The sequence below is a fragment of the Nesterenkonia sp. DZ6 genome, from assembly GCF_022565835.1.
GTDB lineage: Bacteria > Actinomycetota > Actinomycetes > Actinomycetales > Micrococcaceae > Nesterenkonia.
This window is the reverse complement of record NZ_JAJOYW010000001.1, coordinates 802,348-860,018: the sequence shown is the minus strand read 5'-3', so window position 1 is coordinate 860,018 and position 57,671 is coordinate 802,348. Positions and strand designations below refer to the sequence as shown.

Here is a 57,671-nt window from a genome sequence, read left to right as displayed (position 1 = left end):
GCACCGCCGCGGTGGACCTCTCCCCGGACGGCGTCGAGGACGCCGATCCCGCCGAACGGGTCCTGATGCAGCAGCAGCTGGACCTTGCGCTGACCTCGCTCACCCGGATCAACGATGTCGAGATCACCGTGGCCCAGCGCGAGCTGGAGATCCCGGTGCAGGCGGACCTGCCGGAGGAGGATCGGCTGCGCATCGAGGTCTCCCCAGAGGTGGACTCCACCCAGGTGGGCATCGAGAACGACACGCTGCGCCGACAGAACGACCAGGTCACGCTCTCCATCGGAAGCCTGCCAGACATCGCTGACCTGGACCCGCAGGCACCGGCGGTCCCGGGATCCTCCTCCGAGGAGGTCTTCGCGTTCCTCAACGGCGAGGGCGATCAGCTCTACCACCTGCGCCCCGAGCGGGCCGAGGACCCGGTGCTCGAGGCCCCCAACCTCACCCGCCCCTCGATGGACAACTACGGCTGGACCTGGACCGCGTCCGCGGAGGGCGACGACGCCACGGTCCACGCCCTGGCCTATGACGAGTCCCTGGAGCCCTCCAGCGCGGAGGTCAGCGCCGACTGGCTGGAGAACCGCACGATCACCTCGCTGCGCATCGCTCAGGACGGGGCCAGGGCCGCGGTGATCCTCGACGACGACGGCGAACGGGACCTCTACGTGGCCGGTGTGATCCGCGATTCCACCGGCATCCCGCGAGGACTCGGGCAGCCGATGCGGCTGGAGACCTCGGTGGAGCTCGAGGAGGTCCGCTGGCAGGGACCCGACGCGCTCTACGTCTGGGCAGGCTCCGACGAGGAGACCATGACCCCGGAGCGGGTCACGCTGACCGGCGCGAACCGGGCGGACAGCCCGCTGCTGGGGCTGTTGAACATCTCCGTGGGGGAGGGCCAGCAGAAGGTCTTCGCCGAGACCGTGGACGTGCCCTTCCAGAATCTCTCCGGCGACACCTGGGTGGCGCTGGAGGAGATCGAGGTCCGGGATCTGGCGTTCCCGGGCTGAGGCCCCGGGTCTCTGATCTGCTGGGTCGCTGATCTGCTGGTGCGCTGGGCCGCTGGGCTGCTGGTGTGCTGGGCCGCCGATTCTCCCCAGCGCCGGGCACCGCTGCCGCGGTGAGGCGGTTCTCCCCAGCTGGGCTGACGCGGACTCCGCGGGCCGCTGTGCCGAGATGATCGAAGGATGGATCCCACGCGTCAACGCACAGGGCAGTTCGCTCGCACCGTGGATCGGGTCTGGTTCGGTCCGACCGGAGCTTCGGTCAGGGCCGCGCTGAGCTCGGCGGCAGGGATCGTCACTCCGGTGTGGTGCATCGGCTGCGCGGAGCAGGACCTGGTGCTCTGCGCGCTCTGTGCCGAGGATCTCCGCCTGATGACGCGTGCGCCGTTCGCGGCCGAGGAGCAGGCGATGGCCCTGCCGCTGCTGATGGACGCGGCTGCGATCACCGTGCTGCCGGTCAGCGCCGCAGGTCACTACGCGGGTCTGGTGGCCCGAGCGGTGCTCGCGTTCAAGGACCACGGGGCCATCGGCCTGGGTGCCGCGCTGGGACCGGGGCTCGCACGCGCTCTGCGCCTGGCGGCGGCGCGTGTGCCGCCGGAGTCCGCGGCCGGGGTGCCCGGGTCACGGCCCTGGCTGCTGGTGAGCCCGCCGTCGTCGTTGCGCTCCCAGCTGACCCGCGGGTTCGATCCGGTGCAGGTGCTGCTCGACCGTGCCCTCGCGGTCTCCGCGCGGGAGCTGCGCCAGGCCGGGCTGCGACCGCATCGGGTTCCGGGGCTGCTGTGCCAATCGCGGGCGGCGGCGCTGCGGTCGCTGAGCCCCCGGCAGGGCCGGCAGAAGACCCGCGGGGCGCGCGCCCGCCGCCGTCGCTCGGTGGGAAGCCTCGAGCTGACCCCGCGAGGTCGACGCCTGCTCCCCGGGGCGGATGTCCTGCTTGTCGACGACGTGCTCACCAGCGGATCCACGCTGGCGGAGCTGCACCGGGTGCTCACCTCCGCCGGCGCCCGGATCCACGGTGCGGCAGTCTTGGCGGCAACCCCTGGACCTGGGGCTGAAGTGGGATCTCCGCTGGTGAGAGCTTCGCCCGAGGCGTAAATGGTGACGTGGGTCGCCCCGGGGAACTAGTCTGAGGTATGGGTACTTCTCACAGTCCCATCGCAGCGGCGAGGGGAAGAACGTTCTCGTCTCCGCTGTGCCTGATATCGGATACGAGGAGGACAGAATGACTCTGCAGGTCAACTTCACTGGCCGAAATATCGCGATCCCCTCCGCCTTCAAGGAGCACGTCGAAGGGAAGCTCGAGAAGATCGAGCAGCTCACCGACAAGGGGCATCGCCTGGAGATCAAGGTCTCCAGCGAAAACTCCCACCGCCGAGCCGACACCAGCATGACCGTCGAGCTGACCGTCATCGGCCGTGGCAAGGTCATTCGTTCCGAAGCGCAGGCCGGGGACAAGTTCGCCGCCTTCGAGATCGCACTGAACAAGCTCACCGAACGGCTGCGACGCACCCTGGACAAGAAGAAGTCCCGCGCCCACGCCTCCCACAACGGGGCCCCCGACGTCGCCGCCGCGATGGCGAGCGTCCCGCCGGCAGCCACCGACCGTCCGCTCTACGAACAGGTCCTCGATGCGGAGGCGGCTGATGATGTGCCGCCCACCGAGGATGAGGCTGAGTCCAGCATCAAGATCCGGCGCAAGGTCTTCCCGGCCAAGCCGGTCAGCGTTGACGCAGCCGTGGATGCGATGGAACTGGTCGGGCATGACTTCTACCTCTTCGTGGACGCCGCGACGGGTCAGCCTTCCGCGGTCTACCGCCGCCGGGGCTGGACCTATGGCGTGATCTCGCTGGATCCGAACGGCGGCGATCAGCGTGAACCGGTGGTCGAGGAACTGGCCTACCAGGCCTCCTGACCCGCACCACCAGCACCACCCACCCATCACCCCTCCGTGAGGGGCTCCTTCTGCGTTGAGGGGCGGATTCTCCGAGTGTTCCTGGCCCAGACGGGCTGAGATGCTCGTCGGAATCCGCCCCTCAACCGTGTGGGGGAGGAGCCTGGGGCCATGGGTTCGGGTGCTGCTGGGGGGAGCGCGTAGAATGACAGATGGTGATTCATGCCTATCGTGAGTCTCCGCCGAACCAGTAGACACCGATGGAGAACTGGCTGTGCCCACTCTGCTTGAACGAATCCTCAAGACCGGGGACAAGAAGATCCTCAGGACTCTGCGCTCCTACGCGGATGCGGTGAACCTCCTGGAGGACGAGTTCAAGGAGCTCAGCGACGCCGAGCTGCGCGCCGAGACCGAACGCTTCCGGGAGCGCCTGCGTGACGGCGAGTCACTGAACTCGCTGCTCCCCGAGGCCTTCGCCACTGTCCGCGAGGCGGCCGACCGCACGCTGGGTCAGCGCCACTACGACGTGCAGCTGATGGGCGGAGCGGCGCTGCATCTGGGTGAGATCGCCGAGATGGGCACCGGTGAGGGCAAGACCCTGGTCGCCACCGCCCCGGCGTACCTCAACGCGCTCACCGGCAAGGGCGTCCACGTGGTCACCGTCAATGACTACCTGGCCAAGTACCAGGCGGACCTGATGGGACGCGTCTACCGCTTCCTCGGGCTCAACGTCGGCACCATCACCAATGACCTGAAGCCGGCCGCGCGCCGCGAGGCCTACGCCGCAGACATCACCTACGGCACGAACAACGAGTTCGGCTTCGACTTCCTGCGCGACAACATGGCGCAGTCCCTGGATGACCTGGTCCAGCGTGAGCACCACTACGCCATCATCGATGAGATCGACTCGATCCTCATCGATGAGGCGCGCACCCCGCTGATCATCTCCGGAGCCGCCTCCGGCGACGTCTCGCGCTGGTACAGCGACTTCGCCACGCTGGTGAAGAAGCTGCACATCGACGAGGACTACGAGGTCGATGAGAAGAAGCGCACTGTCGGCGTCCTGGAGTCCGGCATCGACAAGGTCGAGGACTACCTCGGGATCGAGAACCTCTATGAGACCCAGAACACCACGCTGATCCAGTACCTCAACAACGCCATCCGGGCCAAGGAGCTCTACCGCCAGGACACCGATTATGTGGTCTCCCAGGGCGAGGTGCACATCGTCGATGAGCACACCGGACGCATCCTCAAGGGCCGGCGCTACAACGAGGGCCTGCACCAGGCCATCGAGGCCAAGGAGCAGGTCCGGATCAAACCGGAGAACCAGACCCGGGCCACCGTGACGCTGCAGAACTACTTCCGCAGCTACGACAAGATCTCGGGCATGACCGGCACCGCCGAGACCGAGGCCGGCGAGTTCATGTCGACCTATAAGCTCGGCGTCGTCCCGATCCCCTCGAACCGTGAGCGCCAGCGCACCGACCACAACGACCTCGTCTACAAGAACGAGGTGGTGAAGTTCGACGCGGTGATCAAAGACATCGTCGAACGCCACGAAAAGGGCCAGCCGATCCTGGTGGGCAGCGAGTCCGTGGAGAAGTCCGAGTACCTCTCCAAGAAGCTGGCCCAGGCCGGCATCCGCCATGAGGTCCTCAACGCGAAGAACCACGAGCACGAGGCCACCATCGTCGCCCAGGCGGGCCGCAAGGGTTCGGTCACCGTGGCCACGAACATGGCCGGTCGAGGCACCGACATCATGCTCGGCGGCAACGCCGAGTTCAACGCCGTCCGCGAGATGGAGAAGCTCGGCCTGGATCCGGTGAAGGACGCCGAGGCCTACGAGGCGAAATGGGACGAGGTCTTCGACCGCGCCAAGGCCGAGACCAAGGCCGACGGCGACAAGGTCCGCGAACTGGGCGGGCTCTACGTGCTGGGCACCGAGCGGCACCAGTCCCGACGCATCGACAACCAGCTGCGCGGACGCTCCGGACGTCAGGGTGACCCCGGCGAATCCCGGTTCTACATCTCCCTGACCGATGACCTGATGCGGCTCTTCAACCAGGCCGCCGCCGCGCGCATCATGAACTCCAAGGCCATGGACGATGAGATCCCGGTGGAGCACAAATTCGTGTCCTCCGCGATCGCCAACGCCCAGCAGCAGCGCGAGGGTCAGAACACCGAGACCCGCAAGAACGTGCTCAAGTACGACGACGTCATGAACCGTCAGCGCCAGGCCATCTACTCCGACCGCCGCCGCATCCTCGAGGGCGACGACGTCCACGAGAAGGTCCAGCACTTCATCGAAGACGCGGTGAGCCTGATGATCGAGGAGAAGACCACCTCCTCCTCCTCGGAGGATTGGGACCTGGAGGCTCTCTGGGAAGAGCTGAAGTCGCTCTACCCGGTGTCGCTGAGCATCGAGGACCTGGTCGAAGAGGCCGGGGGCATCGATCAGCTCAACGTCAAGATGCTCAAGCGTGAGCTCATCTCCGACGCCAAGGTCGCCTACGAGAACAAGGCTGAGGAGGTCGGGGAGGCAGCGATCCGGCAGCTCGAGCGTCGGGTGCTGCTCACCGTGATCGACGAGAAGTGGCAGGAGCATCTCTACGAGATGGACTACCTGAAGTCAGGCATCGGACTGCGCTCGATGGCCCAGCGTGATCCGCTGGTCGAATATCAGCGTGAAGGCTTCCTGCTCTTCCAGACCATGGCCGACAGCGTCCGCGAGGACTCGGTGCGGCTGCTCTTCAGCGCGGAAGTCACCGCGAAGGCTCCCGAGACCGCCGCACCGAACCTTCCCGGGGTCAAGGACGGGCGGATGTTCGCCGCCGGCAAGCGGCTGCGCGTGCCCGGTCTGCAGGACACCACCGCGACCCAGGGCTGAGCCCCGCGCGGATCCCTTGAGCTGAATCCTGGACTGAGGTCGTCCCCGGCTGCGGTCGGAGACCACCTCAGCCCAGTTCCATGGCGACTACGCGCCATCGACGCCGGTGGGCCTCCAGCCGCAGGGCGCAGGCTCGGATGCGCTTGCCGTCGGCGAACACCACTGCGACCTCCCATGCGCCCCGGGTGATGCGTTCCGCACGCAGGTGCCCGAAGGTCAACGGCTGGGGTCGCGGGATCGTCTCCGCGGAGCCGGCTGCGCCTCGGTCTCCTCGGCCTGCCGCTTCACGGCGCGAGGACCGGCGGGTCTCCGCGAGCAGCGCGGCGCGTTCGACCACCTTCTGCTGCACCTCGAGATCGAGCCACCGCTGCAGCTGGCTGGCCGGGCGCAGGCCCTGAAGCACCTCAGTGGTGACCTGGCAGACGATGCGGGAGATGGCGCAGATCTGCCGGCGCTCCTCCCGATAGGTGGCAAGCGAGGTGGGCGACTCACCCGGGGGTCGACGATTCCCCGCAGGCTCCCGCTCCCCGCGGAGTCGCCGCATGAGCGCCGGGACCTCATCTTCTCGAATGAGCCGATAGCCCGCCGTCGCGACCGGTCCCGGGTCGTGCCGCGGAGATCCCGGGGCCGGGATGACGGTGGTGCGCCCGCGAAGCTGCGGATCCGCGTCGAGGAAGGCGCGCAGCGCCTCCATGGGATCCTCCCGCGCAGGGCCCCGGGGGCCTGGCTGAGAGGAGGGCTCTTGACCGGCTGGGCTCACTGACATGATCTCTCCCGTATGGGTCGTCGGTTCTTGGGTCGCTGGTGCGTCGGTCGCTGGTTCTCGGATCGTCTGATCTGCGGTGCGGCTGGTCCGGGGGCTACGAGTCCGGCACGTCCAGGATCGTTCCCGGAAGGATGATGCCCGGGTCGGGGCCGATGCGGTCCCGGTTCACCGCATACCATTCGGGCCAGCTCGCGGCGATCTCCCAATCCGTGGCGTCAGGTCCCAGGTGCTCCGCGGCGATGCCCCACAGCGAATCCCCCAGCCGGACCACGACCTGCTCGGGCTCCGACTCCTGGCGCTGCGACCGGCCCTGAAGTCGATCGTGGATCGGCGCCTCGGGGACGAACAGTCCTGAGTCGGGTGCCTCCGGGTGTGATGGAGCGCCGCGGTCAGGTTCGGGGCTGGGACCATCGTGTGGTGCGGTGGTGTCGAACAGGGCGGAGTCTGGATCCCCGCCCGCCGCGTCACCCGCCGCCCCGCCGTCCAGCACCGAGACGGCCTCGGTCGTCGTCGCCCGGGGCCAGGAATCCGCCGCCACAGTGGTCAGAGCCAGCCCGGCGCCCAGGGTCAGCGCCGCGCTGCGCCGCAGGAATCCAGGGCTGAACTGCGCGAGGACCCGTTCCATCCGCCAGGCGCCGCACCGGCGGGCGATCTGCTGGGTGAGCACGGCCAGCACTGCGATGCTCGCGCCGAGGCTGATGAGCAGTCCCGATGCCGCAGCGAGCAGTCCCAACAGGGCCTCCGCCGCCTCGATGCCGTGGAGACCTCGGAGCTGGGCGGACTGCATCCAGAGATCGGGCTGATGTCTGAGGATCGCGGCGCCGCACCACCACAGGACCGGGCCGCTGGCGATGAACGCCGCGCTCAGCAGCAGATCCTGAAGTCTGCCATCGGGGGCTGCCCTCACCGAGGATGGTGAGGCGAGATCTCGGCTGCGAATGCTCATGGTGCCCATCCTGGTCAGTGATGAGTGCTATTTAGTACTGTTTGATATTTTTTGAGTGTACACAGTCTCATCAGCTCTGCAATAGAGGTGACGGCGGATCGTGTACTCTCAGGGCCAGACAGCAGGTCGTGGAGATGGGACCGATATGCGCTGGGATGCACTGTTCGAGGATCTCGAGACCCAGTTGGAGGCCGCGCAGACCGCCGAGCTCACTGCCGCGGCCGCGGACGCCTCCAGGCTGGAAGCCTCTCGGCTCGAGTTCGCCGAACGCCTGCGGGCGCACCGCGAGCGGGAGCTGGGTCTGCAGATCTCGGGCGGTCAGCGCCTCGTGGTGCGCGTCGGCGCAGTCGGTGCGGACTGGCTGGCCGGCGCTGTGCTCCCGCACAGCGTCCTGGTGCCGCTGACCAGCATCCTGGCCGTCGATGGCATGGCCCGCGCGGCTGCTCGTAGCGAGCCCAGCGCCTCGCGAAGGCGACTGAGCATCACGGCGCCGCTGCGGCGACTGGCTCGAGACCGCGAACTGGTCAGCGTCTTCGGGACGCAGGGACTGCTGGCCTCAGGCCTCATCGCCGCGGCAGGCCGGGATTTCGTGGAGATCGCTCCGACGCGGCGGGATGATCTGCTGCCCCGGGGCAGTCAGGGCGGGGGAGCGCGATCAGCGCGCGTCATCCCGCTTCACGCGGTGGCCTGGTTCCGCAGCGAGAGCGCCGACGTCGAGCAGCTCTCGCCCCGTTCAGGACTGAGCTGAGCCCGACCGGTCCTGGATCGCTGAAGCGCCCGGAGTCTCGGGGGCTTCAGCCGATCGGGCCGCGCGCTGGGCCGCGTACTGGCGCTCGATGTACTCATCGAGCTTCGCCTCCTCGACCCGCCACTGACCGCGACCTCCGATCTGGATTCCCTCCAGGTCGCCGGTCTTGATCAGGGCCCGAGTCTGCGACATCGAGATGTTCAGCGCCTCAGCCACATCGGGGAGGGTCAAGAACCGTCGCATCATGAGCCTCCGTGATTCCGCATGTCGTTTGATGTCGTTTCACGTCATTCTCCCATGCAATGGCGGCGGAATCCGAGTTCTCCCACGCGGCAGCGGCACAAACCTTCTGCACAGGTTCTGCTTCACCCGTTGTCTTCTGAGGAGCCTGTATCTACGCTGAGCCTGTGCGCCCGCGCTGGCGGGCCGTCAGCCAGGGAGACACCATGCCTGAGCCCCATTCGCCGCCGAGCGCAGACTCCCGGACGCGTCCGCAGACGCCCGGGGCGTCCAGATCCGTGCCCGCCGGGCAGCGCCTGCGCCGGCCCAGCTGGAGAGATCCCCGGCTCCTCGCAGGCGTGCTCATCGTGGCCCTCTCGGTCTCCGGAGTGATCGCGCTGATGACCACGCAGAATCACACCACCGAGGTCTACGCCGCGGACCGGCTGCTCACCGTGGGTGACCGGCTGGCCACCGAGGATCTGCGCGTGGTCCAGGTGCAGATCGACGAGCTTCCCGAGGCATACCTGACGGTCAGCGGGGGCCTGCCGGACGGTGCCGAGTTCATCGCCATGGTAGATGAGGGCGAGCTGATCCCGCGTCGCGCGCTTGCCGAGGAAGACCCCCAGGGACGGCAGGCGATGACGATCGCGGTGGAGCACACGCTCGCCCGCGGCGTGGAGCCGGGACGCCTCGTCGACGTCTGGGCCGCCGACGCCGGAGCGCCCGGTGCCCAGCAGGAGGTCCGGGTGGAGCAGATCGCCGCCGCGGCCCAGGTCTCGGTGATCACCGAGTCCAGCAGCACCTTCGGCGCCCAGGAGCGCGTCATCGTGGAGCTGCTGGTGGAGCCGGAGGAGCTGCCCGCGCTGCTGGGCGCCACCAGTTCGGCCTCCACCCTGTCCGTGGTCCCGGCCGGGGCCGGAGCCGAGGCAGATGCCGAGCAAGAGCAGGAGCAGGAGCAAGAGACAGGTCCTGAGCCAGAGCCAGAGGACGAGGCCTAGATGAGTCGGTGGGCCGTGGTGACCATGGGTCGGCTGAGCGTGGACCACATCGCCGCCGTCGAAGGCCTCCACGGTCCCGTCACGATCGAGCGACGCTGCGCGGACCTTCCAGAGCTGATCGCCGTCTGCCGGGCCGGTCGGGCCGATGCCGCGCTGGTCATCGGGGAGACCCACCAGCTCACCGCCACGGTGCTCGGTGAGCTCCAGGCCGGCGGCAGGCACGTCGTGGTCGTCTCACACGTCGCGGAGGAACGGAGCCGGCTGCAGCGGCTCGGGGTGCCCACCTTCACCGACGAGGTCGGCCCGGCGGCGTTGGCGCAGGCCCTGCAGGGTCGAGAGCTCAGCGACGGAACCGTCACAGGGTTCGCCGCCGCCGGTCTGGGGCCGACCAGCGGCTGCCCCTCCGCCGTTGCCGATGCGAGCCCCAGCACGCTCCAGACCGCCGACGGTGCTGGAGTCCATCCCGGCGGCGTGGAGACAGACGACCCGACAGACCACGACGACGGCGGGCCGCCCTCCACGTTGGGCCATGCGCCACCCGGAATCACCGTGGTCTGGGGCGCCCCGGGCAGCCCCGGTCGCAGCACCGTGGCGGTCAACCTCGCGGCCGAGCTCGCGATCCAGGGCGCCTCGGTGCTGCTGATCGACGCCGACACCATCGCCGCCTCGCTGGTGGCGCAGCTGGGACTGATGGAGGAGACCGCCGGACTGGCCAGGGTCTGCCGGGCCGCTGACCTGGGCAGGCTCGATTCTGCCGCGCTCGAGGCGGCGACGATCTCCGTGCAGATCAGCGGCGCACGGCTCAGCCTGCTCTCCGGACTGCCGCGGGCCCAGCGCTGGCCGGAGCTGCGCGAACGCAGCCTCACCGCGGTGCTGGAACTGGTGCGCAACCACTACGGGCATGTGATCATCGACGTCGCCGCCCCGGTCGAGGAGGACGAGGAGCTCAGCTTCGACACCACCGCCCCGCAGCGCAACGCCGCGACCCTGACCTGCCTGGGACTCGCGGACAGGATCCTCGCCGTCGGGGCCGCTGACCCGGTGGGGTTCCCGCGACTGGTCAAGGCGGTGGAGGCTCTGGAACTCGCCGTCGAGTCCTCGACGCTGGCCGAGCCCGAGGTGGTGATCAACAAGGTGCGCAGCGAGGTGATCGGACGCTCACCACGGGATCAGCTCAGCCAGACCTGGATCCGGCTCGGCCCCGCCGCCCAGATCCACGCGTTCCTGCCCTGGGACGCGGCGGGCTGTGATGCCTCCCTGCTGGCCGGGCAGGTCCTCGCCGAGGCCGCCCCGAATTCACCGCTGCGGCGCAGCATCGCCCGCCTCGCCGGCGTCGATCTCTCGGTGCGCCGTCGAGGCCTGTTCCGGCGGGGCAGACGGTAGGCTGAGCGGCACAGGCAACGCGCGGTCTCCGGCTCCGGAGCGGGGGACCACGCGTACTCCAAATCTGCAGAAAGAGTGAGAGTACACATGCCCGCCGAGACAATTCTTTGGACCAGCAATGACGCCGATCTTGAGACATTGACCGATGCGTATTACGCCCACATCGCCAGTGAGGATCGCCACCAGGTCAGCGCCGACCGCCAGCATCAGCGGGTGCGCGAACACCTGCACCTCGCCGAGACCCGGACCGGCTCCTCCCCGGTCGTCCAGGTGGCCCGCGTCGGGGACAAGAGCCTCGTCCAGGTCGTCACCGATGACATGCCCTATCTGGTGGACTCGGTCACCGCAGAGGTCACCCGCCACGGCCACGGCATCTCGTTGGTGGTCCACCCGATCCTGCTGAGCAGCCGCAGCACCGACACCGGCCAGCTGGTCTCGGTGAAGTCCCTGCCGTCCGAGCACCGCGGGGTCTCCTCAGGCGACACCCAGACCCTGCCCAACCTCACCGCGGTCTTCGATGAGCAGCACCTGGTCAAGATCGAATCCTGGATCACCATCGAGCTCGATCGGGTGATCTCTGCCGAGGACGCGGAGACCCTGGTCGCCGGACTGCAGAAGATCCTGATCGACGTCAAAGCCAGCCACCGGGATCAGAACCGGATGGTCGCCCAGGCTCAGGCCGCCGGTCGTTCGCTGCGCGAGGCCAGCGACCTCCCAGAGTCCCAGGAGTCGGCCGATCTGCTCGAGTGGATGGGCGCCGGGAACTTCCTCTTCCTGGGCTATCGAGAATACGAGCTCGCCGACTATCCCGACGGGTCGGTGCACCTGGATCCGGTCACCGGGACCGGCCTCGGGATCCTCGCCGACAAGAACGGCAAGCCGATCACCCGGCGCTCCACCGAACTCTCCGCCGCCGGTCGGCAGCGCGCCGGGCAGCGCCGCGCCCTGGTCATCACCAAGGCCAACTCGCGCTCCACCGTGCGCCGTCGCACCTACATGGACTACGTGGCCGTCAAGACCTTCCACGCGGACGGCACCGTCAAGGGCGAGCGCCGGTTCATCGGGCTGTTCAGCGAGCGCGCCTACAGCGAATCGATCGTGAACATCCCGCTGCTGCGCTCCCGCGCCGAACAGCTGCTGCGCCGCTCCGGCTTCGCCCCGGACTCGCATTCCGGCAACGACCTGATGCAGATCCTGGAGACCTATCCGCGCAATGAGCTGCTGCAGATGGAGATCGAAGAGATCGAGGAGGCCGCCTGGCAGATCATGCAGCTTCAGGAGCGTCGCCGGGTCAAGCTCTTCCTGCGCCGGGACCACTACGGCCGATTCATGACGGCTCTGGTCTACCTCCCCAGGGACCGGTACAACACGGCCGTGCGCCTCCGCATCGAACAGGAGCTGCTGGCGCATGTCGACGCGGAGTCCATCGACTTCAACGTCCGGCTCACCGATTCGGTGCTGGCCCGGGTCTTCTTCCGGCTTCGCCTGGCCGACGACGCCGCTGAGCCCACCGGCACCCAGCAGGAGCTGGAGCAGCGGCTGGCTCGGGCGGTGCGCTCCTGGTCTGAGGGGATCGCCGCCGAGGCGCGGAGCCGATACTCCTCCTCCCATGCCGAGGCCGTCGCCGCACGGTGGGGCGAGGCGTTCCCGGACGACTACCGGGTGCTCTACGAGGTCGAGGATGCGCTCGCCGACGCCGCCCAGTTCGAGGCCCTGGAGTCCGCCGCCGCCGAAGGTCAGGCTGTGCCGCGGATGAGCTTCTACCACTCTGGGGAGAGCGGTGTGGCAGACATGCGGCTGAAGCTCTACCTCACCGAGCCCAAGACGCTGACGGACACCCTGCCGGTGATCGATGACTTCGGGCTCGAGGTGCTCGACGAGCGCTCCTATACGCTCGACTGTCCCGACGGTGCCACCTTCCACCTCTACGACCTGGGGCTGTTCTATCCCGAGTCGGTCGACGTGGACGCGACCATCGGGTTGCTGCAGGAGGCCTATCAGCAGGTGCTGATGGGTCGGGCAGAGTCGGACATCTTCTCCCAGCTGGTGCTGCGGCTTGGCCTGAGCATCCGCAGCGTCACCGTGCTGCGCGCCTATGCCAAGTACTACCGCCAGCTCGGCAGCACCAACTCCTACAGCTTCGTGGCCGACTCGCTGCTGCAGAACCCCGAGATGGCCACCGCACTGGTGGACTACTTCAAGGCCCGGTTCGATCCCGATCTCGAAGGCGACCGGGAGGCCCAGAGCGCGACGGCGCGCGAGCGGGTCGTCGAGGCGCTGGAGCAGGTCCGCACGCTGGACGCGGACCGGGTGCTCAGCGCCCTGTTGAACCTCATCGACTCCACCCAGCGCACCAACCTCTACCAGGGTCGCGACTGGCTCTCGCTGAAGCTGACCCCGGCGACCATCGACGCCGCACCGGCACCTCGCCCGGCCCACGAGATCTGGGTCTACTCGCCCCAGGTGGAAGGCGTGCACCTGCGCTTCGCCAAGGTCGCCCGCGGCGGTCTGCGCTGGTCCGATCGGCGGGAGGACTTCCGCACCGAGGTGCTGGGTCTGGTGAAGGCGCAGATGGCGAAGAACGCGGTGATCGTGCCCTCCGGGGCCAAGGGAGGCTTCTTTCCCAAGCAGCTCCCGGACCCCAGCGTCGACCGTTCGGCGTGGGCCGAGGCAGGCCAGGCGGCCTACAAGATCTTCATCCGCGCCCTGTTGGACATCACGGACAACCAGAGCGAAGTCGACGGGCAGATGGTCATCACCCACCCCGAGCGGGTCATCCGCCATGACGGGGACGACGCCTACCTCGTCGTCGCCGCCGACAAGGGCACGGCGACCTTCTCCGACACCGCAAACGCGATCAGCAAGGAGTACGGACACTGGCTCGGCGATGCCTTCGCCTCAGGCGGTTCGGTGGGCTATGACCACAAGGCCATGGGCATCACCGCCCGGGGCGCCTGGGAATCGGTGAAGTCGCACTTCTCCGAGCTCGGCCTGGACACCCAGCGCGAGGAGTTCACCGTCATGGGCATCGGCGATATGGGGGGTGACGTCTTCGGCAACGGGATGCTGCTCTCCGAGCACATCCGGCTCGTCGCGGCGTTCAACCACCTGCATATCTTCATCGACCCGGACCCCGACGCCGCGGACAGCTTCGCCGAGCGTAAGCGGCTCTTCGCGGCCCAGCGTTCCGGCTGGGGGGAGTACAACCTGGAGTTGATCTCCGCGGGCGGCGGGGTCTTCTCGCGGACCGCGAAGACCATCGAGGTCACCGAGCCGATGCGCCGCCGCTTCGACCTGCCCGAGGGGCAGACGCAGCTCACGCCCCCGGAGCTGATCAACGCGCTGCTGAAGGCGCCGGTGGACCTCGTCTACAACGGCGGGATCGGGACCTACGTGAAGGCCTCCACCGAGACCCACGATCAGGTCGGCGACCGCGCCAACAACGCCATCAGGGTCGACGGCGGGTCGCTGCGCGCACGAGTGGTCGGCGAGGGCGGCAACCTGGGGTTCACCCAGGCAGGCCGGATCGAGGCGGCCCAGAACGGGGTGCTGCTGAACACCGACGCCATCGACAACTCCGCCGGGGTGGACTGCTCTGACCATGAGGTCAACATCAAGATCCTGATCGACCAGCTGGTGGCGTCGGGTCACCTCGACGCGGACGAGCGCAGCGAGCTGCTCAGCTCGATGACCGAAGACGTGGCCGCCCATGTTCTGGAGACCAACCGGGACCAGAACGTGCTGCTGATGACCGACCGACACCGGGTGGGGGAGTGGTCGCCGAGCTTTCAGCGGCTGATCAGCTGGCTGGAGGACACCGTGGGCCTGGACCGGGAGCTCGAGGTGCTGCCCACCGATGAGGTCTTCGCCGAGCGCGCCGCGGCGGGACAGCGGATCCTGACTTCTCCGGAGCTCTCGGTGCTGGCCGCCTACGCGAAGATCCAGCTCAAGGCCGCTCTGGTGGAGAACTCGGTCCCCGATGACGACTGGTTCGGAGTCACCCTGGAGCAGTACTTCCCGGCCCCGCTGCGCGAGCGCTTCCCCGATCACCTCGTCCGCCACCCGCTGCACCGCGAGATCATCGCGAATGTGGTGGCCAATGATGTGATCGACGTCGGCGGAGCCGCGTTCGTCTTTCGTGCCATCGAGGAGACCTTCGCCGCCGAGGAGCAGGTGGTGCGCTCCTTCGTGGCGGTGCGTGAGCTGTTCGCGCTGGAGGACTTCGACGCAGCCATGCGGGAGCTGCCGGTCAGCTTCGACCGGGACGCCTGGGCCAACACCTACCGGGACATGCGCCGGCTGTTGGACCGCGCGGTGCGCTGGTTCATCAACCACGTCAGCCGCGGCACCTCGGTCCGCGAGGACGTGAAGACCTACTCCGAACACATCACCCCGCTCTACGGCGAGCTCACCAGCTACCTGCGCGGCGACGACCGTGAACGGGTCGAGCGGCTCCACGCCGAGGCGCTGGAGGCCGGGATGCCCGAGCAGCTGGCGACCTGGGTCTCCCAGCTCTTCGAGGCCTTCTCGCTGCTGGACATCGCGACCCTCGCCCGAGACCTCGAGCTGGACTCCCGCGAGGTCGCCGGGGTCTACTACGCGGTCTATGCCGACTTCAGCGCCGATTCGCTGCTGAACCGGATCACCAACCTGCCCCGGCAGGACAAGTGGCAGGCCCTGGCCCGCGGAGCTCAGCGCGACGAGCTCTACGGCGCGATGGCGGACATCGCCTCGTCGGTGCTGCGCGCCACCTCCGCCGAGGCCGAGCCGGAACAGCGGCTCGAGGAGTGGAAGCAGGACAACGGCGCCAAGCTGGCGCGGGCCGAGAAGCTTGTGGCCGAGGTGGACGCGCTGGCCGATGACAACATCGCCTCGCTGACCGTGCTGCTGCGGCACCTGCGGGGTCTGGTCGACTCGTGAGCCGTCGTCGTCTGGTCTCTCCCACCACCGCCTGCACCGAGGAGCCCTGATATGGCTGTCTTCCAGGATCCGCTCGTCGGACACCGTCACCTCTCCCAGGATGATGTGGAGTGGCTGCACGCGCTGGTGGGGGACTGGCAGCTGATCTCGGATCTGGCGTTCTCCGATGTGGTGCTGTGGTTCCCGCACACCGAGGAGGGGTTCCTCTCCGCCGCGGAGCGCTCCTTCATCGCGCTGGCCCAGGCCCGGCCCTCGACCACGCAGACCCTGATCCACCGCGATGTGGTCGGGGATCGGATCCGCGCGGACCTGAAGCCGATGGTGGAGCGGGCCTGGACCTCTCAGGTGGAGACGAACTCCTCGGATCAGGGCCAGCCATCACCGGCGCGGATGCGGGTCCAGGCCATCCCGCTGCTGCACCGCGGCCGCACGGTCGGGGTGATCACGCTGCACTTCGCCGTGGCCGCGATGCGCAGCCCCTCCCGGCTGGAGCTGACTTATCGGCGCTGCGCCGAGGATCTGCTGGTCATGGCGGCGGAGGGCCGCTGGCCCGATGCGAGCCAGGAGTTCACCGGCTACGGCGGCGCCCCGCGGGTGGGCGACGGGCTGCTGCGACTGGACGCCGAGGGCCGGATCACCTTCGCCTCGCCCAATGCGGTCTCGGCGCTGCTGCGCCTGGGCGTCTCCGACACCCTGGAGGGACGCTCGCTGGCCGGCATCGGGTCCGAGCTGCAGCGGGCCACCGGAGTGGTGGTCGATGAGTCCCAGCCGATGATGCTCACCGGCCGACGTGCGATGCGCGCCGAGCTGGAGGCCCACGGCGCCGCGGTGACGCTGCGCTCGATCCCGCTCTACCGGGCCTCCCGCCCGGCGCCCGGCTCCGGCGCGACGTCGGCCGCTTCGTCAGGCAACGGCGCCCGCGAGGTTCGTGGCGGCGAGCATTTTGCGGCGCTGGTGCTCTGCCGCGACGTGACCGAGCTGCGTCGCCGCGACAAGCAGCTGATGAGCAAGGACGCCACGATCAAGGAGATCCACCATCGGGTGAAGAACAACCTGCAGACCGTCTCGGCGCTGCTGCGGATGCAGTCGAGGCGGATGGACTCCCAGGAGGGCCGGGAGGGTCTGCGCCGGGCCATGAGGCGGGTGGAGACCATCGCGATGGTCCATGACTCGCTCTCGAAGGGCCTGGAAGAGACGGTGGACGTCGATGAGCTGATGCGCCGCCAGCTGCACCTGGCGGCCGAGATGGCCCAGTCAGACCGGCAGGTGATCACCGCGCTGGAAGGCAGCTTCGGGCAGCTGCCCCCCGATATGGTCACCCCGCTGGCGCTGGTGATCACCGAGATCGTCGCCAACGCGGTGGAGCACGGATTCGGCCCGGATCCGGCGCACCGGGAGCTGCACGTGAGCATGAGCGTGCAGCGCCATGCCGACGCCGCCGGGCGTCAGCGCCTGGAGCTGGAGCTCACCGACGACGGTGTGGGACTGCCGGAGCAGCAATGGGAACCTGGGCTGGGGCTGCAGATCGTGCGCACCCTGGTCCGCGGGGAGCTCTCCGGATCCATCGAATGGGAGACCGCAAGCGACGCGTCCGACGGCGGCACCGCCGTCGGCTCGGAACCTCAGGCGGGCACAGAAACGGCGAGGACCGGGACACGGGTGAAGCTCCGTGCGCCGATACTCGCCGCGTCGTTGAAGAGTGGTGGGTGAGACTCAGGAGGCGCGGCGGGCGCGTGCGGCCCGGCGCTTGAGCGCCCGGCGCTCGTCCTCGCTCATGCCGCCCCAGACTCCGGAGTCCTGACCGGTCTCCAGCGCCCACTGCAGGCAGGTGTCCATCACTGGACACCGGCGGCAGACGCTCTTGGCCTCTTCAATCTGCAGCAGGGCCGGTCCGGTGTTGCCGACGGGGAAGAAAAGCTCCGGGTCCTTGTCCAGGCAGGCTGCTCGGCTGCGCCAATCCATGGGATCACTACTCCTAGGGCGCCTCGAGGGCGCCGATGTTCGGGTCATTGGGTGTTCAGCGGCGATTCCTCGACCGAGCCTCATGGTGAGGTGCTCGAGCATGAGTCTCCAGGGAGTCACATCCGCTTCCAGGCGACAGAATGTTCCACGGTCCAGATGATCCGCAGTGCCTGGACTGCTGTACGGCTCCAGACCTCGGGTGAGGTGTTCTGCCATCCCGAATAAGTACGCAATCAACGTTGGCATGTTAACGGCTGGCAAACAAGACTTCGCACTACTGAAATGACCCCGAAACAGTGTGTACTTTGTCACAGGATTCCCAGGCTGCAGAGAAGCTCCACGTCAGAGGGTCCTCTTTAGGGCCCGGTGCGCGGGAGTGCGGCGGCCCTGCGCGCGGTCCGCGGGTGGTTCAATGGAGATATGGCCTCAGATGACTCCGTCCAGCCGGATTTCAACGCCCCGCGGCCGCCGCGGCGCTTCGTCCAGGCGCGGCCCCGACCGCTGGCTGTGTGGGTGATCTTCCTGATCCTCTTCGTCCAGGGCCTCACGGTGGCCTTCAACGCCATCGCCGGCGCCGTGGCCTCACCGCCGCAGGTGCTGGACACCGCCGGTCAGATCGCCCTGGTGGTGCTCTATGTGCTCTTCGGGCTGATCATGGTGGTGCTGGGCTTCAGGATCTTCCTCGGTGCCCAGGGTGCCCGCACTCCGGCCATGGTGCTCCAGCTGCTGATCGTGGTGCTCTCCTTCAGCTTCTTCTCCGGAGGCGCCAGCCTCATCGGCCTGGCCGTCCTGGCGCCGGCAGCTGTGGCGCTGGTGCTGCTCTTCATCCGTCCCACGCAGGTCTGGCTCAGCGAGGCTGACCCGCAGGACTGAGCGGCCGCAGCAGCGTCTCCGCGCAGTGCAGGTGATGCTCGCGCTGCTCAGGGCTGCGCGCCCCCGGCAGCAGGGAGAGCAGCACCGCCGCTGTGCGTGCGCCGAGATCCATGCGGTCTGTGTCGATCAGGCAGCGCGAGTGGAAGCGCTGCGCGAACTCCGGCACTGCGGCGTACCCCTCCGCGTCGATGCTCGGCAGCACCAGCAGGTGCCCCAGCATGGTGGCGAGGTCGTCGGCCCGGTAGCCCGGTCCCACGGTGTCCGCATCGATGAGACCCATCGGGTGCTGCGCCGCCTCATCCAGGAACAGGTTGGCCGGGTGGAAGTCCCCGTGCGTGGGCACGACCGGGCCAGGCGTCTCGCGCAGGGCTGAGCCGATGCGCTCGCGCAGCCGCTGCACCCGGTGCGGATCAGCCCCCGCCGCGGTGGCAGACTCCGCGAGACCGTCGAGCCGCTGCGCCGCGGGCACCCGGGGCGACATTCTCAGAGTCTCTGGTCGCAGCGTCTCCAGCGCCCTGATCAGCACCTGCGGGTCGGGCAGGACGATGTCGACCGGGGAGTCGGCCTGGGAGGTGGGGCGGTAGAGGTGATGGGTCAGAGCCAGCCCGGGCGCCTGGTCGATCACCAGGATGCCGTCCCCGGCGTCGGCGATGGCCGGGATCAGCACAGAGCAGCCGTGACGTTCGAGCAGCTGCTGCACCCGCGCGGGTCTGACCACCTTCAGGTAGACCACGCGCTGACCCCGGGCCGAGGAGACCAACGCCCGGTAGACGGCCCGGCGCAGGGGACGAAGCACCAGCATCTGCAGACCCTTGAGCCTGCATTGTTCTCCGAGAACCATGCTCAGCCGTGACTCCAGCTCGGCATCGCCCGGAAGCTCGCGGCTGCCCAGACCACCCCCGGGGGAGGCGGCGGGGTGCTCCACCACGAACAGCCCCGGCAGCTCCGGGTCCACCGGGTGCACCCACAGGTGCACGGTGCCCTGGAGGGAGTCGGCCCGGACTGCGCCCATGCTGCGGCGCTGCTGCGGGGTCAGCGCCACGGTGCTGGCCACCACGGTCAGCTCCCTGCGCTCGGCGGCCGCGGTCGGCCCGGTCGGGGCCTCGGCGCCGGGAGCGGCACACTGGACTCGGTACCGGGCCGAGATCTCGGCACCGGGCCGGGCGTAGATCTGCTCCAGCTCCCAGCTGCGCATCTCCATGCCGGAGGTGTCCAGGGACTGCCGCAGCAGCGTCTCGGCCTCGGGCCCGCGCAGCACGCCCAGCAGATCCCCGCGCACCTGATGCTCAGCCATGGCGCCATCCTCTCGCACACAGATGAAAGAACTCTCATCGATGAAGGGCCTCTTCAAGGCGATCTGAATGAGAAACTGAACACGATGAGCCACTCACGCCAGCCTGATGCTGACTCAGGTCCGGAGTCCGCCGAGGTCCCGGGCCCACGGCGCAGTGTGCCCCGCGGATGGCGATCGGGCCCGCTGAACGTGCGGGCGCGGATCCTCGCCGCGGTCGTCGGACTCGCGGCGCTGGCGCTGGCAGTCTCGGGCTACACCGCGTTCGCGATCCAGCAGGCGCAGGTTGAAGGGCGCATCGACGCCGAGCTGGCGGCCGACGCCGAACAGTTCCGGGTCCTGCATGAGGTCGGCGTGGACCCCGGCACCGGTGAGCCGTTCAGCTCCCCGGCGGAGCTGGTGCGCACCGCGATGGAGCGGATCATCCCGACCCGCAATGAAGGGATCGTGGGACTGGTGGATGGGGAGGTGGCCTTCACCTCGCCGGTCACCCCGGTGCGGCTGGAGGAGGACGAGCAGCTGCTGCGCGCCCTGGAGTCCCATGCGCTCAGCGAACGGGCCACCGTGGTCACCATCGAGACTGCGACCACCAGTTACCGCACGGCGATCGTCCCGGTACAGGGGAACGTCGCAGCAGACGCCCCGGACCCCGACGCACCAGATCCCGCCGCTGACGAGTCGACCGAGACCGCGGAGGAGCCGCAGGTGGGCGCGTTGGTCATGGCCTATGACATCACCGCAGAGAAGAGGGTCTTCGCCGAGGGCTTTCTCATCTATGCCGCCGTGGCGCTGCTCTCCCTGGGCGTGGTGGCCATCGTGGGCGGCGCGATCGCCGGACGACTGCTGCACCCGGTGGGAGTGCTGGCCTCCGCCGCCCGGCATATCGGCCGCGAAGACCTCTCCGAACGGATCCCGGTCACCGGCAGGGACGACCTGACCGAGATGACCAAATCTGTCAATGAGATGCTCGACCGGCTCGAGGAGTCGTTCCAGGCCCAGGACCAGCTCATCCACGACGTCAGCCATGAGCTGCGCACCCCGCTGACCATCGTGCGTGGACACCTGGAGGTCCTCGACGCCGGTGACCGGCAGGACGTGACCTCCACCCGCGAGCTGACCCTGGACGAGCTGACCCGGATGAACCGTGTGATCGATGACCTCACCACGCTCGCCCAGGCCGGTCGCCCGGGCTTCGTGCAGCGCGCGCCCACCGATATCGGGACGCTGACCGACGAGGTCTATGACAAGGCGCTCGCCCTGGGCCGGCACCGCTGGATCGTGGAGTCACGCGTCGAGGGCGCCGCCTGGGTGGACCGCGAGCGGCTGACCCAGGCCTGGCTGCAGCTGGCGGCCAACGCGGTGAAGTTCTCCGCTCCCGGCTCGGTGATCGCGCTGGGGTCGGAGCTCACCGCCACAGAGATCCGGATCTTCGTCCGCGATCAGGGACCGGGAATCGCTGCGGAGGACCAGGAGCGGATCTTCCACCGTTTCGGGCGCACCGACACCTCCAGACCTGGATCTGGCCTTGGGCTTCCGATCGTGGCCGCGATCGCGCAGGCGCACGGTGGGCGCGTGGACCTCCAGTCCGCGCCCGGCGTCGGCGCACGCTTCACCGTGGTCATCCCGCGCGACAGCGGCGCCGCTGACATCCGGGAGCCGAGCCAGGACGCCGAACAGACCCCCGACGACGACGCCACCGCGCCGCTGCCGATCGATACAAGGAGCCATGGATGACCCAGATTCTGCTCATCGAGGATGAGGACCGGATCGCGTCCTTCGTCGAGAAGGGACTGCGCGCGGCCGGCTACGCCGTGCTGCGCGGCGCCTCGGCGTCGGAGGGGTTCGAATACGCGCTGAACAACTCGGTGGACCTCGCGGTCCTCGATCTCGGGCTGCCCGATGAGGATGGGCTGCGCCTGCTGGGACGACTGCGCGGTCAGGGCTTCGGAGCGCCGGTGATCATCCTGACAGCCCGCAGCACCCCGGCCGACACCGTGGCCGGACTCGAGTCAGGGGCCGATGACTACATGCCGAAGCCGTTCAGCATCGATGAGCTCCTCGCGAGGATCCGGCTGCGGCTGCGCGGAGGCTCGGCGGAGGAGCCGACCAAGCTGACCGTAGGCGCGCTGGTGCTGGATCTGCATGGGCGGCGGATCGCCGTGGCGCAGAAGCAGCATGACCTCTCATCCCGGGAGTTCGCCCTGGCCGAGACCTTCATGCGCCACCCCGGACAGGTGCTCTCCCGCGAGCAGCTGCTTGAACGGGTCTGGGGCTACAGCTTCGATCCGGGATCGAACCTGGTGGACGTCTACGTCAGATACCTGCGTGCGAAGATCGGTGCCGGGGCGATCCAGACCGTGCGCGGAGTCGGCTATCGGCTCGACGTCTGACGCGGCCGGCCGCACTGAGGCGGGGAGAGACTGACTCAGCTCGGGGCCGAGGGTGGGGACCAGCTGGCCGCTGACGCGGCTGACCAGCTGACGGCCGAGACCGGGGACCAGCTGACCGGGGTCACCGGGGACCAGCTCTCCGGGGAGAGCGGACTGACCGGGGACCAAGAGGATGCTGATTCCAGCGGTGGCTGCTGGTAGGTCGAAGGCGGTGCCGGGGTGACGGCGGCGGGGCTCCGGGAAGCGGACTCCTCGGCCGATGCCGCCGAGGGTGCTGAGGTCGGCGACGTGGCGGAGGGTGCTGAGCCGGCGCGAGCCGGCTCGCCGGCGGAGGAATCGGTAGACCGATCGGTGGAGGAGGCGGACTCGCTCTCACCGGTCACCTCCAAGGCGTCGCCGAGATCCTGTGTCTGGTCGGGACCGCTGAGCTCAGCCACGGCCACCGTGCCGCCGAGCGCCGCGATGCTCAGGGCCCCGGTGATGATCCAGCCTGTCTGCCTGTTCATGATGCGCAGGTCCTCTCTGCTCGACGCCGACCAGCGGCTCCTCATCTCATCTTCCATGATCGTGTTGCATGGTGAGCGAGGCGTGAGACCAGGATGAGAAGATTCTCATCTTCCCTCAGCGCTGCGACTGGGTGCGGCTCGCTATGGCAGCGCCACGTGGGCCCGCATCGCGGCTGCGACCTCGACGTAGGCCGGCCGCACGGCATAGACGCATCCCAGACGCAGCACCGCGGCACGCTCATAGACGGCCAAGGACCTGCCCGGCACCTTCAGCCGCGCCGCCGTCGCGTCGACCGCGCTGACCACCGTCCTGGCTGCGTGCCGCTCCCAGATGCCCTGGAGCATCCGCAGTCGAGCATGGGCTCGCAGGTTGCCCAGGTCCAGGGCCGGATCTGCCAGACAGGCGGTGTCCACATCGAGCAGTCCCGGTCCGTTCTGCGGGCTCCAGAGCAGCTGCTTGTCGTGCAGGTCGCGGTGGGCCGGGCGCAGCTGCCCCTGAGGCAGCTGCGCGAGGTCTTCGCTGATGCGTTCGACGCTGCGCCACATCTGGTCTGCGGGATGGACAAAGGGTTCGACGAGCCGGGCCCAGTGCGCCAGCACCACGATCTCCTGATCCGCCGAGTGCTCCGGGATGCCGGGGAGGTCGGAACCCCCGTTGCTGGAAGCCTCGGCGGCGGAGGAGGAGACCGACCGGGACCAGGCGCTGAGCACTTCGGCCCAGGCTCGTTCCCACCGCTGCGGACCCAGCCTTCTCGGCTCGTGCAGGCTGGATCCCTCCAGCGCGCCGAAGGTCACCGTGGACCGGGTGTGCGCCAGCACCGCGGGGGTGCGGAAGTACTCGGTGAACGCGTCCGCCCGCTCGATCCCGTCCAGGATGGTTCGGGTGCGGCCGCGCCGAACCACCTTGATGAACTGGTCCTCGCGCCGCACCACCGCCCGTTTTCCGGGTCGGTGAGAGACGACGACGCCGCCGCGGGCCAACTCCTCGAGGTCGGCCAGCCGAGCATCGGCGCCCAGCGGCTGCAGGCTTGCGCTGGCACCGTCCCAGATACCGGCGCGGCGCTGGCCTGCGTCCTCGCATTCCAAGGAGAGCCTTGCCTGCTCTGGGCGCGGCCAGGCCCGGGTCACACGCATCGGCCGGCCCTGGTCGGTGAGAACGGTGGGGGGCAGCTGGAAGTTCGTCATCGGGAGTCTGGTCATCGTTTCAGCGCCTCCTCGCCCAGGCTCAGCGTGGTCTGCATCCGGTCAGCCCATTCGGGCTCACGGTGCCGGAACGGATCTGTGACGGAGCTCAGCTGGGCGTAGGCCTCCCAGACAGCGATCCGCCGCAGGTCAGGAGCCTCGTCCGCGCAGTAGCCCTCCAGGAAAGAGCTGATCAGCGGTTCCAGCCGCAGCCGGCGGCAGGAGGCGGCCCAGCTGCCCACATCGCGCATCGGATCACCGACGCCGGAGCGGTCGAAGTCGATCAGTCTGATCTTGTGACTCTCAGGCGTGGCCATCACCACTTGATCGGGGGAGAGATCCCCGTGCAGCTCCGAGTCCGGGCCCGGGGGCAGCGCGTCGACTGCGGCGCGAACCCGGTCCGCCAGGCCCCAGGCGGCATCCGCAAGCCACGGCGCGATGGCGGCGACGGCGCTCGCAGAACCGCTCGGCTGGATCGGAAGACGGTCTCGCCGCGATCCGGCGGTGTGCCGGTGCAGCCGGCCCAGAGCCGCCCCCGCCGTGGTCGCGGCCGGAGCATACGCGCTGCTGCTCAGGTCGGCCCAACCCCAGAGCGGCGCACTCGTGGCGGTGCCGCGCCCGCCCACCGGGGTGCTGCGCACCAGCGGCAGGCCCAGCTCTCGCCAGCGCTGAGCCGTCGACAACGCAGGGGCGGTGCCCCTGGCGGCGACCCGCAGGATCTTCTCGCCGTGCCCGGGACCGGTGGGCGGCACCGCGGCCACGACCCGTCGACGAGGGTTGTATCGCAGGATCTTCCAGGGCGCCTCGGCAGCCGTCGCACCGTTCAACGCCTGGCGCGCCTCGGTGAGGTCCTTGCCCAGCACGGGGTCTGCCCACAGGCTCCCGCTGAAGAGATGCGGCGGGTGCTCCGAGTGCACGCAGAACCGCGCCAGCCCATCAGCATCGGCTGCCCGTTGTCGGGCCTTGTTGAGCTTGTCCTCGTGGACGGTGAGCATCGCCCACCCGGGTTCGGCGTCGTCGGTGGTGAAGGCGGCGACCACCGAATGTCCGGTCTTGATCCTGACCCGGGTGATGGTGGCCGGCTGGTCCAGCAGCTCCGAGAGCGCGTGGGGGTCCAGCAACGTGCGGGCCCCCGGGATGCGCGACGCCTGAGCGGCAGCCTCATCGGCGGCGGTCCATTCTGTGTGAGGCTGGCTCATCGACTCACCTGCGCTGTCCTGTCCGTCGGCACCGTCTGCTCTGCTGACTCAGTCCCACCCGCAGCCGCGGTCGGATCCGGTGGATTTAGCTGTTCCGCTGTCCCGGCCCCGGAGTCTGCGGCGCTGCGCTGGGTGGCCGCCCACTGCGCCAGCCGCGAGTGTGCATCGGCGAGCAGCTCCGTGGGGGTGCCGTCCTCGTGGATGCGTCCGGCCTCGAGCCAGAGCACCCGGTCCAGATCCTGGATCATGCTGAGGTCATGGGTGATCGCCACCGTGGTGCGTCCGCGGGTCAGTTCGCGGATCGAGTTCTCCACCACTCCCCGTGAGGCGGGATCCAGGCCGGTGGTGGGTTCGTCCAGCAGGATGATCGGCGCGTCGCGGACCAGCGCCCGGGCGATCGCCACGCGTTGACGCTGCCCGCCGGAGAGCGTGTCCCCGCGGTTTCCGAGCTCGGTCTCATACCCCTCGGGCAGCGCCATGATGAAGTCATGGGCACCGGCCCGCCGGGCCGCCTCCTCGACGTCGACGTCGGTGGCGTCCTGCCGGCCGTAGCGGATGTTCTCTCGCACTGACGTGCTGAAGAGCACCGATTCTTGGAGCAGGATCGCGATGTTGCGCCGCAGGTCGGCTCGGGTGACGTTGCGCGCGGAGTACCCGTCCACCAGCACCGAGCCGGCCTCCGGATCGGCGAGGCGGAGGAGGAACCCGGCCAGGGTGGACTTCCCCGCGCCGGAGGGCCCCAGCAGCCCCACGCGCTGACCCGCCGGGATGCTCAGGTTGAGCGTCTCGAACAACGGCGTGCCGCGATGGTCGTTCGCGCTGATGTTCCAGAAGGTCAGCTCTCCAGAGGCGCGTCCCAGCGGCAGCGGATCCTCGGGGTCCTGGATCTCGATCTCTTCGTCGAGGAGATCCGCGATGCGCTCACCGGAGGCTGTGGCGCGGGCGATCCTGCCGGTGTACTTCGCCATATCGCGCAGCGGCTTCATCGCGATCTTGAGGTAGAGCAGGAACAGCACCATGTCCCCGGGGGTCATGAACCCCTGGAGCACCTGCCAACCGCCGAAGCCCAGCACCACAGCGGTCGCGATGCCGACCAGCAGATCGGTGGAGCGCTCCAGCCGGGCGGCGAGCTTCCGTGCCCGGATACCGGCCTTGAGCGCCTTGGCGTTGCCGGCGGCGAAGCCGGAGGCCACCGTCTTCTCCAGGCCGTAGGACTGCACCACGCGGATGGCGCCCAGCGCCTCGGCGGCATCACCGACCAGCTGGCCCTCACCCTTGCGGGTGGAGCGGGAGGCCGAGGTGATCTTCGGGCTCAGCACCCTGCTCGCCAGCAGGTATCCGACGCCGGTGAGGATCACGATCAGCGCGAGCAGCGGGTTCAGGATCAGCACCACGATCAGCAGGGTCACCAGGGTGAGCAGATTTCCCACCATGGGAAGACCCGCGGTCACGGCGACCTCCTGGAGCCGGCCCATGTCCCCGACGAGTCGCTGGGAGGTGTCACCGATGGAGGCCTTGGAGTGATACCGCAGCGAGAGCGACTGGATGTGGTCGAAGACCCTGCTGCGCAGTCTCGCGGCGACCTTCACCCCGGTCTTGGCGAAGGCGATGGTCGAGGCGTAGTTGCAGATCGCCCGGCCGCCGACGATCAGCGCCAGCGCGAACGCCCAGAAGATGATCATCCCCTCCACGTTGTGGCTGGAGTCGATGGTCTCCTCGACCCGGGCCCCCAGCGCCTCGGAGACTGCGTCCACGGCGAACTTCACCGGCCACGGTTCGAGCACGCGGAACGCGACGTCGCCCATCAGTGCCAGCAGTCCAAGGGCGATCAGGAGCTTGTGCTCTCCCAGGTGCGGCAGCACCATGCGCAAGGTGCGCATGACCCCGCGGCGGTGCAGCGTGCGGGAGGACCTGGCGTCGGATCGTCGACTCATCGCTTGGTCACCTCCAGGGCAGGGAGCTCCGCGAGCAGGTCCTGTGCGCGCTGCACCCAGCTGTGCTCGTGCTCCACGAGGCTGCGCCCGGCGGTCCCCATCCGGGCACGCCGCGCGGGGTCTTCGACCAACCGGATCAGCGCCTGCGCGAGTCCGTCAGGGTCACCGGGCGGAACCGTCTCCCCGCACGCTCCCGCCGAGCCGCCCTCGAGCAGCCGCGTCAGCTCACCGAGCGCGGAGGCGATCACCGGCACCCCGGCGGCCAGGTACTCGTAGACCTTCAACGGGGAGAAGTAGTGCTCGTCCCGCGTGCTGGTGGCGGGGTATGGAGCGGTCGCGATGTCCAGGCCGGACAGCAGCCGCGGCACCCGTGCCGGGGCCACCGATCCGCTGAACTCCACGCGCTCGCCGATGCCCAGCTCGGCGCAGAGGGACTCCAGGCGCTCTCGTTCGGGTCCGCCGCCGATGATCTGCAGCCGCAGATCCGGCTGGGGCGCATCCGCGCCGAGAGCCTGGGAACGTCTGCGCTCCAGGACCTGGGCGAACGCGCGCAGCAGCAGGTCGGTGCCGTGCCAGGGTTTCAGGGTGCCGAGGAACCCGATGGTCACGGTGTCCTGCTGAGTCGTCCCTGCATCTGTGCGTCGCAGGTCAGGGCGCCGTGCGGAGAACCGTGCCGGATCCACTCCATTCGGGGTCACCCGCACCGGCGGAGCCCCTTCGTGGGGCTCCGCGGAGAGCATCCCCCGCGCCCAGTCCGCCACCGGCGCGGAGACGCAGGAGAGCAGGTCAGCCTGGGCGAACGTCTCCCGGGTGGACCGTTCTGCGGATGCCACATCGTGGAGGCTGCGGTGCCGCTGCTGCTCGGTGAGCAATGGAGCATTGACCTCGACCACCAGCCGGGCCGTGCTGCGCCCTCGGGCCTCGACGCCGGCGGTTGAGAACAGGGAGTACCGCTCGTAGAGCAGATCGAAGTCGCCCTCGACAGCGAGGTCGGCCATTCTGGCGGCGGTGCGGCCGACGGCGACCTCCCGGGCGGCAGCACCCTCGCTCCCGGAGATCGGGACCACGAAGACCGGCAGGTCCGCGAGATCCGCGGGGACCGAAACGGTGGTGGGGTCATCGTGCTTATCGCCGCGCTTGGTGCAGAAGACGGTGACCTCGTGACCCAGTGTCCTGAACGCGCGGATCATCTCCTGGGCGTGCACGCTCGCGCCCTTGGAGCCGAAGAGACCGATGCCGGGGTCAGCGAGCAGGTAGCCGATCCTCATACCGGCTCCTGCACTGCGGCGAGCCGGTTCTGCGCCGCAGGGGACGCGGGATCGCTGACCAGGGCCTGCAGCCGGCGTGACTGAGCGGCGGAGTCGAAGTTCTGCTCGATCAGGGTGCGCCCGGCCTCGAGCATGCGCAGATGCCCCGGGTCGGTCGTGATCGCCTCGGCCACCGCGGCGGTGAGGGCAGTGACATCCCCGGCGGGGACCAGCCACCCGGTCTCACCGGGGCGGACCACCTCGCCCACGGCTGTCACCTCGGCGGCCACGCAGCGGATGCCGCGCGCCATGGCTTCGAGCAGCACGGTGGGCAGGCCGTCGGCGTTCCCATCGGCCCCGATGACGAACGGGGCCACGAAGACGTCATGAGAGCCCAGCAGCTCAGCCACCTCCTGCTGGGTGCAGGGCCCCAGCAGGCGCACCGAGGATCTCAGCCCGGCGTCGTCGATCTGTTGCTGCAGATGATTCGCCAGGGGCCCGTCCCCCGCGATGTCGGCCTGCACGTCCAGGCCCTCGTCGCGCAGCCTGGCCACCGCCTCGATGAGCAGATGAAACCCCTTCTTCTCGACCAGCCGGCCGATGCCCAGCAGTCGGGCAGGACGCGGTGGGCTCTCGAGGCTGGGGTCTGGGGCAGGCTGAGTTCCGAGATTCGGTGTGAAGGGGAAGCGAGAGAGCTCCAGGCCGTTGCGCACCAGATGCAGCCGCTGGGCCGCCGCAGGGAATCGGGTGCGCAAGTCGTCGAGGTTGTAGCCGGAGATCGTGATCGCGTGATGAGCCTCCGCCAGCTTCGCCTGGAGCTCATGCTGGTCCACGTCCTCATGGAAGATGTCCTTGGCATGGGCGGTGAACGAATACGGCAGACCACTGATCCGGCCGGCCAGCCGCGCCACCGTCGTGGCGATCGAGGCGAAGTGCGCGTGGAGGTGAGTGACTCCCGCCTGGTGGGCGGCATGGGCCAGACCGACGGCCTGCTGTGCGTCGTCGTGTCCGGCGGCCAGCAGCTCCGGAAGGCTGCGCTGCAGCCCGGGGGCCAAGGCGGGGGACGCAGCGGCCAGGGCCAGCTGGGCCCACAGCTTCGAGGAGGTGGAGCTGCGCGGCACTTGGATCACCGGAGCCTTGACCCGGGCCAGCTCCGGATGGAAGCGGGCGTCGGTGCTCGGCCGCAGCGAGAAGATCACGATCTGCTCACCGGCGGCTTCCCTGGCCAGGATCTCCGAGACGATGAAGGTCTCCGAGAAGCGCGGATACATCTTCAGCACATACCCGACCACGTGATCGCGCGGGACCGCGGGCGTGCCGTTGCACGGGTCATGGGTCGGTGCGGGGGTTGTCTCGACGGTGTGCTCAACGGACATGAGAATCGGACCTCGCTTCGGCAGTTTGGGGAGTCAGGGGTGTGGCGGCGCAGGGCGCCGGGGACGGCGCGTGGGCACGAGCAGCGGCTGCAGCGCTCGCGGGAGAAGTCACGGGTGCGGGCTGCTGGGTGTGACCGGCAGCCGCGCGTCGCACCGCCGCGGGTCCGAGCGCCAGCTCCGCGACCGCCAGCGCTCCGATCCGGGTCAGCCCGTCAAGGTCCACCGCGCCGCGGTCGCTGCGCCGGGTCACCGCGTCGCCGAGCCACCGGCTCAGCGCGGCTGCGCTGAGCTCCCCGGCGGCCAGGGTGTCGACGGCGCCCACGGCGGCCAGCGCCCGAGCTCGGCGAGGCTGCTCCGCCCGATGGGTGGCCCGAGGCACCAGCAGCGCTGGGGTGGTGGTGGCCATGATCTCGGCCGTGGAGTTGTACCCCGCCATGGAGACGACGGCGGCGGCCTCGCGCACCAGCGCAGGGACATGCGGTGCCAGCCGGGTGACCTGGATGTTGGCGGAGTCTGGGGAGGCAGCGACGGCGCGCTCCACGCTGGTGTGGTCACCCAGGGGCATCTGTGGTCCGGTGAGGATGATGTGTCGATGCCCGGCCGGGACCCGAGCCTGCGCGGCCGCCAGGGCAAGCCGACCGCCGTCGGAGCCTCCGCCGACCATGGAGAGCACATAGGGCTCACGAGCACGGACGCTGGAGTCGGAGAGCTCGTCGGTGGGGCGCCCGTGGCTGAGGTAGCCGGTGAACCGGGTCCGGGTTGCCAGCGGCTGAGGGATCTCACCGCTGGTGATCGGGTTGTAGATCAGGGGATCCCCGTAGACCCAGACCGCGTGATAGAACTTCGCGGCGGCAGATGCTCCGCCGATCCGGGCCCATTCGGTGCGAGCGGCAGCGGGGGAGTCCAGCACTTCGCGCATGCCGAGCACGCAGCGGGTGCCCTGGGCACGCAGCCAGGCCAGCGAGTCCAGCAGCTCCCCGTCGACCCCGAACGGGTGCCGATCTGCGATGAACAGATCCGGGGACAAGGCCTTGATGGCGGCGGCAGCGGTGGAGCGGCGCAGCGAGGAGAGCCGCTCATTGCTCACATCGAGGTTCCTGGAGGCGTAGCCCTCAGCGGTGCGGGTGAACCCGGGGAGGACCAGCCAGTCCCAGCCCTGGGGCAGCGAGTCTGCGGTCGCGTCCGGATGCCCTGCGATCAGCAGTCCGCGCACCGGCTGATCGGTCAGCCGCGGGAGGTCTGCGGCGAGGGCGTGGGCGAGGGCCCGGTTGCGGCGGGCGTGGCCCAGTCCGACTGAGTCGTGTGAATAGAGGACTGCGGTGATGCTCATGGAAGACCACTCTGGTCACCGCAGGTGAAGCAACGATGAGACCAGGATGAGAGTCTCTTCCGAGTTCTCTCATCCTGATCTCATCTGGTTCTCATGAAAGGGTCAGTTGACCGGGCCGGTCCACTTCTCGCCGGGACCCTTCCCGGGTGCATCCGGGACGGTGGACTCTTCGCGGAAGGCGAGCTGGAGCGAGCGCAGCCCGTCGCGCAGCGGCGCGGCGTGGGTCGAGCCGACCTCGGGGGCGGCGGCGGTGATCAGACCTGCAAGGGCGGTGATCAGCTTGCGGGCCTCATCGAGGTCCTTGAGCTCCTCCGCCTTGGGGTCATCGGCGAGGCCGGTCTTGACCGCGGCGGCACTCATCAGGTGCACGGCGACGGTGTTGATCAGCTCCACCGCGGGCACCTCGGAGATGTCGCGGGACCGCTGGTTGACCGCCTGGGCGAGATCGGGATTCTCGGCGTGGTTATTCTGCTCACTCTGCATGCTGGTAAGCTTGTCACAGTCTCATCGGCCGCGCTAAACGCACTCAACACGGCGATCACCTCCCAGTTGAGCTCATTGGGCGCACTGGCCGGTGACTCCCCATTCACCGAATTCCTCACAACAGGAGCTAGACAGATCAGCGAACCACGCATCAACGAACGCATCCGCGTACCAGAAGTCCGCCTTGTCGGCCCCCAGGGGGAGCAGGTGGGCGTCGTGCGCATCGAAGACGCCCTGCGTCTCGCCACTGAGTCCGATCTGGATCTGGTAGAGGTTGCGCCCCAGGCCAAACCTCCCGTCTGCAAGCTGATGGATTTCGGCAAGTACAAATACGAGGCAGCGGTCAAGGCTCGTGAATCACGGAAGAACCAGAGCACCACGGTGCTCAAGGAGGTCCGTTTCCGGCTGAAGATCGATGACCACGACTACAACACCAAGGTCGGTCACGCCCGTCGCTTCCTCGATGCCGGCGACAAGGTCAAGGCCATGATCCAGTTCCGCGGTCGTGAGCAGCAGCGCCCCGAGATGGGTGTTCGGCTCCTGCAGCGCTTCTCCCAGGACGTCGCCGACCTCGGCGCCGTGGAATCCTCCCCGCGCCAGGACGGCCGCCACATGGTGATGGTCGTCGGTCCGCTCAAGACCAAGGCCGAGGCCAAGGCCATGGCGAAGAACCAGGCCAAGAAGGAGGAGCCGACCGAGGCTGACGCCGAGGCCGAGGCTCCCAAGGTGAAGAACGAGCGCCGCTCGCGGAAGAACGCGGAGCGCCTGCCCACGGAGAAGAAGGACGCGACCCCGCTCTCGAACTCCATGGCCGATTATCTGCCGGATGAGCTGAAGAACCTCTAGAGGCCTTCTCTCCTCACGGTGAACCCGCGCACCATTCTCATGACGTAGACTGGTGCGCTGGTTTGTGTGGCAGCGCTGCAAGGTGCTGTCGCCACCACCCAAAAGGGGTCTGATGCGTGGATCTCCGTCGCTGCGAGAGCAGCCTCGGCCGCGCGTCGATGACCCACCTCTGCGCCGCCGCGTCAGCAGATGAGCTTCGGCTCGTCGCTGGAGAGCACAGGCGTTGCAGGTCCGAACGACATAAGGAGAACGGCACCATGCCGAAGATGAAGACCCACAGCGGGGCCAAGAAGCGGTTCAAGCTGACCGGTTCTGGCAAGCTCAAGCGCCAGCAGGCCAACCGTCGCCACTACCTGGAGCACAAGTCTTCACGCCTGAAGCGCCGCCTGGCCGGGGACCAACTGGTCACCAAGGCTGACGAGAAGCGCATCAAGCGGATGCTGGGCATCTGAGCCTCAGCACTTTCATCACCGAAGACTTTAAGACTCAAGGAGATATCACGTGGCACGTGTAAAGAGGGCCGTCAATGGCCATAAGAAGCGCCGCAAGGTCCTAGACAGGGCCTCCGGCTACCGCGGACAGCGCTCACGCCTCTACCGCAAGGCAAAAGAGCAGCTGCTGCACTCGTACGTCTATAACTACCAGCACCGCAAGAAGCGCAAGGGTGACTTCCGCCGCCTGTGGATCCAGCGCATCAATGCCGCTGCCCGCTCGCACGGGATGACCTACAACCGCTTCATCCAGGGCCTGAAGGCCGCTGGAGTCGAGGTTGATCGTCGCATGCTTGCTGAGCTGGCCGTCTACGACGCCAACTCATTCGGCGTTCTGGTCGAGACCGCCCGCAAGGCGCTCCCGCAGGACGTCAACGCCGCTCGAGTCTGACTCGACGCAGTGTGACAGAAGGCGCCGTCTCCTCACCGGGGGCGGCGCCTTCTGTGTGCCAGCACCGCTGGCGAAGCACCATTCACGCAGCACCTGCTCCACCGTGCTGAACCTATGAGCACCCCGAGATGCATGAGCAGTCCATTCAGCAGGAGAAGAGAGAATCATGTCCCAGCACATCGACCCCGAGCTCGTCGACAACCCGAAGTCTGACCGCGTCCGCCGCGTGGCGGCTCTTGCCGGGCGGTCCGCGCGCCACAAGCAGGGACTCTTCCTGGCCGAGGGGCCCCAGCCGGTCCGCGAGGCGCTGACGATCTGGCTGCGCCAGTGGGAGCAGGAACAGGGCCCGCAGCCCTTCCCCGAACTGGACGCTCTCTTCTTCGATCCCGCAGCCCTGGAGCGCCACCCCGATGTGCTCGCGCTGCTGGACCGGATGCGCGGGGTGCTCTTCAACCCCGAGACCCAGCTGCCCTCGAACGCCCGGGTCTTTCTGCGCGAAGCCACTCCGGAGGCGCTGCGCGCAATGGGCGACGCCGAGACCTCCCAGGGCATGCTTGCGGTCTGCCGCATCCCCGCTGTCTCCACCCAGCGAGAAGCTCTGGACGCCCAGCTCGAGCAGATCGCCCAGGGTGCCGGGCAGGTCGCGGCCATGCTTCGGCTGCAGGACCCGGGCAACGCCGGCACGATCATCCGCACCGCGGATGCCGCCGGCGCCGGCGCCGTCGTGCTCTCGGCGGGGACCGTGGATCCGTGGAGCCCCAAGGTCGTCCGCTCCGCCGCGGGCTCACACTTCCACGTGCCGATCTTCACCGGGGTCGAACCGGCCGACCTGACCGAGGCGGCCCGCGCCAAGGGCTTCCAGGTGCTCGCCGCCGATGGCCGGGGTGAGACCCAGCTCGCCGAGCTGGCCAACCCTGCAGCCCCCACCCTGTGGCTGTTCGGCCACGAGGCCCACGGACTGACCCACGCTGAGCGCGAGCTCGCCGATCACCGCGTGGCGATCCCGCTCTTCGGAGCTGCCGAATCATTGAACGTGGCCACCGCGGCCACGGTCTGCATGTACTCCACCGCGATGGCTCAGCACGCGCTCTCGGCCGAGGCCACTTCCGACGCCGGAGAGAGCGCGCCCACGGCATGAGCAGGGAGGCCGAGAACACCGGCTTCGACTGCATCCACTGCGGGCAGCCGATTCCCAGACAGCTCGGCGGCAGCTACCGGAACCACTGCCCGCGCTGCCTGTACTCCCGGCATGTGGACATCACCCCGGGCGATCGCGCCGCCGACTGTGGGGCGGCGATGGAACCCATCGGGGTGGACCACACCGGCAAGAAGGGCTTCCTGCTGCTCCACCGCTGCACCCGGTGCGGACAGGTGGATCGGAACCGGCTCGCACCGGATGATGACATGGACCGGGTCATCGAGCTCCAGCGCCCGCATTGACTCAGTGCTGCATCATCCCTCTTGGTCGGCGCCGTCCGGTTCAGCCGGGCTGGTTGGTGAAGGCGATCCCTGAGGCGCCCCGGCGGTGCGAGCCCACCAGGTGGGTGTCCACCATCCCGATGGCCTCCATCAGGGCGAACGCGGTGGTGGGTCCGACGAACCGGAACCCTTCCGCCTTGAGCCGCCTGGCCAGGGCTTCTGACTCCTCTGACCGGGTGGGCACCTGCTCCATCGTCTGCGGCACGGGGGTCTGCTCGGGCTTGTAGGACCAGATCAGCGCGGACAGGCCACCGCGGTCACGCAGCGCCAGGGTGGCCCGGGCATTGCCGATGGTCGCGGTGATCTTCCCGCGGTGACGGATGATCCCGGCGTCGTCGAGCAGCCGCAGGATGTCCTCCTCGGCGTAGTCCGCGACCACCTCGGGATCGAACCCGGCGAAGGCGGCACGGAAGTTCTCCCGCTTGACCAGGATGGTGGACCAGGAGAGGCCGGCCTGAAACCCCTCCAGGCTCAGCCGTTCGAAGAGGCCGTGCTCGGCACGGATCGGCATCCCCCATTCGGTGTCGTAGTAGCGCAGCATCATCTCGCTGCCGAGCGCCCAGGGTGTGCGGGGCAGACCGTCGGGGCCGATCGCGGGTCCGGAGGTCATCGCAGAGGTCGTCGCAGGAGTCGTCTCGGGGGTCGCGTCAGAAGTCACAGCACCAGGGTAGCGCTGTCCACCACGCCGGTAGTTGTACAATGCAACCATATGCTGGCGGTCGCTGGTAGAACAGCACCATGACACAGCACAGCTCGAGCATCTTCTCCGACCTGGACCACTTCGTCACCCATCCCCGCCTCGGCGGTCTCACGCTGAGCCCCGACGGGTCCCGGCTGGTCACCACCGTCTCCACGGTCAACACCGCAGGTGATGGCTACACCGGTGCGCTCTGGGAGATCGACCCCAGCGGCGCCCGTCCCGCCCGCCGGCTCACCCGCAGCCCCAAGGGCGAGGGTGCTCCGGGGTTCTCTGCCACAGGTGATCTCTACTTCACCTCGGACCGCCCGGGGGAGAAGCCCGAGGAGAAGAGCTCCGCCCTGTACAGGCTCCCCGCGGACGGAGGTGAATCGGTGCTGGTCAGTCGACGCGCCGGTGGCGTGAGTCAGCCGCACTGCGCCCAGCAGGGGTCCACCATCCTGCTCACCGCGCCGCTGCTCCCCGGGGCCGGCTCCGAGGAGGCGCACGAGCAGCTGCACCGGCAGCGCGAAGAGGCCTCGGTCAAGGCGATCCTGCACACCGGATACCCGATCCGCTTCTGGGACCACGATCTCGGCCCGGCCCGCCCGAGCCTGTTCGCCCTGGAGTCCACGGCCGACGCCGCGGCCCTCCCCACGGATTCCGAGCAGGCCAGCCTTCGCCACCTCACCGAGGGTCTCGGAGCTCGCTTCGGCGGAGACGTGAAGGTCAGCCCGGATGGCACCGTCGCGCTGATCAGCGTCGTCGTGCCCGAAGTCCGGGCCGGTCAGCGCACCGCTCTGGCGGTGGTGGACACCGCCACCGGTGAGCGTCGGATCATCGCGGACGAACCCGGGTACACCTTCAGCGCCGGGGGGATCAGCCCCGATGGGCTTAGCGCCGCCGTCGTGCGCTCTGCCCAGCCGACGCCGCAGCGAGCCCCGCAGCCGCAGCTGCACCTTCTGGACCTGCACACCGGCGCGCTGACCCGGCTCGCCGAGGACGCTGACCTGTGGCTCACCCCCGCGGCCTGGCTGCCGGACGGCTCAGGACTGCTCGCGCTGGCCGACCAGGGCGGACGCGGTCCGGTCTTCCGCGTGGACGCCACCAGCGGTGCGGTGGAGCAGGTCACCACCGAGGACGCCACCTACTCCGCCGTCGTCGTGGCCCCTGACGGTCACACCGCCTACGGGGTGCGCTCCAGCTACGCCTTCCCTGAGGAGGTGGTCTCGATCGACCTGAGCACGGGGGAGGCCGCGCGGCTGCAGAATCCCCATGTGCGTCCGGAGCTGCCCGGCACGCTGACCGAGGTCACCACCACCGGGGCCGACGGTGCGCCGGTGCGGGCCTGGCTTGCGCTTCCCGCCTCCGCCTCGACGGAGCAGCCGGCACCGCTGCTGCTCTGGATCCACGGCGGGCCGCTGAACTCCTGGAACGCCTGGACCTGGCGGTGGAACCCCTGGCTGATGGTGGAGCAGGGCTACGCGGTGCTGCTGCCCGACCCGGCGCTGTCCACCGGTTATGGGCAGAACTTCATCCAGCGCGGCTGGAACTCCTGGGGAGGACATCCCTTCACCGATCTGATGGCGATCACCGACGCCACCGAGGCGCGGAAGGACATCGACCCGACGCGCACCGCCGCGATGGGCGGCTCCTTCGGCGGGTACATGGCGAACTGGATCGCCGGGCAGACCGACCGATTCTCCGCGATCGTCACCCATGCCTCGCTGTGGGCGCTGGATCAGTTCGGCTCCACCACGGACTTGGCCTCGTACTGGCGCAACGAGCTCGATGAGCGGATGGCCGCGGAGCACTCACCGCATCTGCATGTGGAGAAGATCGTGACCCCGATGCTGGTCATCCATGGCGACAAGGACTACCGGGTGCCGATCGGGGAGGGGCTGCGGCTCTGGTACGAGCTGCTCGCGAAATCGGGGCTGCCGGCGGATGAGGACGGACACAGCGCACACCGGTTCCTCTACTTCCCCGACGAGAACCACTGGGTGCTCAGCCCTGCGCACGCGAAGATCTGGTACCAGGTGGTCTCGGGCTTCCTCGCCGAGCATCTGCTGGGCGAAGCGGCCGCGCTGCCGGAGGAGCTGGGACTCACCGCGCCGGCTGCGGACCAGCAGCCCGTCCGCGGGCATCTGGGGTCTCCCGCGGGACGCGCAGCCGCATCCGTCGCTTCCTGAGGGCTGTCGGGGAATCCGTCGCACAGCGATGCGCCTTGGGAGGGAGGTGCTGGTGTCAGCGACGGATCTCGAAGCCTGCCTGCGGCAGCGAGGCGAGATCCGCCTCGGTCGCCTCACGCTGCTGCACCTCGGTCACCTCGGCGGACTCGGGTCCCTTCCCGGCCCAGCGCAGCAGCGCGTCCACCGCTGGACCGTCGCCGCCGACCAGGAGCTCCACCGCGCCGTCGGCGGTGTTTCTGACCCATCCGATCAGTCCCAGGTCATCGGCCTCGGCCTTCGTCGATGCGCGAAAGGTCACCCCCTGCACCCGACCGGTGATCTGCGCGTGGGTTCCGGTGGTGCATCCCGAGGGAGCGAGGGGCTGTTCGGAATCGGGAGGTGAGAGGGGTTCAGTCATGCGCCCAGTCAAACACCCTCAGGGTCCAGCCACCAGGTCCCGCCCGTCTGCGGGCGCGGTGGGAGGCGCCCGCAGGTGGCTCGAGACGGGATTCGCCGCGGCGCGCAGACTCAGGCCGGCGCGGAGGCTCAGGCCGAGGCTTCGGCGGGCTCGTGCGAGAACACCAGCGCTCCGTCGATCCAGGTGTGCAGCACCCGGTTCCTGGTGTCCAGCGGATCTCCGGACCAGAGCGCGAGGTCCGCGTCCTTGCCCGGCTCCAAGGTCCCCACTCGATCTGACACCCTGAGCACCTCGGCCGGGTTGATCGTGATCGCCCGAAGCGCCTCGACCGGGTCCATGCCCTCGCGCACCGCGAGGGCCGCCTGATGGATCAGGAACTCGATGGGCACCACGGGATGATCGGTGATGATCGAGACCTTCACCCCGGCGCGGGCGAGGATCCCCGGGGCCCTGGGGCTGCGGTCGCGGACCTCCACCTTGGAGCGCGAGACGATCATCGGCCCGTAGAGCACCGGAATGCCGCGATCGGCGATGACGTCGGCGAGCTTATAGGACTCGGTGCCGTGATCCAGGACCAGCTCATAGCCGAACTCATCGGCCAGGCGCAGCGCGGTGGCGATGTCATCGGCGCGGTGGCAGTGCTGGCGCCAGGGGATCTTGCGGTCGAGCACCAGCGCCAGCGCCTCGGAGACGAGATCCCCGGGCCGGTCCGCCGGGTCCTTGGCCTGCCAGTTCCTGGCCTCGGTGAAGGCCTTGCGGATGGTCATCGCGACCCCGAGCCGGGTGTTCGGGGTCTGCTTGCGCTCCCCATAGATCCGCTTGGGGTTCTCACCCAGGGCTGACTTCAGGCCCGAGGGGGAGCGCAGCACCATCTCGTCCACGATCCGCCCCTGGGTCTTCAGCGCCACAGCGAGCCCGCCGATCGGATTGGCCGACCCCGGATTCACGTTCACGGTGGTGATGCCCGCGGCCCGGGCGTCGGCGAAGCCGATCTCCGCCGGGTTGATCGCATCCAGGGCGCGCACGGCCGCGGTCACCGGATCGGTGGTCTCGTTGACATCGGCGCCGGCCCAGCCCTCGCCCTCCTCATGGACCCCCAGGTGCACGTGGGCATCGATGAGTCCCGGCAGCACCCAGCCGCCGGCGGCATCGATGACCTCATGCTCGGCAGGATGGTCCACAGCGGGCCCCAGGGCCGCGATCCGGCCCTCAGTGACCACCAGGGAGCCGTCGAAGGGCTCACCGCTGATGGGCAGGATGTGCGCATTGCTGATGACATAGTTTCTCTGAGCAACCATGTGGGGACTCTAGCGCACTCGCCTTGCTGAGAACGCTTCTGCGTCCGGCTCGCAGCTTGGGAGATCTCGGCGGAACGCAGGAGAATGGTGCCACGATGCACCACCATGATCACGGCGCCCGCGCCGACGACCCTGCCTCCTCCGAGACTGCCGCACGCACGCGCTCACACCGCCGTCGGCTGGCGATCGCCTGCGCCATCACCGTGGGTGTCGTCCTGGCGCAGGCCATCGGGGCCTGGGTCACCGGTTCGCTGGCGCTGCTCACCGATGCCGTGCATTCACTCACCGACAGCATCGGCCTCGGTGTCGCCCTGGTCGCGGCGGGACTGATGCACCGGGCCGCCACATCCCAGCGCACCTGGGGCTTCCGACGCGTGGAGATCCTGGCGGGGCTGCTGCAGGCGACGCTGCTGCTGGGCGTGGGCATCTACGCCGCGGTGGAGGGGATCGGCAGGCTCAGCGCACCGCCCGCAATTCTGCACATCGAGCTGCTGATCTTCGGGGCAGTCGGTCTGACCGGCAACGTGATCTCGCTGCTGGTGCTCGCCTCGGGCCGGAAGGCCAACTTCAACATGCGTGCCGCGTTCCTCGAGGTCACCGCCGATGCGCTGGGATCGCTAGCGGTGATGGTGGCAGCCGTCGTGATCTGGACCACCGGCTGGCAGCAGGCCGACGCCGTGGCCGCGCTGGCCATCGCCGCACTGATCATTCCGCGTGCGCTGCTGCTGCTGCGCGAGACCGCGCGAGTGCTGCTGGAGTTCGCCCCTCGCGGGCTTGACCTGGAGCAGGTCAGGGCGCACATGCTGGCCCAGGACCATGTCCAGGAGGTCCACGACCTACACGCCTCCACGGTCGCGACCGGGCTGCCGGTGATCTCCGCCCATGTGGTCCTCGATGACGCCTGCTTCCGCGAAGGCTGCGTGCCGGAGACGCTGAGCCGGCTGAAGACCTGCGTGGCCGAACACTTCGACGTGGCGGTGGAACACTCCACCTTCCAGCTCGAGCCGCGCAGCATCGCCGCCGGTGAGACCCACACCCACGCCTGAGCAGCGCCCTCGACCACCCCTGTGCACATGCCTGAGCGGGCGCCCGGTAGGCTGTGCGGTCATGAGCATTCCACCGCACAGATCCGCCTCCCCCTGGTTCCGCGGCGCTCCGCTGGCCGGGATCGCGCTGGCAGCGGCGCTGGCCCTGGCGGGCTGCGGCGATGCAGATGCTGAGCAGAGCGATCCCGCGCTCGCCGACGACGACGCGGACGCCGGGGACGCTCAGCTCGCCGAGGCCGAGGACGAGGACGAGGACGGCGAGGCGGGCGGCGCCGGTCCGGACGGCTCCGAGGAGCCATTCGCCTCCGCAGAGATCGCTGACGTGGCGGGCAACGACATCGGCACGGTGAGCTTCTCCGAGGTCGAGAACGGCGTGCTCGTCGAGGCCGAGGTCCACGACGTCGACGCAGGCTTCCGGGGCATCACCATCCACGAACGCGGCGTGTGCGAGCCGGTGTCCAGCTCGGAGGACGGCGTGTTCGGAGACTTCGAGTCCTCCGGCGGTCACCTGGTAGGGACCATGGAGGAAGACATGGGCATCGTGGAGGGCGAAGAGGCTCCGCAGGAGGAAGCTCCGGAGACCGACCTGAATGACCTCACCGAGGAGGTCCCGCCCGCAGAGCCCGAAGCAGTGACCCACCCCGGCCATGCCGGAGATCTGCCGAACCTGCTGGTGAACCAGGACCGGACCGGCTGGCTGAGCCTGGTCAGCGATCGACTCGCGCCGGAGGACCTGCTCAGCGCAGAAGGCAGCTCCGTGATCATCCACGCCCAGGCGGACAACCATGGCAACGTCCCCGAGCGCAATTTCGGCCCCGACGCCGAGACCCTGACCAGTGGAGACTCCGGGAGCCGCGTGGCCTGCGGCGTCGTCGAGGAGCAGTAGGACACACTTGCCGTAGCACGGATCACACCGGAGCATGGTCCGCACTCCATGAGCACGACTCGATTGCTGAGAGATCAGCCCCATAGATATAGTCGAACACTGGTGTGCCGGGAAGACTGGTCGGCGATGAGCTTCACCGCGCCGTTTCACCCGCACCGACTGGAGGCACCATGCACTCGCGAAGACCTTCCATGCGCTCATGCGCGCCGGCGGTGGTCCGCCGATGACGCTCATGGTGCTCCTGATGCTGACTCTGGCCCTGGTCCCGATCGCCGCCCTGGTCCACCGCGCCCTCGGTCGCGACACCGGCTTCTTCGCCGCCGTGGCGCTGACCGGCATCGGGGTGGCCACGCTGCCGTGGCTGAGCACCTTGCTGGATGGGGGAGTGATCGAGGAGCACCTTCCCTGGATCCCCACGGTCGACGTCGGCCTCAGCCTGCGCCTGGACGGGCTCGGGATGGTCTTCCTGCTGCTGATCCTCTTCATCGGCGCCCTGGTGATGGCCTATTCGGCCCGCTACTTCTCGGTCAAGAAGAAGACCTCGGACTATTACCTGTGGATGCTGATGTTCGTCTTCGCGATGAGCGGGATGGTCATCGCCGATGACCTGATCCTGCTCTTCGTGTTCTGGGAGTTCACCACGCTGTGCTCCTTCTTCCTGATCAACCGCTCCGGAGACAAGGCCCCGGCCCCGGCCCAGCGCACGCTGCTGATCACCGCCGCAGGCGGGCTGGGCCTGCTCACCGCGGTGCTGCTGATCATCGTGGAGACCGGCACCACGTCCATGTCCGAGGCGCTCACGCACAGCGCCTGGCAGGACAACACCACCTTCACCTCGGTGGTCGCGGTGCTCATCGCCTTCGCCGCCTTCACCAAGTCCGCGCAGTTCCCCTTCCACCTGTGGCTTCCCGATGCGATGGTCGCCCCCGCGCCGGTCTCGGCCTACCTCCACGCCGCGGCCATGGTCAAGGCCGGCATCTACCTGCTGCTGCGCTTCTCTCCGGTCTTCGAAGAGTCCACGCTGTGGCAGGTGCTCCTGATCAGCTGTGGTCTGACCACCGCACTGATGGGCGCCCTCTTCGCCCTGCAGCGCCACGACATCAAAGAGATCATGGCCTACTCCACGGTCTCGCAGCTGGGCTTCCTGGTCGCCGTCATCGGCATCGGCACCCCCACCGCGCTGGTGGCCGCCACGATCCACGTGGTCGCCCACGCATTGTTCAAGTCCGCGCTGTTCATGATGGTGGGCATCATCGAGCACGAGGCGCATTCGCGAGACATCCGACGGCTCAACGGACTGAGCAGGACCATGCGCATCTCGCTGGTCATCACCCTGATCTCCTCACTCTCCATGGCCGGGGTCCCGCCGCTGCTGGGCTTCGTCTCCAAGGAGCACCTGCTCGCCGGGTTCCTCTCCGCGGACATGCCCGCCGCGCTGACCTGGACGCTGACGTGCATGGCCGTTCTCGCCGCCATCGGCACCTTCGCCTACTGCGGCCGGATCGTGCTCGGCGCGTTCACCAGCTACACCGGCACCGGGTCCAAGGACGAATACCACGAGCCCATCGACCCCACCACGCCCCATGAGGCGCCCGCCAGCTTCTACCTGCCGGCGCTGCTGCCCGCCGCCGCGGGCCTGGTGCTCGGCTTCACCCCCTTCGTCTTCGACGGGCTGATCACCCGGGCCGGCGAGGATGCTCAGACCGGGACCTATACGGCGGAGTTCGCGCTCTGGCACGGCTTCAACACCGAGCTGATGCTCTCCGCGGTGATCGTCGGCGGCGGCCTGCTCGTCGTCGCGATGCGAGCCCGCCTGGACAACCTGATTCCGCGCAGGATCCTGCCGTTCACCGGCGTCGAACTGGCCGAGTCCATGCGACTGGGGGCCATCAACTTCGGCCGCCGGGTCGGAGACATCACGCGCAGCGACGTGCACGCGGTGCACCTCGCCCCTCCGGGCATCCTGCTTGCCGGCGTGTTCATCGCCGGCCTGGTCGCCGCGCCGGTGGTCGGAGAGTTCGATCCCGGCAACACCCGGATGACCGACTGGGTGCTGATCGGGCTGCTGGTCTTCTTCCTGGCCGGCACGGTCATCGCCGAGAACCGCGCCGCCGCGGTCGTCCTCGCCGGCGGCGCCGGGTTCGTGGTCGCCGCCTGGTACTTCGCGCTCGGCGCGGTGGATGTGGGCATGACCCAGCTGCTCGTGGAGATCCTCACCGTGGTGGTGCTGGTCCTGGTGCTGCGCAAGCTGCCCAAGCGCTTCCACAAGGTCACCCGCACCCGGCGCAGCGTCGCCATCGCGGTGGCCCTGTCCTTCGGCGTGATGGCCTTCGCCGCCACCTTCGCACTCACCGGCCGGCGCGGACAGTCCCCGGTCGCCGAGTGGTACCTGCTCAACACCTACGAGGAGACCGGCGCGCTCAACGCGGTGAACTCCATCCTGGTGGACTTCCGCGCGCTGGACACCTTCGGAGAGCTCACCGTGCTCGGCGTTGCAGGCTTCGCGATCCTGGCGCTGCTGAACTCCTCCTTCGCCACCTCGGACAACGAGCCGCCCGCCTCGCGGCAATGGTCCGGGACCCCGCTGGATCATGCCGGGGACAACACCACCGCCATGCGCAGCGTCTTCAACTGGATGGCGCCGTTCATCGTGCTGCTCTCGCTGATCCTGCTGCTGCGCGGCCACTACGAGTCCGGCGGCGGGTTCATCGCCGCGCTGGTCGCCGGCGGCTTCTTCGCGCTGCGCTACCTGGTCGCCCCCTCCGACACCTCGGTGAAGCTGCGCTTCGACTATGCGCTGGTCATCGTCGGCGGCATCATCACCGGCGCGGCCATCGGCTTCGCCGGCTTCCTCGAGGGCTCCTATCTGCGCCCGATCGTGATCGTGGAGGGACTCCCGATGCCGTGGGGCTCCGACGCAGGGTTCTCACTCACCACGGCGCTGATCTTCGACGTCGGCATCTATCTCGCCGTGATCGGCGCGGTGCTGGTCGCGCTGGACCGGCTCGGTCAGGCGCAGCGCTACCCTGCGGAGCTGCTCAAGGCACACCGCCGCGCGCGCGGCACCAGCGAATCGGAGCTCTCCACGCTGAAGGTCCCCGCCGGCTATCACGCCGACCCCGGCGACCTTCCGTTCGAAGTGCAGGCGGATGAGTCCTGGCCCGGGGTTCACCCGGACATCGAACCGAAAGGGGTGAACGACCGATGAGCATCGCCATCGCCGTCGGGCTGCTCACCGCCGCGGCCGTCTATCTGTTCATGCAGCGCGGAATGGTGCGGATCGTGCTGGGCTTCGTCCTGGCCAGCCACGCCGCGAACCTGATGTTCTTCGCGGCAGGCAACACCGCCTACCGCGGCGTGCCCTATATCGGCTCCGGCGAGCTCGGCGAACAGGCCGACCCGCTGCCGCAGGCCTTCGTGCTGACCGCCATCGTGATCGCATTCTCCATCACCATGTTCATGGTGACCCTGGCGATCACCACCACCACCGACGACGACACCGAGGACGTCGAGGTCTCGCCGGCCCTGCTGCTCGCCGCTGACCGCGGCGACACCAACGACGCCGGCTTCTTCGGTCTGACCACGGAGTCCGGCGACATCGTGGTGGAGCGCGGAGAGGACGAGACCGGAGACCCCTGGCCGGAGAAGACGCCGGGGACCGCCTCCTCCGCCGAGCCCGGGGCGACAGCGCCTCAGGCGACGGCGCACACCGAGACCCAGGAGGGAGACGCCCGATGACCGAGATACTTCCTCCGCTGCTTCCGCTGGCGGTCGGCATACCGCTGCTGCTCGCCGCCGTCGGCGTCATGCTGCGCAAGAAGCGTCTGGCCCGCCACATGATCAGCCTGGGCACCCTGGCCGCGCTCTTCATCTTCGCGGTGCTGCTGGTGATCGCCACCGGCGACGGGACCGTGCTGGTCCACCAGGTCGGGCTCTGGGATTACGGGGTCTCGATCCCGTTCGTGGTCGACGCGCTCTCCGCGCTGGTGCTGATGATCATGTCGGTGCTGGCCTTCGCCAGCGTGCTCTTCGCCATGGCCACCCACGAGGCCCGGGCTCGGTTCTTCCACCCCTTCGTGCTGGTGCTCATGGCCGGCGTCTCCGGGGCGCTGATGACCGGAGACATCTTCAACCTCTTCGTGTTCATCGAGGTCATGCTGCTTCCGTCCTATGGCCTGCTGGCCATGATGGGCGCCAAGCTCGGCGCCCACGGGGCGCGGATCTATGTCTCGGTGAACCTGCTGGCCTCCACGCTGCTTCTGGTGGGCATCGCCCTGGTCTACGCGACCGCGGGCACCGTGAACCTGGCGGAGCTGCATGGGGCGGGCAAGGATGACCCCGCCGTCGCCCTCGCCGGTGGCGTGGTGCTGACCGCCGTCGCGATCAAGGCTGCGGTGGTGCCGGTCCACGGCTGGCTGACCCGCACCTATGCGATGACCTCCCCGGCGGTCACCGCGCTGTTCTCCGGGATCCATACCAAGGTCGCGATCTACGTGATCTACCGGATCTACTCGCTGCTCTTCGACGGCGACGAGCGCTTCCTCTGGGTGGCTCTGGTGATCACCTCAGCCACCATGCTCATCGGCGTCCTCGGCGCGGTGGGGGAGAAGACCACCCGGTCCATCCTGGTCTTCCACATGATCAGCCAGATCGGCTACATCCTGATCGGCGTCGGACTGTTCACCCTGCTGGGGCTCACCGCCGCGATCTTCTATCTGCTCCACCACATGATCGTGAAGGCCTCGCTCTTCCTCTCCACCGGCGCGATCGAAGAGACCTATGGCACCGGAGAGATCGACAAGCTCGGCGGCATGCTCAAACGTGAGCCGCTGATCGCGGTGACCTTCATGGTGGCCGCGCTCTCGCTGGCCGGGCTGCCGCCCTTCTCCGGGTTCGTCGCGAAGTTCGCGATCATCCAGGCCACCCTGGCCGAATCCCACTACTGGGTGGCCGCCGTGGCGGTGGTGGTCTCGATCTTCACGCTGCTCTCGATGCTGAAGATCTGGACCGGCGTGTTCATGGGGTCAGAGCCCGACGACCTGCAGGAGCGCGCGCTGACCTATCAGCAGCGCATGCACGGCAAGCGCTACCTGCGGGTGCAGGCGCAGGCCGAGACCCCCACGCTGACCATCGGACCGCCGACGGCGACCACCACCGCGGTGCTCGCCGGCAAGCAGGCCGTCAAGGTCCCCTTCAAGCTGATCTTCCCGGCGATCCTGCTGGCCGCGATCACCCTGTTCTTCGGACTCGGGGCAGAGCTGCTGATGGGCTGGTCGGAGACCGCGGCAGAGAACCTGCTCAACCCATTGGACTATGTGAGGGCGGTGAGCGGCGCATGATGAGCTGGTCATTTCGGATCATCGGATTCCTCTTCTGGTACGCCAAGGAGTTCATCATCTCGAACTACACGGTGACCGCCGAGGTGCTGCGTCTGCGCGGACGTTCCAAGATGCGGCCCGCGATCCTCGCGGTGCCGGCCGCTTCGCGCAGCGACAGCGAGTGGACGATGATCTCCTCGCTGATCACGCTGACCCCGGGCACGCTGACCATCACCATCTCCAAGGAGCACGGCATCCTCTACGTGCACGGGATGTTCGTGGAGAGCCGCGAGCAGCTGGTGGCCGAGATCCAGGAGATGGAGGACCGGCTGCTGCGCGCGATGCGGCGGGTCCCCGGGGACCTGAGCCGTCCGACCCAGCTTCCGGTGGTCCGTCCGCTGGATGAGGCAGGTGAGAGCCGATGATCTCCGAATGGACTCTCGAGGTCGCGCTGATCCTGCTGGCCATCGGCATGGTCATCGCCGCCGTGCGCGGGCTGATCGGCCCACGCACCATGGACCGGGCCGTGGCCGCAGACCTGATCTTCTTCGCGACCATCGGCTTCGTCGCCCTGATCGGACTGCGCACCAATATCGAGGCGCTCTTCGACATCATCCTCATCGCCACGCTGCTGGGCTTCATGGCGGCGCTGTCGATGGCACGACTCGGATCAGGAGGTCGCCGCTGATGGAACCGGATCACATCGCCGACATCTTCGGCCTGGTGTTCATCTTCGTGGGAATCGCCACGATCGTCATCTCCGCGATCGGGCTGTTCAAGCTGCCCGATCTCTACCTGCGCGCCTCGGCGGTGGGCACCTCCGCGGGACTGGGGGTGGCGTCCATCGTCTTCGGCGCGCTGCTGATGGATTTCAGCGGACTGAACCTGGTCAAAGCGATCATCGCGATCGTCGCTCAGCTGCTCACCTCGGCAGTGGGATCCATGGCCATCGCCAGGGCTGGATACCTCAACAACGCCCTGCCCGCTCCGATCACACATATCGACGAGCTGGCTATGACCAGACGTGAGGTGTCAGGGGGTCGTTGAACAGTTGGTCCTGAGGTCACATGCCGATAGTTTGAGTCCATGAGCGCTCATTCCGACCCGCAGGGTCACCCCAAGAATTCCAACCCGGCAGGCCGCGCCGCTGGTGCCCTGAAGGCCCATCGTGCACCCCGGCACCAGATCGAGGACGGGGGCCGCTCCGGTGCCACCGTGCACCAGGGTGACCAGCTGCGCGTCGGCACCCTCTCCGCGGCGGCGGACCAGCCGTTCATGGTCAAGAACCGCCAGCGTGAGGACTTCGAGGAGTCCATCTCCGGGGACAGCGAGGACCACAAGACGTCCTCCCCGGTGAAGCTGACCGGCACCACCTGGAAGTACAGCGCCAAGCGGACCCTCACGGAGTTCGGTCGCGACAGCTGCACGGATCTTGCCGCAGGGCTGACCTACTACACGGTGCTCTCGGTCTTTCCGGCGCTGATCGCGCTGGTCTCGCTGATGTCATTCGTCGGCGAGGGCGAACGGACCCAGGAATTCCTGCTCTCCACCGCCGCGCAGATGCTCGAGTCCGACACCATGGAGCAGATCAGACCGGCCATCGAAGCCATCACGAGCGTGGAGGGTGCAGGTATCGGGCTGGCGCTCGGCCTGCTCACCGCGCTGTGGACCGCCTCGAACTACGTCAACGCCTTCTCCCGGTCGATGAACCGGGTCTACGAGGTGGAAGAGGGCCGCTCGCTGCTGAAGCTGCGTCCGATCTTCTACCTGGTCACCGCGGGGCTTCTCGTGCTGGTGGCCACCGCGGTCTTCCTGCTCCTGATCTCGGGGCCCATCGCCCGGGCGGTGGGGGACACCGTGGGGCTCGGCGAGACCGCCGTGACGATCTTCAACTGGGCCACCTATCCCGCGCTGCTGATCGTGGCTGTGATCTGCATCGCGATGCTCTATCACGTCACGCCGAATCTGCGTCAGCCCGGGGTCCGCTGGATCTCCGCCGGCGCCGTGCTGGCCATCTTGGTCATGGTGCTCGCGACTGCTGCGGTGTTCTTCTATGTGTCGAACTTCGGGAACTACGAGGCCACCTACGGCGCGCTGGCAGGCGTCATCATCTTCCTGATCTGGGTCTACATCATGAACCTGGTGCTGCTGCTGGGCGCCGAGTTCGACTCCGAACTGGAACGCGGACGCCAGCTGCAGAGCGGCATCGAGGCCGAGCGCACCATCATGCTTCCACCCCGGGACATGGGCACCGCAGAGAAGAAGTCCAAGAAGTATGAGGACCTCGTGGCGCAGGGCCAGGCGCTGCGCATGACTCAGGGTGAGACCTCCGATCCCGAGGCCTCCTGGCGGCGCTGAGCACCACACCCGGCACAGCGACGTAACACTCTGACTTATTCGCAGGTCAGCCCCCGTTACCAATGAGTAGCAGAAGTCTGATCCGAATGTTGCTTACGTGTTTCAAGCGGCAAAGTGGCGCTCCTCACACAACGTGCGGACATGTGACCGCCTGGTAACTCCCGTGCGATTCCCTGGGCGGAATCGCACGGGAGTTTCTCTTTCTCCAGGTGGCCGTTGCATGTTTCACACATGTTTTCGCGGGTTGATCGGACGCAGAATCGAGCCGTGATCTGGGTCATATCTCAGTCGGTTGAGTCGGGTAACGATTCCATCACACGAGTTGAAATGGCCAACCGGCCGGTCGTGCCGACCGTAGTCTGGTTCGCACATTGAACCGGTGTTAGATGGGTCACCTTCTCGAGGGATGAGGGGAAGAAATCGCGCCGGTCACATCGCATTGAAGGATGAGGAGCAACTGTGAAACTGAGGAAACTCTCTGCGGCGACGGCCATTCTGGCCACCGGCGCACTCGTGCTCTCCGGCTGCACCCCCGGAGGCGACAACGACGACGCCGAGGCTGAAGAAACGTCCAACGGCGAAAATGGCGGCAACACCGACGCGATCACCGCGGAGGGGCAGCAGTTCACCACCGAGCCGGAGGACACCGGCAAGGCAGACACCAGTGACCTGGAGACCATGGATGACGAGATCTCGGTCTCCATCGGTGAGACCGAGTTCATCAGCTACCAGGGGTTCACCCCGGAGACCTACAGCACGTACAACTCCGTCGTGGTCAACCGACTCTTCGACGGCTTCGGCTACTGGGGCACCGACAACGTCTGGTACCCCAATGAGGACTTCGGCTCCTACGAGGTCACCAGCGAGGATCCCTTCACCGTGGAATACACCATCGGAGAGGATGTCAGCTGGTCAGACGGCACACCGGTGACCGTCGCGGACTACGTGCTCGACTGGGCGTATCAGAACGCCGAGCTCACCAACTCCGATGATGAGCCGCTCTTCAACGGCATCTCCCAGACCTACGGCGAACGCGTGCTCGAAGGCCCCCAGGGTGACCCCGAGGGCAAGACCTTCACCATCGAGTACACCGAGCCCTTTGCCGACTGGGAGATCCTGGTGGGCTCGGCGCTGCCGGCTCATGTCGTCGCAGAGCAGAGTGACATGGAGCTCGATGAGCTGGTCACCGCGGTGCGCGAGGCTGACACCGAGGCGCTGGAACCGGCAGCTGAGTTCTGGAACGACGGCTGGTTCACCGACCCAGGTGAGTTCCCCGATGAGGAGCTCATTCCCGTGACGGGCCCCTACAAGCTGGACAACTGGCAGGCCGGGGAGTCACTGACCATCACTGCGAACGAGGAGTACTGGGGCAGCGCGCCGGGCACCGAGCGCATCGTCTACCGCTTCGTCAACGACGGCCAGCACGTCCAGGCCCTGGAGAACGGCGACCTCAACATCGCCCGTCCGCAGGCCACCGTCGACACCCGCGGCCAGCTCGAGCGTCTCGAAGATGACTTCGTGCTGCACGAGGGTGAGGCCGCCACCTGGGAGCACCTTGACTTCAACTTCAACGACGGTGCCTTCAGCGACAGCCTCGAACTGCGGGAGGCCTTCGCGATGTGCGTGCCCCGCCAGCAGATCGTCAGCAACCTGATCGAGCCGGTCAACCCCGAGGCCTCGGTGCTCAACGCCCGCGAGTCGCTGAGCTTCGAGGAGAACTACGAGGAGATCGTCTCCGAGAGCTATGAGGGCACCTACGACGAGGTCGATGTCGAAGGCGCCCGCGAGATCCTCGAGGCTGAGGACGCCGTCGGCACCGAGGTGCGCATCGGCTACGCCGGACCGAACCCGCGTCGCACGGACACCGTCGCCGAGATCCAGGCCTCCTGTGATGAAGCAGGCTTCGAGATCGTCGACGAGGGAAGCGAGGACTTCTTCGCTCCGGGCGGTGCCCTGGAGACCGGTGACTACGAGGTTGCGCTCTTCGCCTGGGCCGGTTCGGGCCAGGTCGTCTCGGGGCAGAACATCTACTCCACCGATCGCCCGCAGAACTACGGCGGCTACTCCAACGAGACCGTGGACGACCTGTTCAACCAGCTCGCGACGACTGAGGATGCCGACGAGCAGCAGGAGATCATCATCGGAATCGAGCAGGAGCTCTGGGGCGACCTGTTCGGGATCCCGCTCTACGTGCACCCGCAGCTCTCCGGCTCGGACATCACGATCAGCAACGTCCGCGACACCGCGTCGCAGGACCAGATCATGTGGAACGCCGAGCAGTGGCAGCGCGCCGAGTGATCTCAGCAGTCCGCAGGTCCCTCTCCGCTGAGCACCTCAGCTGATCAGGACCATCGACATCAGTGGGGTTCGATCCGGAAGAACTCCGGATCGAACCCCACTGATGCTTCCCCCACAGCTCGTGGAAGGTACAACCACCCCGTGTACAGCTATGTTCTGAAACGACTCCTCAGCGCCATCGCGGTGCTCTTCGGCGCCTCCCTGCTCGTCTTCGTCCTGGTGATCAACTCCGGTGATCCGCTCCTGGAGCTGCGCGAGTCCAATGCCGACAACGTCGAATTCCTGATCCAGCAGCGCATCGACTTCATGAACCTGGATCAGCCCTGGTACTCCAGGTACTGGATCTGGCTCTCCGGGATCGCCGGCTGCGCCGTCGGCGCCTGCGACTTCGGCACCAATATGAGCGGACAGGATGTCGGCGCCATGGTGGCGAACTCGGCGTCCTCCACGCTGCGCCTGGTCTTCCTGGCCACCATCCTCTCGATCATCATCGGCATCCTCACCGGCATCGTCACCGCGATCCGGCAGTACTCCTCCCTGGACTACGCGGTCTCGTTCTTCGTCTTCCTCTTCTTCTCGCTCCCGGTATTCTGGGCCGCGGTGCTGGCCAAGGACTGGATGGGCATCACCTACAACAACTGGCTGCGTGAACCGCACTTCAGCTGGACGCAGATCTTCATGGTCGCGGCGGTCGCCGCGATCCTGGTGCCGCTGATCATCGGCGGCTCCGCCCGGCGGCGGCTGCTCACCGGTGCGGTGATGTTCGGCTTCGTGATGATCGCCATGCCGCTGCTGGACTCGTTGAACTACGCCCGCGAGCCCCGGCTCGGCCCCGCGCTGATCACGCTTCTGGGCATCGGACTCGCCTTCGGTCTGACCGCCCTGCTCTCCGGACTGAGGAACCGCAGCGTGCTGTACTCGGCGCTCACCGTGGTCGGGCTCGGCCTGGTCTCCTACTACGCCACCTTCTGGCTGCTGATCGACCCTCCGGGCGGCTGGCTGAGCATCGTCGGCCTCTTCGTGGTCACCATCGCCGTCGCCGTGCTCGTGGGTCGAACCATGGGCGGCCACGCGAAGGGGCAGGCTGTGGCGGTCAGCGTGATCACCGCCTCGCTCTTCGCAGTCATGGTGCTGCTGGACCACTTCATGCGGGCCTGGCCCGAATTCCTGGGCATGAAGCCGCGTCCGATCGCCACGATCGGCTCATCCTCGCCGAACTTCAGCGGGGACTTCTGGCAGGTCTCCCTGGACCAGGGCACTCAGCTGATCCTGCCCACCACGATCCTGATGCTGGTCTCGGTGGCCACCTACACCCGGTACACCCGCAGCTCCATGCTGGAGGCCGTCAACCAGGACTACATCCGCACCGCACGCGCCAAGGGCGTCAACGAGCGCACCGTCGTCTTCAAACACGCCTTCCGCAACTCGATGATCCCGCTGACCACGATCGTGGCCTTCGACTTCGCCGGGCTGATCGGCGGCGCCGTCGTCGTCGAGCAGGTCTTCGGCTGGTCCGGCATGGGAAACATGTTCGTGACCGGCCTGAGCAACGCCGACCCCGCGCCCGTCATGGCGTTCACCCTCATCACCGGCGCCGCAGCGGTGCTGTTCAACCTGATTGCGGACCTCACGTATGCGGTCCTGGATCCGAGGATTAGAGTATGAGCTCACAGACACCCCCCATCCCGCCCGAGGACGTGCTCAGCGCCGCCGAGGCCGAAGATGCGAAACTCGCCAGCGCGCATCGCTCCTACTCACAGGGCCAGCTGGTCCGGCGGAGATTCTTCGCGCACAAGCCGGCCGTGGTCTCCATGGCCGTGCTGGTCTTCATTATCATCATCTCGGTGACCTCCATCGGTTTCTCCGGCCAGGGGACCGGCTGGTGGTCGAAGAGCTTCCTGGCCACCGGCATCACGGTCGACGGCGGCCGCCCCACCATGTTCAACGACGGCTTCCTCGGAGACCACCCCTTCGGCCAGGACAGCATCGGCCGGGACTACTTCGCCATGGTCATGCGCGGGATCCAGCAGTCGCTCGTGGTCGCGATCGGCGTGGCCTTCGCCTCCACCTTCCTCGGAGTGCTGGTCGGTGCTCTTGCCGGGTACTTCCGCGGGTGGATCGAGGCGGTGCTGATGCGCGTCACCGATGTGGTGATCGTGGTCCCGCTGCTCGCCCTCGCCGCGGTGTTCGGCGCCTATGCGCAGAACCTGCCCGGGGGGACGCTGACGCTGGCGCTGTTCATCGGACTGGCCACCTGGACCGGCACCGCCCGACTCGTCCGCGCTGAGATCCTCTCCCTGCGCGAGAAGGACTATGTCTCGGCGGCGGTCGCGATGGGCGCCCACCCGGCTCGAATCATCCTCAAGCACATGTTGCCCAACAGCATCGGGGTGATCGTGGTCAACGCGACCTTCGCCATCGCCGCGGCCATCCTGCTGGAGACCACGCTGTCCTACCTCGGATTCGGCGTGCAGCCCCCAGAGACCTCGTTGGGCTCGCTGATCCAGAACAATCAGAACGCCTTCACCACCCGACCCTGGCTCTTCTGGTTCCCCGGACTCTTCATCATCGCCATCGCGCTGAGCGTGAACTTCATCGGCGATGGACTCCGCGATGCCATCGACCCGCGGCAGAAGCGCACCGGTTCGAGCCGTCCCGGCTGGCGGACCGCCTTCGGCCTGCTGGGCCGGGCCACCGCAGAGGAGCGGGCCGGCACGCAGGTCAAGGAGCTCTCCGGAGGTCCCTCCCAGCTGCAGATGCCCGCAGGAATGAGCGATCACGGTCCAGACTTCGGCCACGATCCGACCGACGAGAAGAGGGACTCCTGATGCGCGAGCCAGTACTGAGCTACAAGGACATCCGGGTCAGCTTCGCCACCGAGTTCGGCGATGTGGATGCGGTCAAGGGCGTCTCCTTCGACGTCATGCCCGGCGAAGTCGTCGCCGTCGTCGGCGAATCAGGCTCCGGAAAGTCCGTGACCTCCTCCACGGCCATGGGGCTGCTGCCCGAGAACGCGACTGTCCACGGTGAGGTCCTGCTTGAAGGTCGCAGCGTGCTCAACATGTCCACCGCCGAGCGGCGCCGGCTGCGGGGTGCGGACATCAGCATGGTGTTCCAGGAGCCGATGACGGCGCTGAACCCGGTGCTGCGCGTCTCCGATCAGCTGATCGAGGCCCTGCAGGTCCACGACGTCGCCTTCGGCGCAGAGGCGCTGGAGAGGTCCATCGAGCTGCTCGAGCGAGTGGGCATCCCCGACGCGCGGACCCGGATCCGGCAGTATCCACATCAGTTCTCCGGTGGGCAGCGGCAGCGCATCGTGATCGCCATGGCCATCGCCTGCGGGCCCAAGGTCATCATCGCCGATGAGCCGACCACCGCACTGGACGTCACGGTCCAGGCCGAGATCCTGGACCTGCTGCGCGAACTCAAGGAGGAGCTCAACACCGGCATCCTGCTGATCACCCACAACATGGGTGTGGTCGCAGATATGGCGGACCGCGTGGTGGTCATGCTCAACGGGGAGGTGGTGGAGACCGGCCCGGTCACCAAGATCCTCAGCCACCCCGAGCACCCTTACACCAGGCGTCTGCTCGCGGCGATGCCGCTGCTGCGCGCGGCGGGAGACCCATCCTTGGAGCCGGAGCGCGTGAGCGTCACCGAGCGTGCCGATGCCTCAGCTGACGGCCTCGCGCCCAACGGCACGACCAACGGCTTCTCCGGCGACGGAGACGACGGCGCCGCCAGCGTCGCGCCGCCGGCGCTTCAGGCCAAGGACGTCGCGCTGGAGTACAAGTTCCGCCGCAGGGCGACCCGGGTGGTGCATGACCTCAACTTCACCGTCCAGCCCGGGGAGATCATGGGTCTGGTGGGGGAGTCCGGTTCCGGCAAGTCCACCGTTGCCAAGGCGGTGCTGGGTCTGCTCGACGTCGCCGAAGGTGAGCTGCGCGTGCGCGGAATGAACATGCCGGCGCTGCCGTCGAAGGAGAGGAAGACGCTCAAGCGAGAGATCGGCGTGGTCTTCCAGGACCCGGCCGCGTCGCTTGATCCCCGATTCCCGATCGGCGACATCATCACCGAGCCCATGGTCGTGCACAAGGAGGGAGACAAGAACTCACGGATGGCGCGGGCCAGGGAGCTGCTCGACGCCGTCAGGCTCCCCTCCAGCGTGCTCAACCGGTACCCGCACGAGCTCTCCGGAGGCCAGCGGCAGCGCATCAGCATCGCCCGCGCACTCACCCTGAACCCGACGCTGCTGATCGCCGATGAACCCACCTCCGCGCTGGACGTCTCCGTGCAGGCGGCGGTGCTGGACCTGTTCTCCGAGCTGCAGCAGCACTACGGCTTCGCCTGCCTCTTCGTCAGCCACGACCTCGCCGTGGTCGATGCTCTGGCACACAAGGTGATGGTCATGCAGAACGGGCGCACCGTGGAACAGGGGACCACCGACCAGGTGCTGCGCCACGCGAAGGAGTCCTACACCCAGCAGCTGCTGGCAGCCGCCCCGGTTCCCGACCCTGAGATCCAAGCTCGACGACGCACCGAACGGCAGCGTCTGCTCGCCGCGCTCGCCTGAGGAGATCCTGCAGGACGCTCTGCGCGCCTGCGCGTGAAACACGGTCACATGTACGGAACCTGTAACGCAGCTGAAAAACTGCCCTGCTAAACTCGCTCCCACAGGTGACCCACGCAACACTCGCGCGTAGATCACCGTATGCCCATAAAGCTCGCATCTTCTCGAGGAGTAATCGAATATGCACGTCAACAAGACATCCCGTCGCCATGGCGCGACGGGTGCCGTCGCGGTGACCGCAGCCGCAGCCCTGGTGCTGTCGGCCTGCGGCGGCGGTGGCGACAACGGCGGAGACAACGGCGAAACCGCCGAAGGCGTCGACGGCGGCGGCACCGTCTCGGCCTACAACTGCGAACCGCAGTTCCTGGTCCCCGCGAACTCCACCGAGGTCTGCGGCTCGTGGGTCCTCGGCTCCCTGTTCACCGGCCTGACCCAGACCGACTTCGACACCTACGAGCCCACCGCGGGCGTGGCCGAGTCCTGGGACACCGAGGACAACGTCACCTGGACCTTCACCCTGGGTGAGGACTGGACCTTCCACGACGGCGAAGAGATCACCGCACAGACCTTCGTGGAGACCTATAACTGGGCCGTCGACCCTGACAACGCCCAGCAGAGCGCCAACTTCTTCGACAACTTCCTGGGCTACCAGGAGGTCGTCGACGGTGTCGCCGAGGAGCTGGAAGGCGTCCGCGCAGTCGATGAGTACACCCTCGAGATCGAGCTCACCGAGCCCTTCTCCCCGCTGCCCGACATGCTGACCTACACGGCGTTCTACCCGATGCCCTCGGTCGCCTTCGACGACATCGACGCCTTCGAGGAGGCGCCGGTCGGCAACGGTCGCTACCAGATGGACGGCGAGTGGCAGCACGACGAGCAGATCGCCGTGAACCGCTACGAGGACTGGGCCGGCGAGAACCCCGGCCTTCCCGAGCGGATCGAATGGCGCATCTACTCCGAGGTCGACACCGCCTACCTGGACGTCCAGGCCGGCAACCTCGACATCCTCGATGCCGCCCCGCCGAACCGCCGCACCACGGTGGAGGCCGACTTCGGCGAGAACTACCAGGACTTCGACACCTCTGCCTTCACCTACCTGGGCTTCCCGCTGTACCAGGAGGAATTCCAGGACGTCGATGTGCGCCACGCGCTCTCCATGGCGATCGATCGTGAACTGATCATCGACAACATCTACGACGGCGCGCAGACCCCGGCCGAGAACATCATCCCGCCGGACCTGATCGAGTCCAACGAGAACACCTGTGAGTTCTGCCAGTTCGATCCCGAGGCTGCCGCAGACCTCTACGAAGAGGCCGGCGGACCTGAAGAGCTGACCGTCTACTTCAACTCCGGTGCAGGTCACGAAGACTGGGTCGAGGCCGTCTCCAACCAGTGGCGCGAGCACCTGGGCATCGAAGACATCACCTTCGAGTCCCTCGAGTTCGCCCAGTACCTCGGTCTCCACGACGAGCAGGCGATCAGCGGGCCGTACCGTCTGGGCTGGACCCTGTCCTACCCCAGCGCGCAGTACGCGATGGAGCCCATCTACTCCACCGGCGCCTCCTCGAACTACGCCGACTACTCTTCCGACGAGTTCGACCAGCTGATCGGCGAAGCCAATGCCGAGACCGATCCCGACGCGGCGGCCGAGCTCTACACCGACGCCGAGGCCGTCCTCCTCGAGGACATGCCGGTGATCCCGATGTGGTTCACCAACTACCTCACGGTGCACAGCGACCGGATCGATGGAGAGTCCCTCTTCATGGATCAGGCCACCTTCACCCGCCTCGAGCAGGTCGTGGTGACCGAGGAGTAATCCTCAACCCTTCAGAGGCGCGGGCGGCGCCGGGAAGCCCCCGCCCCCCCCCCCGCAAGTGGGACCCCCCCGAGTAAGGG

Annotated in this window: 47 protein-coding genes and 1 pseudogene (1 of these 48 running past the window's edge); 32 read left to right on the top strand and 16 right to left on the bottom strand. The window is 67.9% G+C overall.

Translation table 11 applies throughout. From position 1 onward, the window contains the following. The 4 genes and pseudogenes from LTH93_RS03880 to secA form a co-directional block, all read left to right on the top strand. Positions 1-1,004: the 3' portion of an LpqB family beta-propeller domain-containing protein gene (locus LTH93_RS03880; protein WP_241470126.1), read on the top strand. Its footprint begins 721 nt before the window's first position; the window shows 1,004 of its 1,725 coding nt (coding positions 722-1,725); its start codon lies beyond the left edge, outside the window; the stop codon is at positions 1,002-1,004. A gap of 177 nt (positions 1,005-1,181) precedes the next feature. Further along, on the top strand, positions 1,182-2,090 hold the full coding sequence (locus LTH93_RS03875) for a ComF family protein (RefSeq protein WP_241470125.1): 909 nt from the start codon (positions 1,182-1,184) through the stop codon (positions 2,088-2,090). A 127-nt stretch (positions 2,091-2,217) separates the two neighbouring features. Next, entirely contained in the window at positions 2,218-2,907 is a 690-nt protein-coding gene (gene hpf, locus LTH93_RS03870; RefSeq protein ID WP_241463949.1) for a ribosome hibernation-promoting factor, HPF/YfiA family, read from the top strand. 253 nt (positions 2,908-3,160) lie between these two features. Beyond that, positions 3,161-5,746, top strand: a pseudogene (gene secA / locus LTH93_RS03865) (preprotein translocase subunit SecA); the annotation flags it as partial. Positions 5,747-5,840: 94 nt separating this feature from the next. Here the strand turns inward: secA and LTH93_RS03860 are convergent. Both LTH93_RS03860 and LTH93_RS03855 read right to left on the bottom strand, forming a co-directional pair. Continuing rightward, positions 5,841-6,467 carry an Rv3235 family protein gene (locus LTH93_RS03860; protein WP_241470124.1) on the bottom strand — a complete coding sequence of 209 codons (627 nt, stop codon included), beginning with the start codon at positions 6,465-6,467 and terminating at the stop codon, positions 5,841-5,843. Positions 6,468-6,633: 166 nt separating this feature from the next. After that, positions 6,634-7,485 carry a LysM peptidoglycan-binding domain-containing protein gene (locus tag LTH93_RS03855; RefSeq protein WP_241470123.1) on the bottom strand — a complete coding sequence of 284 codons (852 nt, stop codon included), beginning with the start codon at positions 7,483-7,485 and terminating at the stop codon, positions 6,634-6,636. 145 nt (positions 7,486-7,630) lie between these two features. On the opposite strand from LTH93_RS03855, the gene LTH93_RS03850 reads away from it, so the two are divergent. Next, positions 7,631-8,233, top strand: a complete 603-nt coding sequence (locus tag LTH93_RS03850) for a hypothetical protein (RefSeq protein ID WP_241470122.1) — start codon at positions 7,631-7,633, stop codon at positions 8,231-8,233. Here the strand turns inward: LTH93_RS03850 and LTH93_RS03845 are convergent. Next, positions 8,219-8,476, bottom strand: a complete 258-nt coding sequence (locus tag LTH93_RS03845) for a helix-turn-helix domain-containing protein (RefSeq protein WP_241470366.1) — start codon at positions 8,474-8,476, stop codon at positions 8,219-8,221. The two genes, LTH93_RS03850 and LTH93_RS03845, sit on opposite strands and share 15 nt — an antisense overlap. Positions 8,477-8,679: 203 nt before the next feature. Here LTH93_RS03845 and LTH93_RS03840 point away from each other — a divergent pair, with 203 nt between their 5' ends. From LTH93_RS03840 to LTH93_RS03825, 4 genes are all read left to right on the top strand, one after another. Next, positions 8,680-9,453, top strand: a complete 774-nt coding sequence (locus tag LTH93_RS03840) for a hypothetical protein (RefSeq protein ID WP_241470121.1) — start codon at positions 8,680-8,682, stop codon at positions 9,451-9,453. Beyond that, positions 9,454-10,836 carry an AAA family ATPase gene (locus tag LTH93_RS03835; protein WP_241470120.1) on the top strand — a complete coding sequence of 461 codons (1,383 nt, stop codon included), beginning with the start codon at positions 9,454-9,456 and terminating at the stop codon, positions 10,834-10,836. An 87-nt stretch (positions 10,837-10,923) separates the two neighbouring features. Further along, positions 10,924-15,756 (top strand): NAD-glutamate dehydrogenase, encoded by a 4,833-nt coding sequence (locus LTH93_RS03830; RefSeq protein WP_241463959.1) that lies wholly within the window; start codon positions 10,924-10,926, stop codon positions 15,754-15,756. Between the two features lie 51 nt (positions 15,757-15,807). Then, positions 15,808-17,466 carry a sensor histidine kinase gene (locus LTH93_RS03825; protein ID WP_241470119.1) on the top strand — a complete coding sequence of 553 codons (1,659 nt, stop codon included), beginning with the start codon at positions 15,808-15,810 and terminating at the stop codon, positions 17,464-17,466. 3 nt (positions 17,467-17,469) lie between these two features. Here the strand turns inward: LTH93_RS03825 and LTH93_RS03820 are convergent, their stop codons facing one another. Then, positions 17,470-17,718, bottom strand: a complete 249-nt coding sequence (locus LTH93_RS03820; RefSeq protein WP_036474112.1) for a WhiB family transcriptional regulator — start codon at positions 17,716-17,718, stop codon at positions 17,470-17,472. 420 nt (positions 17,719-18,138) lie between these two features. Here LTH93_RS03820 and LTH93_RS03815 point away from each other — a divergent pair, with 420 nt between their 5' ends. After that, complete coding sequence (locus LTH93_RS03815; RefSeq protein ID WP_241463963.1) at positions 18,139-18,591, top strand: hypothetical protein; 453 nt, start codon at positions 18,139-18,141, stop codon at positions 18,589-18,591. Here LTH93_RS03815 and LTH93_RS03810 read toward each other — a convergent pair. Then, positions 18,566-19,885, bottom strand: a complete 1,320-nt coding sequence (locus LTH93_RS03810) for a phosphotransferase (protein WP_241470118.1) — start codon at positions 19,883-19,885, stop codon at positions 18,566-18,568. The two genes, LTH93_RS03815 and LTH93_RS03810, sit on opposite strands and share 26 nt — an antisense overlap. Positions 19,886-19,969: 84 nt before the next feature. Here LTH93_RS03810 and LTH93_RS03805 point away from each other — a divergent pair, with 84 nt between their 5' ends. Then, positions 19,970-21,616, top strand: a complete 1,647-nt coding sequence (locus LTH93_RS03805; RefSeq protein WP_241463966.1) for a sensor histidine kinase — start codon at positions 19,970-19,972, stop codon at positions 21,614-21,616. After that, positions 21,613-22,272 carry a response regulator transcription factor gene (locus LTH93_RS03800; protein WP_241463968.1) on the top strand — a complete coding sequence of 220 codons (660 nt, stop codon included), beginning with the start codon at positions 21,613-21,615 and terminating at the stop codon, positions 22,270-22,272. Before LTH93_RS03805 ends, LTH93_RS03800 begins: the two co-directional genes overlap by 4 nt. 35 nt (positions 22,273-22,307) lie before the next feature. Here LTH93_RS03800 and LTH93_RS03795 read toward each other — a convergent pair whose 3' ends face one another. From LTH93_RS03795 to LTH93_RS03760, 8 genes are all read right to left on the bottom strand, one after another. Continuing rightward, complete coding sequence (locus LTH93_RS03795; RefSeq protein ID WP_241463970.1) at positions 22,308-22,778, bottom strand: hypothetical protein; 471 nt, start codon at positions 22,776-22,778, stop codon at positions 22,308-22,310. 141 nt (positions 22,779-22,919) lie between these two features. After that, entirely contained in the window at positions 22,920-23,978 is a 1,059-nt protein-coding gene (locus LTH93_RS03790) for a phosphotransferase (protein ID WP_241470117.1), read from the bottom strand. Next, complete coding sequence (locus LTH93_RS03785; protein WP_241463972.1) at positions 23,975-25,159, bottom strand: phosphotransferase family protein; 1,185 nt, start codon at positions 25,157-25,159, stop codon at positions 23,975-23,977. The genes LTH93_RS03790 and LTH93_RS03785 overlap by 4 nt, the downstream gene beginning before the upstream one ends. Next, positions 25,156-27,093, bottom strand: coding sequence for an ABC transporter ATP-binding protein (locus tag LTH93_RS03780; protein WP_241470116.1), 1,938 nt, complete (start codon positions 27,091-27,093; stop codon positions 25,156-25,158). Before LTH93_RS03780 ends, LTH93_RS03785 begins: the two co-directional genes overlap by 4 nt. After that, entirely contained in the window at positions 27,090-28,361 is a 1,272-nt protein-coding gene (locus LTH93_RS03775; protein ID WP_241470115.1) for a glycosyltransferase family 4 protein, read from the bottom strand. Before LTH93_RS03775 ends, LTH93_RS03780 begins: the two co-directional genes overlap by 4 nt. Next, positions 28,358-29,716, bottom strand: a complete 1,359-nt coding sequence (locus LTH93_RS03770) for a glycosyltransferase family 4 protein (protein ID WP_241463978.1) — start codon at positions 29,714-29,716, stop codon at positions 28,358-28,360. The genes LTH93_RS03775 and LTH93_RS03770 overlap by 4 nt, the downstream gene beginning before the upstream one ends. Beyond that, complete coding sequence (locus LTH93_RS03765) at positions 29,706-31,046, bottom strand: glycosyltransferase family protein (RefSeq protein WP_241470114.1); 1,341 nt, start codon at positions 31,044-31,046, stop codon at positions 29,706-29,708. Before LTH93_RS03765 ends, LTH93_RS03770 begins: the two co-directional genes overlap by 11 nt. Before the next feature lie 102 nt (positions 31,047-31,148). After that, a complete protein-coding gene (locus LTH93_RS03760; protein WP_241463981.1) occupies positions 31,149-31,529 on the bottom strand; it encodes a DUF1844 domain-containing protein in 381 nt (126 codons plus the stop codon). 75 nt (positions 31,530-31,604) lie between these two features. Between LTH93_RS03760 and infC the strand changes: the two genes are divergently transcribed. The 5 genes from infC to LTH93_RS03735 all read left to right on the top strand — a co-directional run bounded on the left by infC (position 31,605) and on the right by LTH93_RS03735 (position 34,697). Next, a complete protein-coding gene (gene infC, locus LTH93_RS03755) occupies positions 31,605-32,375 on the top strand; it encodes a translation initiation factor IF-3 (protein ID WP_241464433.1) in 771 nt (256 codons plus the stop codon). Between the two features lie 257 nt (positions 32,376-32,632). Beyond that, a complete protein-coding gene (rpmI, locus tag LTH93_RS03750) occupies positions 32,633-32,827 on the top strand; it encodes a 50S ribosomal protein L35 (protein WP_241463983.1) in 195 nt (64 codons plus the stop codon). Between the two features lie 49 nt (positions 32,828-32,876). Continuing rightward, on the top strand, positions 32,877-33,257 hold the full coding sequence (gene rplT, locus LTH93_RS03745; protein ID WP_058888465.1) for a 50S ribosomal protein L20: 381 nt from the start codon (positions 32,877-32,879) through the stop codon (positions 33,255-33,257). Between the two features lie 166 nt (positions 33,258-33,423). After that, positions 33,424-34,395, top strand: a complete 972-nt coding sequence (locus tag LTH93_RS03740; RefSeq protein WP_241470113.1) for a TrmH family RNA methyltransferase — start codon at positions 33,424-33,426, stop codon at positions 34,393-34,395. Beyond that, entirely contained in the window at positions 34,392-34,697 is a 306-nt protein-coding gene (locus tag LTH93_RS03735; RefSeq protein WP_241463987.1) for an RNHCP domain-containing protein, read from the top strand. The genes LTH93_RS03740 and LTH93_RS03735 overlap by 4 nt, the downstream gene beginning before the upstream one ends. Positions 34,698-34,737: 40 nt before the next feature. On the opposite strand, the gene LTH93_RS03730 is transcribed toward LTH93_RS03735, so the two are convergent. Then, complete coding sequence (locus LTH93_RS03730) at positions 34,738-35,346, bottom strand: DNA-3-methyladenine glycosylase I (protein ID WP_241470365.1); 609 nt, start codon at positions 35,344-35,346, stop codon at positions 34,738-34,740. 128 nt (positions 35,347-35,474) lie between these two features. Between LTH93_RS03730 and LTH93_RS03725 the strand changes: the two genes are divergently transcribed. Next, a complete protein-coding gene (locus LTH93_RS03725; RefSeq protein ID WP_241470112.1) occupies positions 35,475-37,604 on the top strand; it encodes a S9 family peptidase in 2,130 nt (709 codons plus the stop codon). 55 nt (positions 37,605-37,659) lie between these two features. Here the strand turns inward: LTH93_RS03725 and LTH93_RS03720 are convergent, their stop codons facing one another. Both LTH93_RS03720 and LTH93_RS03715 read right to left on the bottom strand, forming a co-directional pair. Further along, positions 37,660-38,001 carry an acylphosphatase gene (locus LTH93_RS03720; protein WP_241463990.1) on the bottom strand — a complete coding sequence of 114 codons (342 nt, stop codon included), beginning with the start codon at positions 37,999-38,001 and terminating at the stop codon, positions 37,660-37,662. Between the two features lie 128 nt (positions 38,002-38,129). Beyond that, the gene (locus LTH93_RS03715; protein WP_241470111.1) at positions 38,130-39,299 is read right to left on the bottom strand and encodes an amidohydrolase; all 1,170 of its coding nucleotides are present in this window, start codon (positions 39,297-39,299) and stop codon (positions 38,130-38,132) included. Positions 39,300-39,394: 95 nt separating this feature from the next. Here LTH93_RS03715 and LTH93_RS03710 point away from each other — a divergent pair, with 95 nt between their 5' ends. The 14 genes from LTH93_RS03710 to LTH93_RS03645 all read left to right on the top strand — a co-directional run bounded on the left by LTH93_RS03710 (position 39,395) and on the right by LTH93_RS03645 (position 57,591). Beyond that, a complete protein-coding gene (locus LTH93_RS03710) occupies positions 39,395-40,345 on the top strand; it encodes a cation diffusion facilitator family transporter (protein ID WP_241463994.1) in 951 nt (316 codons plus the stop codon). A gap of 61 nt (positions 40,346-40,406) precedes the next feature. After that, entirely contained in the window at positions 40,407-41,231 is an 825-nt protein-coding gene (locus LTH93_RS03705) for a superoxide dismutase family protein (RefSeq protein ID WP_241470110.1), read from the top strand. A gap of 199 nt (positions 41,232-41,430) precedes the next feature. After that, complete coding sequence (locus LTH93_RS03700) at positions 41,431-44,439, top strand: DUF4040 family protein (protein ID WP_241470109.1); 3,009 nt, start codon at positions 41,431-41,433, stop codon at positions 44,437-44,439. Further along, positions 44,436-44,969 (top strand): sodium:proton antiporter, encoded by a 534-nt coding sequence (locus LTH93_RS03695; protein WP_241470108.1) that lies wholly within the window; start codon positions 44,436-44,438, stop codon positions 44,967-44,969. The genes LTH93_RS03700 and LTH93_RS03695 overlap by 4 nt, the downstream gene beginning before the upstream one ends. After that, positions 44,966-46,570, top strand: a complete 1,605-nt coding sequence (locus LTH93_RS03690) for a monovalent cation/H+ antiporter subunit D family protein (protein WP_241464000.1) — start codon at positions 44,966-44,968, stop codon at positions 46,568-46,570. The genes LTH93_RS03695 and LTH93_RS03690 overlap by 4 nt, the downstream gene beginning before the upstream one ends. After that, on the top strand, positions 46,567-46,974 hold the full coding sequence (locus tag LTH93_RS03685; protein ID WP_241470107.1) for a Na+/H+ antiporter subunit E: 408 nt from the start codon (positions 46,567-46,569) through the stop codon (positions 46,972-46,974). The genes LTH93_RS03690 and LTH93_RS03685 overlap by 4 nt, the downstream gene beginning before the upstream one ends. Next, the gene (locus LTH93_RS03680; RefSeq protein ID WP_241464002.1) at positions 46,971-47,237 is read left to right on the top strand and encodes a monovalent cation/H+ antiporter complex subunit F; all 267 of its coding nucleotides are present in this window, start codon (positions 46,971-46,973) and stop codon (positions 47,235-47,237) included. The genes LTH93_RS03685 and LTH93_RS03680 overlap by 4 nt, the downstream gene beginning before the upstream one ends. Beyond that, a complete protein-coding gene (locus LTH93_RS03675) occupies positions 47,237-47,596 on the top strand; it encodes a cation:proton antiporter (protein ID WP_241464003.1) in 360 nt (119 codons plus the stop codon). The genes LTH93_RS03680 and LTH93_RS03675 overlap by 1 nt, the downstream gene beginning before the upstream one ends. A gap of 39 nt (positions 47,597-47,635) precedes the next feature. Continuing rightward, on the top strand, positions 47,636-48,907 hold the full coding sequence (locus LTH93_RS03670; protein ID WP_241464004.1) for a YihY/virulence factor BrkB family protein: 1,272 nt from the start codon (positions 47,636-47,638) through the stop codon (positions 48,905-48,907). A 459-nt stretch (positions 48,908-49,366) separates the two neighbouring features. Then, positions 49,367-51,205, top strand: coding sequence for an ABC transporter substrate-binding protein (locus LTH93_RS03665; RefSeq protein WP_241464005.1), 1,839 nt, complete (start codon positions 49,367-49,369; stop codon positions 51,203-51,205). A gap of 141 nt (positions 51,206-51,346) precedes the next feature. Then, positions 51,347-52,870, top strand: a complete 1,524-nt coding sequence (locus LTH93_RS03660; RefSeq protein ID WP_241464006.1) for an ABC transporter permease — start codon at positions 51,347-51,349, stop codon at positions 52,868-52,870. Next, a complete protein-coding gene (locus LTH93_RS03655) occupies positions 52,867-54,033 on the top strand; it encodes an ABC transporter permease (RefSeq protein ID WP_241464007.1) in 1,167 nt (388 codons plus the stop codon). The genes LTH93_RS03660 and LTH93_RS03655 overlap by 4 nt, the downstream gene beginning before the upstream one ends. Next, a complete protein-coding gene (locus LTH93_RS03650) occupies positions 54,033-55,778 on the top strand; it encodes an ABC transporter ATP-binding protein (protein ID WP_241470106.1) in 1,746 nt (581 codons plus the stop codon). Before LTH93_RS03655 ends, LTH93_RS03650 begins: the two co-directional genes overlap by 1 nt. Before the next feature lie 178 nt (positions 55,779-55,956). After that, positions 55,957-57,591, top strand: a complete 1,635-nt coding sequence (locus tag LTH93_RS03645; RefSeq protein WP_241470105.1) for a peptide ABC transporter substrate-binding protein — start codon at positions 55,957-55,959, stop codon at positions 57,589-57,591. Positions 57,592-57,671: the final 80 nt, after the last annotated feature.

Bases quoted from the DNA above. Each gene is read 5' to 3' on its own strand.
- hpf (WP_241463949.1), top strand. From the start codon at position 2,218: ATGACTCTGCAGGTCAACTTCACTGGCCGAAATATCGCGATCCCCTCC.
- LTH93_RS03730 (WP_241470365.1), bottom strand. From the start codon at position 35,346: ATGACCTCCGGACCCGCGATCGGCCCCGACGGTCTGCCCCGCACACCC.
- LTH93_RS03650 (WP_241470106.1), top strand. From the start codon at position 54,033: ATGCGCGAGCCAGTACTGAGCTACAAGGACATCCGGGTCAGCTTCGCC.
- LTH93_RS03805 (WP_241463966.1), top strand. From the start codon at position 19,970: ATGAGCCACTCACGCCAGCCTGATGCTGACTCAGGTCCGGAGTCCGCC.
- LTH93_RS03705 (WP_241470110.1), top strand. From the start codon at position 40,407: ATGAGCATTCCACCGCACAGATCCGCCTCCCCCTGGTTCCGCGGCGCT.
- LTH93_RS03675 (WP_241464003.1), top strand. From the start codon at position 47,237: ATGGAACCGGATCACATCGCCGACATCTTCGGCCTGGTGTTCATCTTC.
- LTH93_RS03680 (WP_241464002.1), top strand. From the start codon at position 46,971: ATGATCTCCGAATGGACTCTCGAGGTCGCGCTGATCCTGCTGGCCATC.
- LTH93_RS03825 (WP_241470119.1), top strand. From the start codon at position 15,808: ATGGCTGTCTTCCAGGATCCGCTCGTCGGACACCGTCACCTCTCCCAG.
- LTH93_RS03800 (WP_241463968.1), top strand. From the start codon at position 21,613: ATGACCCAGATTCTGCTCATCGAGGATGAGGACCGGATCGCGTCCTTC.
- LTH93_RS03840 (WP_241470121.1), top strand. From the start codon at position 8,680: ATGCCTGAGCCCCATTCGCCGCCGAGCGCAGACTCCCGGACGCGTCCG.
- LTH93_RS03710 (WP_241463994.1), top strand. From the start codon at position 39,395: ATGCACCACCATGATCACGGCGCCCGCGCCGACGACCCTGCCTCCTCC.
- LTH93_RS03645 (WP_241470105.1), top strand. From the start codon at position 55,957: ATGCACGTCAACAAGACATCCCGTCGCCATGGCGCGACGGGTGCCGTC.
- LTH93_RS03875 (WP_241470125.1), top strand. From the start codon at position 1,182: ATGGATCCCACGCGTCAACGCACAGGGCAGTTCGCTCGCACCGTGGAT.
- LTH93_RS03820 (WP_036474112.1), bottom strand. From the start codon at position 17,718: ATGGATTGGCGCAGCCGAGCAGCCTGCCTGGACAAGGACCCGGAGCTT.
- LTH93_RS03740 (WP_241470113.1), top strand. From the start codon at position 33,424: ATGTCCCAGCACATCGACCCCGAGCTCGTCGACAACCCGAAGTCTGAC.
- LTH93_RS03835 (WP_241470120.1), top strand. From the start codon at position 9,454: ATGAGTCGGTGGGCCGTGGTGACCATGGGTCGGCTGAGCGTGGACCAC.
- rpmI (WP_241463983.1), top strand. From the start codon at position 32,633: ATGCCGAAGATGAAGACCCACAGCGGGGCCAAGAAGCGGTTCAAGCTG.
- LTH93_RS03720 (WP_241463990.1), bottom strand. From the start codon at position 38,001: ATGACTGAACCCCTCTCACCTCCCGATTCCGAACAGCCCCTCGCTCCC.
- LTH93_RS03830 (WP_241463959.1), top strand. From the start codon at position 10,924: ATGCCCGCCGAGACAATTCTTTGGACCAGCAATGACGCCGATCTTGAG.
- LTH93_RS03760 (WP_241463981.1), bottom strand. From the start codon at position 31,529: ATGCAGAGTGAGCAGAATAACCACGCCGAGAATCCCGATCTCGCCCAG.
- LTH93_RS03810 (WP_241470118.1), bottom strand. From the start codon at position 19,885: ATGGCTGAGCATCAGGTGCGCGGGGATCTGCTGGGCGTGCTGCGCGGG.
- LTH93_RS03775 (WP_241470115.1), bottom strand. From the start codon at position 28,361: ATGAGGATCGGCTACCTGCTCGCTGACCCCGGCATCGGTCTCTTCGGC.
- LTH93_RS03815 (WP_241463963.1), top strand. From the start codon at position 18,139: ATGGCCTCAGATGACTCCGTCCAGCCGGATTTCAACGCCCCGCGGCCG.
- LTH93_RS03845 (WP_241470366.1), bottom strand. From the start codon at position 8,476: ATGCGACGGTTCTTGACCCTCCCCGATGTGGCTGAGGCGCTGAACATC.
- LTH93_RS03795 (WP_241463970.1), bottom strand. From the start codon at position 22,778: ATGAACAGGCAGACAGGCTGGATCATCACCGGGGCCCTGAGCATCGCG.
- LTH93_RS03780 (WP_241470116.1), bottom strand. From the start codon at position 27,093: ATGAGTCGACGATCCGACGCCAGGTCCTCCCGCACGCTGCACCGCCGC.
- LTH93_RS03735 (WP_241463987.1), top strand. From the start codon at position 34,392: ATGAGCAGGGAGGCCGAGAACACCGGCTTCGACTGCATCCACTGCGGG.
- LTH93_RS03765 (WP_241470114.1), bottom strand. From the start codon at position 31,046: ATGAGCATCACCGCAGTCCTCTATTCACACGACTCAGTCGGACTGGGC.
- LTH93_RS03770 (WP_241463978.1), bottom strand. From the start codon at position 29,716: ATGTCCGTTGAGCACACCGTCGAGACAACCCCCGCACCGACCCATGAC.
- LTH93_RS03850 (WP_241470122.1), top strand. From the start codon at position 7,631: ATGCGCTGGGATGCACTGTTCGAGGATCTCGAGACCCAGTTGGAGGCC.
- LTH93_RS03685 (WP_241470107.1), top strand. From the start codon at position 46,567: ATGATGAGCTGGTCATTTCGGATCATCGGATTCCTCTTCTGGTACGCC.
- LTH93_RS03700 (WP_241470109.1), top strand. From the start codon at position 41,431: ATGCGCGCCGGCGGTGGTCCGCCGATGACGCTCATGGTGCTCCTGATG.
- LTH93_RS03715 (WP_241470111.1), bottom strand. From the start codon at position 39,299: ATGGTTGCTCAGAGAAACTATGTCATCAGCAATGCGCACATCCTGCCC.
- LTH93_RS03725 (WP_241470112.1), top strand. From the start codon at position 35,475: ATGACACAGCACAGCTCGAGCATCTTCTCCGACCTGGACCACTTCGTC.
- LTH93_RS03695 (WP_241470108.1), top strand. From the start codon at position 44,436: ATGAGCATCGCCATCGCCGTCGGGCTGCTCACCGCCGCGGCCGTCTAT.
- LTH93_RS03860 (WP_241470124.1), bottom strand. From the start codon at position 6,467: ATGGAGGCGCTGCGCGCCTTCCTCGACGCGGATCCGCAGCTTCGCGGG.
- LTH93_RS03790 (WP_241470117.1), bottom strand. From the start codon at position 23,978: ATGACCAGACTCCCGATGACGAACTTCCAGCTGCCCCCCACCGTTCTC.
- LTH93_RS03785 (WP_241463972.1), bottom strand. From the start codon at position 25,159: ATGAGCCAGCCTCACACAGAATGGACCGCCGCCGATGAGGCTGCCGCT.
- LTH93_RS03690 (WP_241464000.1), top strand. From the start codon at position 44,966: ATGACCGAGATACTTCCTCCGCTGCTTCCGCTGGCGGTCGGCATACCG.
- LTH93_RS03670 (WP_241464004.1), top strand. From the start codon at position 47,636: ATGAGCGCTCATTCCGACCCGCAGGGTCACCCCAAGAATTCCAACCCG.
- LTH93_RS03655 (WP_241464007.1), top strand. From the start codon at position 52,867: ATGAGCTCACAGACACCCCCCATCCCGCCCGAGGACGTGCTCAGCGCC.
- LTH93_RS03855 (WP_241470123.1), bottom strand. From the start codon at position 7,485: ATGAGCATTCGCAGCCGAGATCTCGCCTCACCATCCTCGGTGAGGGCA.